Source organism: Bradyrhizobium sp. YR681 (genome assembly GCF_000282615.1).
GTDB lineage: Bacteria > Pseudomonadota > Alphaproteobacteria > Rhizobiales > Xanthobacteraceae > Bradyrhizobium.
In genome coordinates this window covers 1-41,956 of the sequence record NZ_AKIY01000195.1, presented here as the reverse complement: position 1 = coordinate 41,956, position 41,956 = coordinate 1, and the positions used below count along the sequence as shown (strand labels likewise).

Below are 41,956 nucleotides of genomic sequence, written 5' to 3'. Positions count from 1 at the left end.
GAGCCTGTGGCGGTGACCGCCGTCAACACCATCGTTGCCCAGGGCGGCGCGGTGGCGATGAAGGTGGTGGTCAATGACGAGCTTCAGCACAAGAACGGGCCCAATCCGTCGGAGCGCTCGACGCGCCATATCGAGGTGCAGCTGCCGGCCAACGTCAGCTATCGCGTTGGCGACCATTTGAGCGTCGTCCCCCGCAATGATCCAACGCTGGTGGACTCGGTTGCCCGCCGTTTCGGTTTCCTGCCGGCCGACCAGATCAGGCTTCAGGTCGCCGAAGGCCGCCGTGCGCAATTGCCGGTCGGCAATGCCGTGTCGGTGGGACGCCTGCTCAGCGAGTTCGTCGAGTTGCAGCAGGTCGCGACCCGCAAGCAGATCCAGATCATGGCCGAGCACACTCGCTGCCCGGTCACCAAGCCGAAGCTGCTGGCCTTCGTCGGCGAGGAGGCGGAGCCGCTCGAGCGCTACCGCACCGAGATCCTGGCTCGGCGCAAGTCGGTGTTTGACCTGCTGCTCGAATACCCGGCCTGCGAACTGCCGTTCCATGTCTATCTGGAAATGCTCTCCCTGCTGGCGCCGCGCTATTACTCGATCTCGTCTTCGCCGTCGGTGGATCCGGCGCGATGCAGCGTCACGGTCGGCGTGGTCGAGGGGCCGGCCGCTTCGGGACGGGGCACCTACAAGGGCATCTGCTCGAACTATCTCGCCAACCGGCGCGCGGGCGATGCGATCTACGCCACCGTGCGCGAGACCAAGGCCGGCTTCCGTCTGCCGGATGATCCGTCCGTGCCGATCATCATGATCGGCCCGGGCACCGGCCTCGCGCCGTTCCGCGGCTTCCTCCAGGAGCGCGCTGCGCGCAAGGCGAAAGGCGCCACGCTCGGCCCGGCGATGCTGTTCTTCGGCTGCCGCCATCCCGACCAGGATTTCCTCTACGCAGACGAGCTGAAGGCGCTGGCGGCAAGCGGCATCGCCGAGCTCTTCACCGCGTTCTCGCGCGCGGACGGGCCGAAGACCTATGTGCAGCACGTGCTGGCCGCGCAGAAGGACAAGGTCTGGCCGCTGATCGAGCAGGGCGCGATCATCTATGTCTGTGGCGATGGCGGCAAGATGGAGCCCGACGTGAAGGCGGCGCTGGTTGCGATTCATCGCGAGAAGAGCGGCAGCGATGCCGCCGCGGCTGCGCGCTGGATCGAGGAGATGGGCGCGAAGAATCGCTATGTGCTGGACGTCTGGGCGGGCGGGTAGCCACGGCATGCTCCCGTAGCCCGGATGGAGCGCAGCGAAATCCGGGGCGGTCTTTCCTCAGGAGAGCGTTTCCCGGATTGCGCTTCGCTCCATCCGGGCTACGAAGCAAATCGTGCTAAAGCTTCCGCATGATTCCCTGGGAAAAACTCGACACCGCCAAAATCCCCGGCTCCGACGAGGAGCTCCGCCTGATGCGGCGGGGCAAGGAGTTTTCCATCAAGCTCGGTACCAACGAGCTGATGAACAACCGCCTGTCGGGTTCGGAAGCCGCACTCGCGACGCTGGCGGCCAAGCAGATCGAGAAAGTCGCAAAACCCGTCGTTCTCATCGGCGGCCTCGGCATGGGCTTTACGCTGCGTGCGGCGCTCACGGTGCTTGGAGCTAAGGCGAAGATCGTGGTCTCCGAGCTCGTGCCGGCGGTTGTCGCCTGGGCGCGAGGTCCGATGGCGGAGGTCTTCGGCGACAGTCTCGATGATGTCAGGGTAAAAATCCGCGAGGTCGACGTCGGCGAAGTCATCCGGGCGAAGAGCGCGGCCTTCGACGCCATTCTGCTCGACGTCGACAACGGGCCGGAGGGCCTGACCCGGAAAGGCAACGACGCGCTCTACAGTGCAAGCGGGCTGACGGCGGCGAAGACGGCACTGCGGCCGGGCGGCGTGCTGGCGGTCTGGTCGTCCGGACCCAACCCCGCATTCACCAAGCGCCTCAAGCGCGCCGGCTTCGACGTCAACGAAGTCGCCGTCCGCGCCACCGGAAGAGGCGGCGGTGCGCGTCACGTGATCTGGATGGCGAAGAAGGGCTAAGTGTTTCTTTTGCGCTGCGTTTGATCCGGGTTGCGAGTCCTTGATGTTGGAATTGTAGGGTGGGCAAAGCGAAGCGTGCCCACCATTTCCATCGATCTTGCGGATTGATGGTGGGCACGGCGCGCGAAGAGCGCGCCTTTGCCCACCCTACGCGTTAGAACATCGTGTTGTTGTTCGCCGGGCTTTCCGGGATCGGCTGCACGACGTCCCAGTGCTCGACGATCTTGCCGTTTTCCAGCTTGAAGATATCGACGATCGCGTTGCCCTTGGTACCGGGCTCGCGAACCGCGTGAACGTGCAGAATCACAAAGTCACCGTCCACGAACGAGCGCTTGATCTCGCTGCGCGAGTTCGGAAACTTTTCACGAAGAAAACCGATGAACTTGCGAAAGCCGTCGGGGCCATCCGCGGCATTGGGATTGTGCTGGACATAACGGTTACCGACATAGGCGAGGGCCGCATCGGCGTCCTTCTGATTGAGGCCCTTCTCGTAGAATGCGAGCACGGCGGTGCGGTTGGCTTCTTCCTGCGCGCTGCCGGCGACCGCGGCGCCGCTGACGAAGGACAGCATGAGAATGGAAGCCGCAATCATAGCGACGGACCGGACGATGAGATGCATGTGAGCTCCGCGAGGCCGATGGCCTCTGGCTTGCGAGTGAGGGAGGCCGGTATAGCTTTCGCGCCGGCTTGCGTTAAGAGAGTAACCGGAAGCTCACAAGGTCACCGTGAAGAGACTTGCTTGGTCTAAGCGGCCCGCGCCGCCGCGCCATGCGCGTGCTTGTCGATGGCGCGGATGATGTCAGGCCAGAATCGCATCGGCAGGGCGTGGCCCATGCCCTCGATCATCAACAGCTTGGCTCCTGGGATCGATGCCGCCGTGTCCTTGCCGCCTTCGGGGCGGACCAGCGGATCGACGGTGCCGTGGATGACGAGCGTCGGCGTCTTCACGCTGTGCAGCCGCTGCTTGCGGCTGCCGGAGGCAAGCACGGCGCGCAGCTGGCGGCCGACGCCGGCGGGATTGAGCCCGCGCGCGAAGACGCGCTCGGCGCGATCCGGATCGAGCGCTTCTTCCTCCGGAAACGACCCGGCGCGCAGCACCTTCCAGGTCTGGCCGTAGCGGACGATGAATTCCTCCTTGCTGCGCGGTGGCGGCGCCATCAGCATGGCTGCGGCTTCGCGTGACGGCGGCGGCACGCGCGGATTGCCTGTGGTCGACATGATCGAGGTCAGCGAGCGCACGCGATCTGGAAACGACAGCGTCACCTCCTGCGCGATCATGCCGCCCATGGAGGCGCCGACGAGATGCGCGGACTTGATGCCGAGCGCATCCATCAGGCCGACCGTGTCTTTGGCCATGTCGATCAGCTTGTAGGTCGCCGCCACGGGAATCCTGAGGAAGCGCAGCTTCAAGAGCTCGAGCGGCGTCAGCCGTTTGCCGCCGGTGAGATGGCTCGATTTGCCGATGTCGCGATTGTCGAAGCGGATCACGCGAAAGCCGTGCACCGCGAGCTGCTCGCAGAATGCATCATCCCAGTGGATCATCTGCGCTCCGAGCCCCATGATCAGCAGCAAGGGCTCGGCATTGTCGTTGCCGAAAATCTCGTAGCAGATGTCGATGCCGTTGGCGCGGACGGTCTGGGGCGGCTGATGAGCGGTCACGGGTCCCTCCTGCTGACCAATGCTGTATCGCATGGTTTCACGTCGCAAAGAAGCCGTGTGCGCCGCACCGGGCGACCTGCCGGTTGACCGCTCCCCCGCAACGGTGTGGTATGGTGAAAAAAGAAGGGCATCGCAGCTCTCGACACCAGGAGGACGCCGATGACCGACAAGACCAACGACCCGGTCGCCATGTGGCAGAAGATGATGGGGGAGATGGAGAAGGGGTTCAACGCCTTCGCCAACCAGGCCATGTCGTCGCCCGAGTTTTCGCAAGTCGTGAACCGTGCGGGCGGAGTTGCTGCAGGTGCTCAGAAGCAGCTCGGCGAGCTGATGGAGAAATACCTTGTCTCGATGAACCTGCCGAGCCGGGAGCAGGTCACGGGTCTTGCGGAGCGGCTGCAGTCGATCGAAGCGCAGATCGGCGAGCTGAAGTCGATGCTGAGCCAGATCGCGGCGAGTTCCGGGATATCGCAAGGCTTCGACGGGGCGCCGAAACCGCCGCGGACCAAGCGTCCGCCCTCCGAGAACGGAGGACAAACATGAACGCAACCACCGGACTTGATTTCGCATCCATCCCGGATCGCATCCAGTCCGAGGTGCAGCGCGCCATCCAGCGCAGCATCAAGGGCGTCGAATATTTCTCGACCTCCGGACCCACGCTCGGCTCGACGCCGAAGGACGTGCTGCATTCGCGCGGCACGATGAGCCTCTATCACTACCGGCCGATGTCGGACGAGATCTACCGCGTGCCGGTGCTGATCGTGATGGCGACCACCAACCGCGGCTACATCCTCGACCTCGTGCCCGGCCAGAGCTTTATCGAGTTTCTGCTAAGGCGCGGCTACGACGTCTACATGCTCGACTGGAGCGCGCCGCGTCCGGAGGAGAAGAGCCTGCGGATGGAGGACTATGTCCTCGACTTCATTCCGGATTGCGTGCGCCGGGTGCAAGCCGATTCCGGCGAGCAGGACGTCTCCGTGATCGGCTATTGCTTCGGCGGCGTGCTGTCGCTGCTCTACGGCTCGATCCACAAGGACGGGCCGATGAAGAACCTGATCTGCTTCACCACGCCGATCGACTTCCGCGAGATGAAGCTGTTCTCGAATTTCTCCGACCGCCGCTATTTCGACGTCGACCGCCTGGTCGACAGCGTCGGCAACGTGCCGCCGGAGATGATCCTGTCGTCGTTCGAGATGCTGCGCCCGGCCTCGCGCACGGTGAGCCAGATCCAGCTCTGGGAAAACATCTGGAACGACGAGTTCGTGAAATCGTACCGGATGTTCGACCGCTGGGCGACCGACACGCTGCCGCTCGCGGGCGAATATTTCCGCACCATCACCAAGGACCTGATGTGGGACAACAAGCTCTACAACGACACCATGTCGGTCGGCGGCCGTGCGGCGAAGCTCGAAGACATCAAGGTGCCGTTCCTGCATGCCGTCGCCGAGCACGATCACATCGTGCCGTATGATGCCGCCAAGCACCTGATCGCGAAGATTGGATCGGAAGACAAGGAAGAGGTGATGCTGAAAGGCGGTCACGTCTCGCTGGTCGCCGGCGCCAACGCGGTGAAGCGGCTGTGGCCGAAACTGGACTCCTGGCTGGGGAAGAGATCGACATGAGCGAGCAGCGTTCCTATCCGCGTCACATCAAGACCGACGCCGGCGATATCGAGATACGCCTGATGTCGCCCGCGGACGAAGCCGCGGTGCTGGCCTTCGGCAAGGGCCTGCCGAGCCATGATCTGTTGTTCCTGCCGCGCAACATCAGCGAGCCGAAGGTGCTCTCCGCCTGGGTCAAGGAGATCGAGCGCGGCGCGATCACCAGCCTGCTCGCGGTCAGCGGCGGCAAGGTCGTCGGCTGCGGCACGCTGGTGCGCGACCCCCATTCCTGGTCGCCCCATGTCGGCGAAATCCGCATGGTGGTCTCGCTCGACGTGCGCGGGAAGGGGGTAGGGCGGGCGCTGTCGCAGGAGACCTTTGCCCTCGCACTCGGCGCCGGCCTGGAAAAGCTGTCGGTCCAGATGACGGTCGACCAGCAGGCGGCGATCGCCCTGTTCGAGAGCCTCGGCTTCAAGGCCGAGGCGCTGCTGCGGGACCATGTCCGGGACGTCGAGGGCAAGACCCACGACATCGTCGTGCTCGGGCACAACATCGCGCAGGTGCAGGCCCAGATGGAGGCCTATGGGCTCCCGGGGGCCGTCCAGCACTAGGGCAGGGCCTGGCAGCAAAAAAGTTGAATTCAACCCCATGCACAGTAGGAGGCGGGTCAGGAAGGCAGCAGACTGCCTCCCATTAAGGCTGTTCACGTTTTCGTGATATCGCAGCGCAATATGAATATTGCATCGCACAATTAACTATGCCATATAGGTCGTGCCCCGGGCCAACGAGGACGGGGTGAGCCCATAGCTCAACCCAATGAGGATGGAGAGAACCCCATGACCACCGAAACCAACACCGCTTTCGAAGGCTTCAAGGACGCATTCAAGAACATCCAGAACCTGGAAGTTCCCGAGGCTGCCCGCGAGTTCGTCAAGAAGTCCGCCAACACCGCCAAGGACCGTGCGGCCGAGGTGTTCGCTGGCTCCGAGCGCGTGACCGCCGCCGTCGAGAACGCGGTGACCGAGTCCGTCACCGAAGCCGGCAAGATCAGCCGCAACATCCAGCAGGCGATCTACGAAGACGCCGAGGCGTTCTTCTCGGGCATCGACAAGCTGGCGTCGGCCAAGTCGTTCAGCGAAGCCGTCGAGATCCAGTCGAGCCTGCTCCGCGCCCGCGGCGAAGCCTTCGTCTCGCGCGCCAAGGCGACCACCGACTATTTCGGCAAGCTCGCCGCCAACGGTGCGAAGTCCGCTCAGGACAACTTTGCCAAGGTCTACACCAAGACCGCCTGATCCGGCGTCCTGAATAGATAAACTGAATTTGAGGCCCGCTTCGGCGGGCCTTTTGTTTTTGCGCCGCCGTCGCGGCCGTCATCGCGAGGAGCCCTTGCGACGAAGCAATCCAGAGTCTCTCCGTGGAAAGACTCTGGATTGCTTCGCTTCGCTCGCAATGACGGAGTACTGTGATGCAGTCATGGATTCATCTACCAGCTTCTCTTTCGACAGCCCCGGCGATGCCGAACGCGCGGCCGAGCTGCGCCGCGTCAAGGCGCTGGCAACGCTGGTGCTGGCCTCGACGCTTGGTCTGTTCGTCGTCGCGAAATGGCTTCTCCCCGTGCATCCCGTGTTCGGCTTCATCGCTGCCTTCGCGGAGGCCGCGACCATCGGCGGGCTCGCCGATTGGTATGCCGTGGTCGCGCTGTTCAAGCGGCCGCTCGGCCTGCCGATCCCGCATACCGCGATCATCCAGAGCAACCAGGCCCGCATCGCCGACAAGCTCGGCGAGTTCATCCAGGTGCATTTCCTCGAGGCGGGTCCCGTCGAGGCCAAGCTGAAGGAGATCGATTTCGGCTCCTTCGTCGCCGACTGGCTGCGCGACCGCAAGCGCAGCGACGACCTTGCGCGCTTCGCACTGCGCCTTTTGCCGGAGGCTGTTTCCGCAACCGAGACGTCGGGCCTGATGACCTTCATCGTCCGCCGCATGTCATCGCAGCTCCAGGCGATCGATCTTGCGCCGCTCGCGGCCGGCACGCTGCGCGGCTTCGTGGCGGAGGGACGGCACCAGATCCTGTTCGACGATCTCCTGCGTATCATGCACGAGACGCTGAACCAGACCGAGACGATGGCGATGATCCGCGAGAAGGTGCGCGCGGAGCTGCCGACCCTGCTCAGGCTCTATCGGGCCGACAAGTTTCTGGTGAACAAGATCGTGGCCTCCGCCACCGCCTTCTTCAACGAGGTGCGCAGCGATCCCAAGCATCCGTTCCGCGGCGAGTTCGATCGCATGGTGCTCAGCTTCGTCGACCGGCTCGGCACCGACCAGGCCTATATCGATCGTATCGACGGCTTGAAGCGCGATCTCCTGGCGCGGCCCGAACTTGCCGATCTCGCCCGCACCGTCTGGGCCAATACGCGCTCCTTCATCGAGCGCAGCGCGAGCGGTGAAACGCAGGTGCTTCAGCATCATCTCGCCGGCATGTGCGTCGCCGCGGGTGAAGCGCTCGCGGGCGATGCGGAGCTGCGCGGCGAGATCAACAAGGGTCTGGTGACAGTGTTGCGCAGCTTCGTCGCCGACCAGAAGAGCGGCGTCTCGACATTCATCTCCGATCAGGTCAAGGCGTGGGATATGGCTCAGCTGATTTCGCTGATCGAAATCAATATCGGCCGCGACCTGCAATACATCCGTTTCAATGGTTCGCTGATCGGCGGGCTCGCAGGTCTTGCGCTCTACTCCGTAGAATCCCTGTTCCGATTGTTGTGACTTTTGCGTCACGGCCGTTAGCATTAACGCGGAGGCCTATTGTGGCCCCGCGTCTGTCCGGCTTGAATGTCGGGAACCGGCCGCCTAGCTGATTCATGTTGCGCTGCGGAACGTTTGAGAAGCCGGCGTATTGGAATTCATGCCCATTTGCCGGCATCGCGGCCGGCGCTCTCCCAAGGGACAACATTGATGACCGCTACTGCCCAGACGCTGCGTCCGCCGTCCCGTACCCTGATGTTTTTGGAAGGGCGCGCGATCCACGAGTTCGGCGCATTCCTCGGCGCGCTGCCGCTGCTGAGCCTCGCACCGCGTGGCGATGGGCACCCGGTGCTGGTGCTGCCCGGTCTTGTGGCCTCAGACGCGTCCACACGCGCGCTGCGCACGTTTCTGACCGGAAAGGGCTATGCGGCGAGTGGCTGGCGCCAGGGCCGCAACTATGGCCTGCGTGAGGGCGTGCAGCATGCGATGGTCGATCTGGTCGAGGAGCTCAGCGACAAGCACGGCCGCAAGATCAGCCTGGTGGGCTGGAGCCTCGGCGGCCTCTATGCGCGCCAGCTCGCCAAGATGATGCCCGAGCGCGTACGTCAGGTGATCACGCTCGGCAGCCCCTTCGCCGGCGATCCCCGTTCGACCAATGCCTGGCGCGTCTATGAATGGGCGAGCGGGCAGAAGGCCGATCAGGTCGATCCGCGCTTTGGCGGCGATCTCGCCGTTCCGCCGCCGGTGCCGACCACCGCCATCTTCAGCCGCACCGACGGTGTCTGCGCCTGGCAGGGCTGCATGGAGAAGAGCGGCGCGCAGACCGAGAGCATCGAGATCGACAGCAGCCATTGCGGCATGGGCCACCACCCCGCCGCGGTTTACGCGGTCGCCGACCGGCTTTCGCAGAAGGAAGGCCAGTGGAAGCCGTTCGACCGCAGCGGCTGGCGCAGCCTTGCCTATCCCGATCCGCATCGGTGATTCCTTTTTCGCCTCTCCCCGCCTGTGGGGAGAGGCCGACACGCGCCGAGCGATGCGAAGCATCGTCCGGGCGTGGCGGGGGAGGGGGGCTCTCCGCGAGTCCCATTCTCACCGAGCCTGCGGAGACTCCCCCTCATCCCGACCTTCTCCCCGCAAGCGGGGAGAAGGAGAAGAGGCGTCGTTCCCGTCCATTGTCGCAGCCGCACCAAACGCGCTATGCCTCGCGCATGGCGCATCCGCTCTCACGCATCATCGACCAGCTCAAGCGCGAACCGTCGCGCACCGGCTCCATCGTCATCACCGTGTTCGGCGATGCCATCGTGCCGCGTGGCGGCTCGGTGTGGCTGGGCACGCTGCTGGAATTCTTCGAGAGCCTGGATATCGACAGCGGCGTCGTCCGTACCGCGATGTCGCGCCTTGCCGCCGACGGCTGGCTGACGCGCGAGAAGGTTGGCCGGAACAGCTTCTATCGGCTGGCCGACAAGGGAAGTCAGACTTTCGAAGCCGCCACGCGCCACATCTACGATCCGCCACCGTCGGATTGGACCGGGCGCTTCGAGCTGCTGCTGATCGGCAATGGCTGGGATCGCGACGCCTCGCGCGAAGCGCTGCGCAATGCCGGCTTCGGCAGTCCGCTGCCGGGCGTCTGGGTCGCGCCGTCGGGCGTGCCGGTGCCGGACGAGGCGGCGGGAGCGATCCGTCTCGAAGTCTCGGCCGAGGATGACAGCGGCCGCCGCCTGCTCAGTGCGAGCTGGCCGCTGGACCGCACCGCCGATGCGTATCTGAAATTCATGAAGACGTTCGAGCCGCTCCGCGCAGCGATCGCGCGCGGTACGGATTTGTCCGAGGCCGACGCGTTCACCGCGCGCATCCTGATGATCCACCACTATCGCCGCGTCGTGCTGCGCGACCCGCTGCTGCCCCAAAGCCTGTTGCCGGCGGATTGGCCGGGCAGGGCGGCCCGCGACCTCTGCGGCGAGATCTACCGCGCGCTGCTTGCCTTGTCCGAGCAATGGCTTGATGGCCATGGAACCAATGAAAAGGGGCCGCTGCCGCCGGCGCGAAAACTCCTGGAGAGGAGGTTCGAGGCCTGATATACATGTTACAGAATTATCTTGCATGAAGTAATTTCTGTTATATATTGTCCCCCAATAAAACGGGAGGATGCGCATGTATACCCAGGCGCTGAACACGGCCGAGACCGATGATCGCGGTCTGGAGGACGCAGGCAGAGCTGCGCAGTTCCAGGCCCGGATCGATGCCGAGGAGCGCATCGAGCCGAACGACTGGATGCCGTCGGCCTATCGCAAAACGCTCACCCGCCAGATCTCCCAGCACGCCCATTCCGAAATCGTCGGCATGCTGCCCGAAGGCAACTGGATCACGCGCGCGCCGACCTTGCGCCGCAAGGTCGCGCTGCTGGCCAAGGTGCAGGACGAGTGCGGACACGGGCTCTACCTTTATGCCGCCGCCGAGACACTCGGCACGTCGCGGGAAGAGCTGGTCGACGCGATGCTGGCGGGGAAGGCCAAGTATTCCTCGATCTTCAACTATCCGACGCTGACCTGGGCCGACATCGGCACGATCGGCTGGCTGGTCGACGGCGCCGCGATCATGAACCAGATCCCGCTGTGCCGCTGCTCCTATGGCCCCTATGCGCGCGCGATGATCCGCGTCTGCAAGGAGGAATCGTTCCACCAGCGCCAGGGCTACGAGATCATGCTGACGCTGTGCCGCGGCTCGGACGAGCAGAAGGCGATGGCACAGGACGCGCTGAACCGCTGGTGGTGGCCGGTGCTGATGATGTTCGGGCCGCCCGATGCCACGAGCCAGCACAGCGACACCTCGACGAAGTGGAAGATCAAGCGTTTCTCCAATGACGAGCTGCGCCAGAAATTCGTCGATGCCACGGTGCCGCAGGCGCAATATCTCGGCCTCACCATTCCCGATCCCGGCATGACGCAGGACGCCGACGGGCACTGGCGCTACAGCGAGATCGACTGGACCGAATTCAAGCAGGTGCTTGCCGGCAACGGCCCCTGCAATCGCGACCGCGTGGCCGCGCGCCGCAAGGCGCACGAGGAGGGCGCCTGGGTGCGCGAGGCGGCAGCCAGCTATGCCGCCAAGCGCGCGCAGCGTCAGACCGCGCAAGCCGCGGAATAGGGAGATCGAGATGGCCACGCCGAACACGCCGCTGTGGGAAGTCTTCATTCGCAGCCGCAACGGGCTCGCGCACAAGCATGTGGGATCGCTGCATGCGAGCGATGCCACCATGGCGCTGCAAGCCGCGCGCGACATCTACACCCGCCGCGGCGAGGGTCTTTCGATCTGGGTCGTCCCGTCGACCGCGATCACCGCGAGCGATCCCGCCGAGAAAGGCATGATGTTCGAGCCAGCGGAGTCGAAGATCTACCGGCATCCGACGTTCTATGAGGTGCCTGAGGAAGTGGGGCACATGTAACACTCTCTCCCCTCATGGTGAGGAGCCGCGAAGCGGCGTCTCGAACCATGAAGGCCCGTGACTCGCAGTCGAACTCTCGGCCCATCCTTCGAGACGGCGCTTCGCGCCTCCTCAGGATGAGGTCGGAACAAGTGGCAAGATGGATAGGGCAGATGCCGGTCGCTAACATCCAGGTCTCCGAAACGCCGCTGGTGCTTTACGCGCTGCGCCGTGCCGACGATGCGCTGATCCTCGGCCACCGCCTGTCCGAATGGTGCGGGCATGCGCCGATGCTGGAGGAGGACATGGCGCTCTCCAACATCGCGCTCGACCTCATCGGCCAGGCGCGCGAGCTCTATACCTATGCCGCCAAGGCCGAAGGCAAGGACAATGACGAGGACAAGCTCGCTTATTTGCGCGACGTCAGGCAATACCGCAATCTGCTGCTGGTCGAGCAGCCGAATGGCGACTTCGCGCAGACGCTGGTGCGGCAGTTCTTCTATTCGGCATTCGCCGATCTCTACTGGCGCGCCATGATGGCCTCGCGTGACACGACGCTGGCGGCCATTGCCGCCAAGTCGGAGAAGGAGAGCGCCTATCATCTGCGCCACGCCTCGGAATGGATCATCCGGCTTGGCGATGGCACGGACGAGAGCCACGCCCGTGCGCAAGCCGCGATCGATCATCTCTGGGCCTTCACCGGCGAGATGTTTGCCGTAGATGAGGCGGAGCGCGCCCTGATCCATGCCGGTATCGCCGTAGATCCCGGAACCTTGCGCGGTCGCTGGCTGACGACGCTCTCGGATGTCGCCGGCGAAGCGACACTTGCGCTGCCGCAAAACGACTGGATGCAGCAGGGTGGCCGCGTGGGCCGGCACAGCGAGCATCTCGGCCATCTCCTGTCCGAGCTGCAATCGATGCAGCGCACGTTTCCGGGGCAGACATGGTGACGGTGCTGGACCGCGACAGCGATCTGCGCCGGCGCGCCTGGGATGCGGCCGCGAGCGTGGTCGATCCCGAAATCCCGGTGCTGACCATCGCCGATCTCGGCGTACTCCGCGATGTCGTTCTCGACGGCGATCGTGTCGAGGTCGCGATCACGCCGACTTATTCGGGTTGCCCGGCGATGAACATGATCGCGCTCGAAATCGAGGTTGCGCTGGAGCGTGCCGGCTTCCGCCAGCCGAAGGTACGTACCGTGCTGTCGCCGGCCTGGACCACGGACTGGATGAGCGAGGAGGGCCGCAGCAAGCTGCGTGACTACGGCATCGCGCCGCCGCAGGCTTCGAACTCGCGCCGCGCGCTGTTCGGCGAGCAGGCCGTCGCATGCCCACAATGCGGTTCGAAAGATACCGAGCTGCTCTCCGAATTCGGCTCGACTTCCTGCAAGGCGCTCTGGCGCTGCAAGGCCTGCCGCGAACCTTTTGATTATTTCAAGTGTCATTGAGAGACGCACCATGCCAACTCCATCTTCATTGCGAGCGAAGCGAGGCAATCCAGCATCCCTCCGCGGAGACAGTCTGGATTGCTTCGTCGCTTCGCTCCTCGCAATGACGGCCGTTGTTCAAACTTAGGGTCCATGATGTCCGCAGCAGCGCCGCGCTTTCACCGCTTGGCCGTCAACGACCTCCGCCGCGAGGCATCCGACGCGGTCTCGATGACCTTCACGATTCCCCGCGATCTCGTAGGCGACTACGCTTTCACGCCCGGCCAATACCTCACACTCCGCACCATGCTGGACGGCGAGGAGGTGCGCCGCTCTTACTCGATCTGCTCCGGCCCCGACGACGGCGAGATCCGCATCGCGGTGAAGAAGGTCGACGGCGGTGCATTTTCAAGCTGGGCGGCGGATGAGCTGAAATGCGGCGACGAGCTCGACGTGATGACGCCGACGGGGCGTTTTGGTGTGGTCTCGCCGGCAGATAGCGCGCAGACTCATGTCGGCTTTGCCGCAGGTTCCGGCATCACGCCGATCCTGTCGATCGTAAAGGGCGTGCTGGCGCGCGAGCCGGACAGCCGCTTCTTCCTGTTCTACGGCAACCGCGCCACCGACAATATCATGTTCCTCGAAGCGCTGGAGGAGCTGAAGGACCGCTTCATCGATCGCTTTTCGATCTTCCACGTCATCTCCGGCGAGGAGCAGGACATCCCGATCCTGCATGGCCGGCTCGACGGCGACAAGGTGAGGGTGCTGCTGCGCTCGCTGGTGCCGGCGGCACACGTCGATCATGTCTTCATCTGCGGCCCCCTCGGGATGAGCGAGGACATCGAGGCGACCTGCCGCGATCTCGGCATCGCGGAGGAGCGGATCCATGTCGAGCGCTTTGTCTCCGAGTTCGGCGGCAAGCCGCGGCCGAAAAAGGTCGTTGCGCCCGACGCGCCGCCGAAGGCGATCGCGTCCTTGATCATCGACGGCAAGCGCCGCGACGTGCCGGTTGCCGAGGACGAGGCGATTCTCGATGCTGCGCTGCGCGCCGGCGTCGATCTTCCCTTCGCCTGCAAGGGCGGCATGTGCTCGACCTGCCGGGCAAAACTGGTCGAGGGCGAGGCGCCGATGGACATCAACTATTCGCTGGAGCCATGGGAGCTGAAGGCCGGGTTTGTTCTCACCTGTCAGGCAAAACCATCGTCGGAGCGTGTCGTGGTCGACTACGATCACGTTTGACAGTCATGGCCAGGCAGCAGAGCATCGTGGGTAAACATCCGGCCGGGAGAAGCGCGTGAACGTCAAAACCACCCTGTCGCCCGAAGATGTCGCGCGTGCCTGCGCCGATGCGATGTGGGCGGAGGATGATGCCTCCAAGGGTCTTGGCATGGAGATCGTCGAGATTGGCCCGGGCTTTGCGACGCTGGCCATGACGGTGCGGCCGGACATGGTCAACGGCCAGCGCATCGCCCATGGCGGCTTCATCTTCACGCTGGCCGATTCCGCCTTCGCGTTCGCCTGCAACTCGCATAACGAGCGCGTGGTGGCGGCGCAGGGCCAGATTACCTTCATCAAGCCCGGCAAGCTCGGCGACCGTCTCGTCGCGAAAGCGCGGGAGGTCACCCGCGGCGGCCGCTCCGGAATCTATGACGTGCGCGTGACCGCGGGCGATACCGTCATCGCCGAATTCCGCGGGCATTCGCGTGTCATTCCCGGCACCTGGCTGCCGGCACAAGACCAATAAGAAAAGAACGAACCAATGTGGGGAAACGAGGATGGCTCTGACGAGGCTCAAGGCAGGTGGCAACGCCTATAGCGCCGAGATGGACGCGCACGAGCGCGCGTCGCGTGACGAGATCATGGCGTTGCAGACGCAGCGGCTGGCCTGGTCGCTGAAGCACGCCTACGACAACGTTGCGCATTATCGCATTGCTTTCGACAAGGCCGGCGCGCATCCATCTGATTTTCGCGAGCTCGCGGATCTCGCAAAATTTCCGTTCACGGTGAAGACGGATCTGCGCGACAATTATCCCTTCAACATGTTCGCCGTGCCCCGCGAAAAGTTGGTGCGCGTGCATGCCTCCTCGGGCACGACGGGCAAGCCGATCGTGGTCGGCTATACCCAGCGCGACATCGACACCTGGTCGGAGGTGATGGCGCGCTCGATCCGCGCCGCCGGCGGCCGCACCGGCATGATCATCCACAATGCCTATGGTTATGGCCTCTTCACCGGCGGGCTGGGCGTGCACTACGGCGCCGAAAAGCTCGGCTGCACGGTGGTGCCGGTCTCCGGCGGCATGACCGAGCGGCAGGTGCAGCTCATCAACGACTTCAGGCCCGACATCATCACGGTGACGCCGAGCTACATGCTGGCGATCCTCGACGAGTTCAAGCGTCAGAAACTCGATCCGCGCCAATGCTCGCTCAAGGTCGGCATCTTCGGGGCCGAGCCATGGACCAATGCGATGCGCGGCGAGATCGAGGACGCCTTCGACATGGACGCGACCGACATCTATGGCCTGTCCGAGGTGATCGGCCCCGGCGTCGCGCAGGAGTGTATCGAAACCAAGGATGGCCTGCACATCTGGGAGGACCATTTCTACCCCGAAGTGATCGACCCCGAGACCGGCGCGGTACTGCCTGATGGCGAGAAGGGCGAACTCGTCTTCACCTCGCTTACCAAGGAAGCGTTCCCGGTGATCCGCTATCGCACCCGCGACCTGACGCGGCTGCTGCCGGGCACGGCGCGGCCGGGGATGCGGCGGATGGAGAAGGTGACGGGTCGTTCGGATGACATGATCATCCTGCGCGGCGTCAACCTGTTCCCGACCCAGATCGAGGAGGTGCTGCTCGCGACCGACTGGTGCGGCGGGCATTTCATCCTGGAGTTGACCCGCGAGGGCCGCATGGACGAGCTGACCATCATCGCGGAAGCGCGGCCTGAGAGTTGGGACGGCCGGGGTCTGGTCGATCACGCCGACCGTATCTCGACCCACATCAAGAACACGATCGGCATCAGCTCCAACGTGCGGGTGGTCGCGCCCGCCACGCTGGAGCGCTCGCTCGGCAAGGCCAGGCGGCTCTACGACAAGCGGCCCAAGGATTAGGTCTCACCCCTCATGGTGAGGAGGCGCGTAGCGCCGTCTCGAACCATGCAGGCCCGGCTCTGGCAGCGGGGCCTTCATCCTTCGAGACGCCTGCTTCGCAGGCTCCTCAGGATGAGGGGAGGCGGTTGACTCGACCGCCCCCAAAGGCGACAAGGCCCGCGACAAATCGCGGGTCTTTTCCATGCCATCAGCCGATCCCAGAGCCGCCGAGGCGCGCTGCGTCCGCCTCAATGCCAAGGCCGAGAATGCCGCTGCGATCGCCCCGGTCGTCGACCCTCATACGCTCACGCGCGGCCCGAACGATCTCCTGATCGAGATGAAGGCTGCGGCGGTAAATCCATCGGACGTCAAAGCTGCAACCGGGCTGATGCCCTATGCTGTCTTCCCGCGCACGCCGGGCCGTGACTATGCCGGCGTGGTGATCGATGGTCCCGCCGGCACGATCGGCCGCGAGGTGTTCGGCTCCTCCGGCGATCTCGGCATTCGCCGCGACGGCACACACGCCAGCCATCTGGTCGTCGAGGCCGACGCGGTGGTGGAGAAGCCGAAGACGGTGTCGTGGGAAGAAGCCGCCGGCATCGGCGTGCCCTTCGTCACCGCGATGGAAGGTTTTCGCCGCGCCGGCATTCCAAAGCCCGGCGAGACTGTGCTGGTGTTCGGCGTCAACGGCAAGGTCGGCCAGGCCGCAGTGCAGATCGCGACATGGCAGGGGGCGAACGTCATCGGCGTGGTGCGCAAGGCTGAGGCCTATGAGGGGCACAGCAATGCGCCGATCGAGGTGATCGACTCCTCCGCGACAGATGTCGCGGTGCGCGTGCGCGAATTGACGGGCGGCAAGGGCGCCGACATCGTCTTCAACACGGTCGGCGATCCCTATTTCCAGGCCGCGCACAAATCGCTCGCGTTGCGCGGCCGCCAGATCCTGATCGCCGCGATCGATCGCATCGTACAGTTCAACATCCTCGAATTCTACCGCGGGCAGCACACCTATGTCGGCATCGACACGCTCGGGCTGTCGTCTGCGGCGACGGGTGCTGTGCTGCGCGATCTCGGCCCCGGCTTTGCGACCGGGCACCTGAAACCGTTCCCGATCAAGGCGAGTGCGATCTATCCACTGGAACGCGCCAGGGAAGCCTACGCCGCTGTTGCGGGCTCGTCGCGCGACAGGGTGATCCTGAAGCCGTAACACACCGTCATTGCGAGCGCAGCGAAGCAATCCAGGAATGTATCCATGGAGACAGTCTGGATTGCTTCGCTGCGCTCGCAATGACCGAGAATGGCGAGAGGTCTGAACAACCGATGGAATCCACCCAGATCGTCATCCTCGCCGGCCTTGCCATCGGTCTCGTCTACGGCACCGTCGGCCTGCTCAGCGGGTTCTGCTTGATGAGCAGCATGCGCGGCTTTCTGGCGGAGGGAGACGGGCGGCTGGTGCGGTCCTATGCGCTGGCGATTGCGGTTGCGATCGCCGCGAGCCAACTCCTCGCCGTCAACGGCATGGTCGACCTCGGCAAGTCGATCTACCTGCAACCGACCTTTTCGGTGCCGGTGCTGTTCCTCGGCGGCCTGCTGTTCGGCTACGGCATGGTGCTGTCGAATGGCTGCGGCTCGCGCGCGCTGGTGCTGCTGGGGCGCGGCAATCTCCGCTCCTTCGTCGTCGTGGTCGTGCTCGCCATCGCCGCGCAGATGACCCTCAAGGGCCTGATCGCGCCGGCGCGCATTGCGCTGGTTCAGGCCTCGCAAACCTCCGTGGGCGCCAATTCGTTGCCGTCGCTGCTGGGGACGTTTGGTTTCACTGAAGGGCTTTCGCGCACGATTGCCGTGGCTGCGATCGTCATTGCCTTGATCCTGTTTGCGTTCGCGCATCCGGCGTTCCGCCGTTCGCCGGGCCAGATCGCGGCGGGGATAATCGTCGGTCTGCTCGTCGCCGGCGGCTGGTTCGTCACCGGCTATCTCGGCGCCGATGATTTCAACCCGGTACCGGTGACCTCGCTGACCTTCGTCGCGCCGATCGCCGACAGCCTGCAATACGCGATGCTCTCGACCGGCCTGACGCTGAACTTCGGCATCGCAACCGTGGCCGGCGTCTTCGCCGGCAGCCTGGTCACCGCGCTCGCCACCGGCCGTTTCCATCTCGAAGGTTATTCCTCCCCGCGCCATATGCTGCGTTCGGCCGGCGGCGCCGCGCTGATGGGGATCGGCGGTGTGATGGCGTTCGGTTGCTCGATCGGGCAGGGGCTCACCGGCGTCTCGACCCTCGCGCTGGGCTCGTTCGTCGCGCTTGCCGGAATCCTGCTCGGCACGACGGCAGGTCTGCGCGGCAGCTTGCGTGTTCAGCCGCTCGCGGTGGCCTGACTGCGCAGCAAGCGGTCGCCCAGCGTCGCAAGGCCGATGCCGGTGACGATCAGCCCGGCCGCGATGGCAAGGCTCATGTCGATTGGCTCGCCCAGCAGGATCGCGGCACTGGCGATGCCGACGAGTGGCGTTCCGGTGGTGCCGAGCGAGGTCGTCAGGGCCGAGATGCTCTTGTTGACCATCGACATCGCCCAATAGGCCAGCGCTGTCCCGATCAGGCCGGAATACAGGAACAGCAGCACGAGCTTCCGCGACCATTCCGCGTGGGGCAGACCCTCCGTGATCAGCGCAGACACTGTCAGCACGATCGTGGCCACGAGTACCTGCCAGATCAGCAGCTGAAGCGGAGACGCAATCCAGCGATGCGCGCGGATATAGATGATATTCGCGGCCCAGGAGATGGCGGCGAGGATGACCATGCCGGCACCGAGCACGACGTTGCCATTGGTCCAGTCGATCGAGGTGGGGTTCAGGATCACGGCGAGGCCGGCCAGTCCGAGCAGGCAGCCGGCAACTTTTGGCGCGGTGAGCGTATCTTTTGCGAGCAGGGGCGCGGCAATCGCGACCCAGAGCGGTGTGGTGTAGCCGAGCACGATCGCCTTGCTCGCGGGCAGAAAGCGCACGCCGGCCGCAACCAGAACCGAGAATATCGTCATGTGCAGCAGCGCGACGCTGAGGACCACGGGAAAGTCGCGCCGCTCGGGGATCACCAGATTGTTGCTCAACCCGAGGATCACGAACAATCCAACCAGCGCGATCCAGCTCCGGATCGCCGACGTCCACAGTGGCGGAAGGAACTGGACGAGCTGTTTCGTCACCGACCAGTTCACCCCCCAGGCCAGCACAACGATCAGGAACAGGCCGAAGGCCGCGCGGGAGGAGAGGGAGTTCATCGCAAAATCCTTGAAGCAGTTCGAGCAGGCGGATAGCATTTCGAGTGGCACCAGAAAAAGTGCCAGATTGGAAAGTAATAAGGTGCCAGTTTCGGACAGCATGATCTCCGCCCTGATCGACCTGAACCGGGCCGACGACGACGGACTGGTGGCGCAGTTGACGAGCCAGCTCCGAAGCCTGATTGCGACCGGCCGTCTCGGCAAAGGCCGTGCGCTGCCGTCGAGCCGCCGGCTGGCGAGCGACCTCGGCATCTCGCGCAACACCGTCACCTATGCTTTCGAGCAACTCGCCGCCGAAGGATATCTTGCGGCATCGCATGGTCGTCGCCCGGTGGTGACGGTCGAGGGCGGCGCGAACGGTGACGGGATGGGGGCGGCCGTATCCGGCGCGCGCTCCGCAAAGCCGCGGCTCGCCCCATGGGCCTCGCAGCTCACGCGGGCGGACTGGCCGATGTCCTATCAGGCGCCGCTCAAGCCGCTGCGTCCGGGGCATGGCGATGCAAGGGAGTTTCCGAACGAGATCTGGGCGCGTTGCCTGCGCCGCAGTGCCGTGCGCGCGGCTAGGCGCGAGCTTGGTCCCGTCAACCGCACACGCCTCTGCGAGGTTTTGGCGCATTATCTTGCGACCAGCAGAGGCGTTCGTGCCACGGCGGACCAGATCCTGATCTTGCCAAGTGCACAGGCGGCGCTGACCTTGATTGCGGTGTCGCTCATTGCGCCCGGCGACGAGGTCTGGGTCGAGGATCCCGGCTATCCCGGCGCCGCAGCTGCCTTCCGCGCCTCCGGCGCGCGCGTGACGGGTATGAAGCTGGACGAGCAGGGCATGCAGCGGATGCCCGGAGCGGCCGCGCCAAAACTCGTCTTCATGACGCCATCGCACCAGCATCCGACCGGACGGCTGATGTCGCTGGCGCGCCGCACCGAATTTCTCAGGTCGAGCCGGCCCGGCAAGACCTGGATCGTGGAGGACGATTACGACGGCGAATTCCACTATGACAGCCGGCCGGTGCCAGCCTTGCAGGGGTTGGACGGACATGGTCGCGTATTTTATGTCGGCACATTCTCGAAGGCGATGACATCGGATATTCGGCTCGGCTATCTCGTCGTGCCGCCAGCGCTGGTCGGCACGCTTGAGGTCGCGCAGCGGCATATCGGGCTGATCGCGTCCAGCAACATCCAGGAGGCGTTGGCCGAGTTCATTGCCGACGGGCATTTCCTGGCGCATCTGCGCCGCGTGCGGCGGCTCTATCACGCCCGCCGCGATCATCTTGTCGAGGGACTGCAGCGCCATCTCGGCGAGGTGCTCACGACCGAAGTGCCCTCGGGCGGCATCCAGCTGGTCGCGCGCCTCAAGCGCGGCCGTGCCGATCAGGCGGCGGTGAAGCGGCTGGCCGAGGCGGGCGTTGTGACGCGAGCGCTGTCAAGCCTGGCGCTCGGCAAGCCGCGCGACCATGGCTTGCTGCTCGGCTTCGCAGCCTGGCGCGAGAACGAGATCAGCGCGGCGTTGCGGACGATGGCGGCGTGTTTCTAATCCACGGCCTTCGTCACGATGCGGATCTCCGAGGTCAGCGTCCGGTGCACCGGGCACTTGTCGGCGATTTCCATCAGCTTCTTGCGCTGCTCGGCATCGAGCGCGCCGTCGATCGCAATGTCACGCTCGATCTGGTCGAGCATGCCCTCGCGCGTCTCGCACTCGGCGCAGTCCTTGGCGTATATTTTTGAATGCTTCAGCGTGACCGTGACGCGATCGAGCGGCAGCGACTTGCGATCGGCATAGAGACGCATGGTCATGGAGGTGCAGGCCCCTAGGCCGGCAAGAAGGAAGTCATAGGGGCCGGGGCCGGCATCCTCGCCGCCGGCGGTCACCGGTTCGTCCGCCACCAGATGGTGCGGGCCGACGGTGATGAGCTGGTTGAACTTGCTCTTGCGGGTTTCCTGCACCACGACCTTGCGCGGCTCCCCCGCGGCATCCGTGGCCTTCGCGGGCTTTGCGGTGTCGATGTAGCGGCTTGCCCAGGCCGCGATCACATCAGCCGCGTAAAGCGCATCTGCCGGCTTGCTCAGCAGATGATCGGCATGGTCGAGCGAGACGAAGCTCTTGGGGTGCTTCGCCGCAACGAAAATCTTCGTCGCATTGTCAATGCCGACAGTGTCGTCGACAGGCGACTGCAGGATCAGGAGCGCCTTGTGCAGGCCGGTGATGTCCTTCATCAGCTCGTGCTCGGCGACGTCGTCGAGGAATTCGCGCTTGATCCGGAACGGGCGGCCCGCGAGCGAAACCTCAACTTCGCCTTGCGCGCGGATGTTGTCGATGTGCTCCCTGAACAGGCCGGTGACGTGGGCGGGATCGGATGGCGCCGCAATGGTGACCACCGCCTTCGCCTCGGGAATCCTACCGGCTGCCGCCAGGATCGCGGCGCCGCCGAGGCTGTGGCCGATCAGGATCGATGGCGCCTTGCGCGTCGCGCGCAGATGGTCGGCGGCCCGCACGAGATCGGCGACGTTGGAGGAGAAGGTCGAATTGGCAAAATCGCCCTCGCTGGAGCCGAGCCCGGTGAAGTCGAAGCGCAGCACTGCGATGCCCCTGGCGGCGAGCGCGACCGAGATGCGCTTGGCCGCGAGCGTGTCCTTGCCGCAGGTGAAGCAGTGCGCGAACAGCGCGAAGGCCGTGGGCTCGCCGTCCGGCAGCTCCAGTGCTGCCGCGAGCTGATGTCCGCCTTCGCCGGTGAATTGAAAGCGTTCGGTCGGCATGGGCTTCCCCCGTTCTTGTTTGAACCTTAGTCGTCCGAGTAGCGCTGCTCGGCCCAGGGATCGCCGCGGTTATGGTAGCCGCGGACTTCCCAGAAGCCCGGTGCGTCCTCGGTCACGAACTCGATGGCTTGAAGCCATTTGGCGCTCTTCCAGAAATAGAGATGCGGCACGACCAGCCGCACCGGGCCGCCGTGCTCTTCGGTCAGCGGCTGGCCCGACCAGCTATGGGCGAGCAGGGCGTCCTCGGCGGCAAAGTCTTCCAGCGCCAGGTTGGTGGTGTAGCCGTCATAGGAATGCAGCACCACGAAGCGCGCATCCTCGCGCGGCTGGCAGGCCGCCAGCAGCTCGCGCGTCGCAAGCCCTTCCCACTGATTGTCGTAGCGCGACCAGGTCGTGACGCAATGGATATCCGAGGTGAACTGCACCTGCTTCTGCGCCGCGAACTCGGCGAAGGTCCAGAACACGGGGTTTTCGATCGCGCCATAGACATCGAGCCGCCAGCGTTCCCGCGACACCGGCGGCATGACCCCGAGGTCGAGCACCGGCCAGTCCTTGGTCAGGTGCTGGCCCGGCGGCAGCCTTTGATCCTCCGGACGCGTGACCTTGCCGGTGAGGAAGCGGCCCTCGCGCGCCCATTTCTCCTTGGTGCGCGTCAGCTTGCTGTCGGGTGGCTGCTCGTCGTCGGCCATGGGCTACTCGTGGCGGTGCATCGCGGAGGCGTGCTTGGTGTCGCGCATGGTGGAATAGATGATCAGCGACAGGAAGATAACACTGGCGAGATAGTAGTAGAACCACTCCTCGTGCCCGATGCTCTTGAAATAGAGCGCGATCGCCGGCGCGGTGCCGCCGAAGATCGAGACCGTGATGGCATAGGGCAGGCCGACGCCAAGGGCGCGGACATTGGTCGGGAACAGCTCGGCCTTCACCACCGCATTGATCGAGGTGTAGCCGGCGACGAACAGCCAGGCGCAGCAGATCAGGATGAAGGCCATGAACGGCGACTTGGTCTCCTTCAGCGTCATCAGCAGCGGAACTGTCGCGAGCGAGCCGGCGATACCGAAGAAGATCAGCAGCGGCTTGCGACCGATCTTGTCGGAGATCGCGCCGTAGATCGGCTGGAGGATGGTCGCGAAGATCAGCGTGCCGAAGATCACGAAAGTGGTCTGGTCCTCGGTCAGCCCGACCGAGAGTTTCACAAACGTCTGCATGTAGGTGGTGAAGGTGTAGAACGCGGCGGTACCGCCGGCCGTGAGGCCAACCACCAGCAGCAACTCGCGCGGATAGCGCAGCAGATTGGTGATCGAGCCGGTCGGTTTCACGACCTTCTTGGCTTCCTCGAACGCCTCGGTCTCGTGCAGGTTGCGACGCATCACCGCCGCAAAGATCGCGAGCGCCGCGCCGATCGCAAACGGGATGCGCCAGCCCCAGGCCTTCAGCTCCTCCGGCGTCAGGAAGACCTTTTGCAGGAGCAGCAGCACGATGATGGCGGTGAGCTGGCCGCCGATCAGGGTGACGTACTGAAAGCTCGAATAGAAGCCGCGGTGCTTGGGATCGGCCACTTCGCTTAAATAGGTGGCGCTGGCGCCATATTCGCCCCCGAGGCTGAGGCCCTCGATGACGCGGGCGAGCGCGAGGATCACCGGCGCGGCAAAGCCGATCGTGGCATAGGTCGGCGTCAGCGCGATGATCAGCGAGCCGAAGCACATGAAGACGACCGACAGCGTCAGCGAGATGCGCCGGCCGTAATGGTCGGCGATATAGCCGAACAGCCAGCCGCCCAGCGGGCGCATCAGGAAGGTCGCCGCGAACACCACGGCGACGTTCAGCTGCTGGACGACGGGGTCATTGCCGGGGAAGAACGCCGGGGCGAAGTAGAGCGCAAACGCCGTATAGGCGTAGAAGTCGTACCATTCGACGAGGTTGCCGATCGAGCCGATAAGGATCGCCTTGATCCGGCGCTCGGCGTCGGCAATGTCGATGTGGTCGGAGGCCGGTTTGGTTGCTTGCTCAGTCACGTCCGGCCTCTCCGTATCGCTGTTGGAAAGGCCTACATCGCCTTTCCGAACAGAAATGGCAACTGGCGGGGGCCTCTCACCGTGCCCTGCGACCAGGTCACGGTGCCTGCCGGATCGAGCCGGAAGTCCGGAATCCGCTTCAGCCATTCCTCCAGCGCAACCTGCATCTCCATCCGCGCCAGGTTGGAACCGACGCAGCGGTGGATGCCGAGGCCAAAGGCGGCGTGGCGATTCTCCCGGCGGTCGATCACGACTTTGTCAGCATCCGGAAACATTTTTGGATCGCGATTCGCCGCCGGGAAGGACAGCAACACCATGTTGCCCGCCTTGACCGGGCAGCCCGAGATCGTGGTTTCCTTGACCACCTCGCGGGCCATCGTCACCGGTGAATAGGCCCGCAGCAGCTCCTCCACCGCGTTCGGGATCAGCCCGGGCTCGGCGATCAGGCGCTCGCGGTCGGCGGGCGTCCGGGCGAGGTGCCAGAGCGAGGAGCCGATCGCGCTCCAGGTGGTGTCGATGCCGGCGATCAGCAGCAGGCGCAGCGAGCCCAGCACGTGAGACTCTTCCAGCGGCTGGCCTTCCTTGTCCCTGGCATTCATCAGATAGGAAATGAGATCGTCGGTCGGCTTCGATCTGCGCTCCTCGATATGCGTCCTGAAATAGGCGCTCATTTCCTGCACGGCCTGGAGCAGCTTGCTCTCGTCCTTGATGCCGAGCTCGAGGATCATATGGATCCAGTTGATGAAGAGATCGCTGTCAGACTCGGGAATGCCGAGCATGTGCGCGATGGCCTGAACCGGGATGTATTTGGCATAGCGCGCGGCCGCATCGACCTTGCCGTCGGCAATGAAGCCGTCGATCAGCTCGTTGCAGATCGCGCGCATCCGCGGCTCGAGCTTCTTCATCGCATCCGGCGTGAAGGGCGGCAGCAGCAATTGCTTGGCCGGCTTGTGCACGGGCGGATCGGAGGTGATTGGCGGCGCGGCGTTCCGGGCGACCTCGGGCCTGATATCGCGGACGATGATGCGGCGTGAGGAGAAATGCTCGGTGTCGTTGGCGATCTCGCGCACGGCCTCATAGGTGGTCGGCATGTAGCAGCCGAGGAAGCGTTTTGTGTGCACGACCGGGCTCGCGGAGCGCAGCTCCTCCCAGATCGAGAACGGATCCTCCGTCCACTGCGGATCGGTGTGGTCGAAATCGTTGACCCAGTCGGTGACGGGGGGATGGGCGACAGGCTGGCTGACGTCGGACATGGCAGGAGAATCCCTTAGGGCTCGTGTTCGCTGCAGGCACGTGGGGGCGGCAGAGGCCGCGCTACTCCTCGATCACATCGATCGCGATTTCCGGACAATTGGATTTGGCAAGCCAGGCCTTGTCTTCGAGGCCCGGCGGTACGGTGCCGTCGCCGGCTTCGTGGGCGTTGCCGTATTCGTCGAGCTCGAACAGCTCCGGCGCCAGCGCCTTGCAGCGCGCGTGGCCCTGGCACTTGTCGGGATCGACGTGAACCCTCAGTCGCTCTGTCATGGCGGCTTCCTCGGTCGTGTGCGCAAGGCCCGAAGGCCGGCGCGTTCCTCATGTCAATGTTATCAGCGGCATTTGCCGCCTATTCTAAGTTATATGCTATTACATTCGCGACAGGCTTCCCCTGTCAAGCGCAAACTTATAGGCTTGCCTTCAACATGCGTTCACAACTCGCCCGCAAGCCTGAAAACACCTACCATCATGGCGATCTCCGTGATGCCCTGATCAAGGCCGCGTTGCGCGAGGCGGAGCGGGGCGGTGCCGAGGCGATCAGCATCAAGGCGCTGGCAAAACAACTCGGCGTCTCGCAGCCGGCGCCGTATCGGCACTTTGCCGACCGTGATGCGCTGCTAACGGCGGTGACGGCGGAGGCGTTCCGGCAGCTCAGTGCAATTCTGCGCGAGGCGATGGCGAAGCCGTCGAAGCAATCAAAGCTGTCGCGGCTGGCGCAGGCGACGCTCGATTTCGGCCTGCGTCGCAACGGCATCTATCGCCTGATGTTCGCGTCCCGCACCGTGTCGTGCGCGGCCAAGGGCAGCGAGCTGCATGAGGCCACGCGCGAAACTTTCGGCCTTGTGATCGAAGCGTTGGAAGCGCCCGCGGTCGATTTCTTGCGCGAGCGGCAGGCGCTCAAGATCTGGGCGGCGCTGCACGGCGTCGTGATGCTGGCCGAGCAGGGCCTGTTCACCGGCGAAGCCGCGCATGCCACGCGTGAGGAGCTGGTCGAGGATTTTGTGAGCGAAACGAAGGCCGCGCTCGCTGCTGCAATCAAGGACGCGCGACGTCGGAAGAAGACCGGCGCCTAGACCTTCGCTTTCAGTAGCCTCATCAGCTTGTCGACTGCACTGTCCGGCGTGGTCACGACCGGGCGGCCGGTGGCCTCCACGACCAGCGGGGCTGTCGCTGCGATGCTGAACTGGGCGAGCGCAATGACGTGGCAATCGCGGAGGTCCTTTGACGCCTCGACGATCAGCCGGTCATGCGTGGCGCGGTCGCCGCGATCGAGCGCCGCGAGCGCGCCATCGGCAAGTTTTGGCACGACCTGGACCGAGGTGGGAAACTCAGGCGGCATCGAGGCCAGCGTCGGTGGAAAGGTGGAGAGCAGGCCGATCCGCTTGCCCATGGTCACGGCCTGCTCGATCATGGCTTCGTTCGGCTTCAGCACCGGCATCGGCGCATGCGCGCGCGCCACCGCCTCGATACAGGGGCCGAAAGCCGAGCAGGTGAACAGGATTCCGTTCGCTCCCGTGGCGGCTGCATAGTCGCCCAGCGCGAGGAAGCGCGCGGTCATGGCGTCGTTGAGCGCGCCGTCTCGGGCCAGGTCCGCCGACAGGCTGTCGTCGAGCAGATTCATCAGCCGCGCCTCCGGCCACGCCTTCGCGAACGCCGCCTCGATCGGGGCGATGGAGTGCTTGAGGGCGTGGATCAGGGCGATGCGCATGGGATTCGGTAGCTGCTTCTTCTCCCTCTCCCCGCTTGCGGGGAGAGGGTTGGGGTGAGGGGGCGTTTCCACGATGACGGTGAGAGTGAGACTCGCGGAGAGTCCCCCTCACCCGGATCACATCTTCGATGCGATCCGACCTCTCCCCGCGAGCGGGGAGAGGTGAAAGCACCGTTTACTTGAACGGCACCGCGTACATCAAGCCGCCCTTGCTCCAGAGGCCGTTGAGGCCACGATCGAGCTTGAGCGGGCTGGCCTTGCCGACATTGCGTTCGTAGATCTCGCCGTAATTGCCGGTGGCCTTGATCGCCGTGACCAGCCATTTGTTGTCGAGCCCGAGCCGCGAGCCGAGATCGCCGGAGGCACCGAGCAGGCGCTGGATCGCGGGCGTCTGCGACTTCGCCATCTCCTCGACATTGGCTTGCGTCACGCCGAGCTCCTCGGCCTCGATCAGGCCGTAATGCAGCCAGGTGATGATGTCGCTCCAGACCTCGTCGCCGTTGCGGGTGAAGGGCCCCAGCGGCTCCTTGCTGATGGTCTGCGGCAGCACGACGTAATCGGCCGGGTTCGGTGCAGCCGTGGTGACGGCCCCGGCGAGCGCGGAGGCGTCCTGGGTCATGGCATCGCAGCGGCCGCCGAAGAAGGTCTGGTACATGGTGTCGACGCGGTCGAACACCAGCGGCTTCCAGTCGATGCCGTTGGCGCGGCCGTAATCGCCGAGCGTGACCTCATGCGTGGTGCCCTGCGCGACGCAGACGGTGGCGCCCTTGAGATCCTTGATCTCCTTCACGCCGAGGTCTTTCTTCACCACAAAGCCCTGGCCGTCGTAGAAGTTGACCGGACCCTGGCGGAGACCCAGCGTGACGCCGCGCAGATAAGTCTGCGTCGAGTTGCGGTAGAGCACGTCGATCTCGCCCGATTGCAGCGCGGTGAAGCGGTTCTGCGCGGTCAGGGAGACGTACTTTACTTTCGTCGCATCGCCGAGCACGCCGGCGGCAAGCGCGCGGCAATAATCGACGTCGAGGCCCTTGTAATTGCCTTGCGAGTCCGGGGCCGAGAACCCGGCAAAGCCGGCGCTGACGCCGCACACCAGTATGCCGCGGCTCTTCACCGTGTCGAGCGTCGCCGCCGAAGCCGCAACCGTCGATGCTGCGAGCACGCTCGCCGCGATAACCACTTTCCTCATCATGCTACTCCCCTCAGTGATTGACACTACGCAACACATTGTCGACGGCCGCGCCGAGCCTGTCGACGATCAGGTCGATCTCGTCCGCCGAAGCGATATAGGGCGGCGCCAGCAGCACGTGGTCGCCGCGGACGCCGTCCACGGTGCCGCCGCCGGGATAGCAGCCGAGCCCGTTGGCGAACGCCTCCGCCTTGATCTTCTGACTGAGCTTGAGCGTCGGATCGAACGAGGTGCGGCTGGCGCGATCGGCGACCAGCTCGATCGCCCAGAACAGGCCGCGGCCCCTGATATCGCCGACATGGCGGTGATTGCCGAACCGTTCGGTCAGCCGCTGCTCGAGCTGCTTGCCCCGCTGCTTCACTTGCTCAAGCAGGTTGTCGTCGCGGATCACGTCCTGCACCGCGAGCGCGGCCGCGCAGGCGAGGGGATGCGCGAGATAGGTGTGGCCGTGCTGGAACGCGCCGGAGCCTGAGCGGATGGTGTCGATGATCTTGCCGCTCGCGAGCATCGCACCGATCGGCTGATAGCCGCCACCGAGTCCCTTTGCGATCGCCTGGATGTCCGGCGCGACGCCTTCCTGCTCCCAGGCATGCGTGGTGCCGGTCCGGCCCATGCCGCACATGACTTCATCGAGGATCAGCAGCGCACCATGCCGGTCGCAGATTTCGCGCACGGCCTTGAAATAGCCGTCAGGCGCCGTCACCGCGCCGGCGGTAGCGCCGACCACGGGCTCTGCGAGAAATGCCGCGACTGTGCTCGGACCGAGCCGCTGAAATTCAGCTTCGAGCTCAACCGCCAGCCGCGCCACGAATTGCGTATCCGACTCGCCCTCGTGCTTCTCGTGATAGGCAAAGGCCGGCGTTACATGGCTGAAGGCGGCCGAGAGCAGCGGCGCGTAGGGCGCGCGGCGCCAGGCGTTGCCGCCGGCCGCCAGCGCGCCAAGCGTGTTGCCGTGATAGCTCTGCCGCCGGGCGATGAAATGCTGCCGCTGCGGCTCGCCGCGCTCGATGAAATATTGCCGTGCCAGCTTGATACTGGCCTCGATCGCTTCCGATCCGCCGCTGACGAAATAGGCGTAGGCGAGACCGCCGGGCTCGTGCCCGACCAGCCGCTCGGCCAGCGCTTCGGCGGGCTCTGACGAGAAGAAGGCGGTGTGCGCATAGGCCAGCGTCGAAGCCTGCTTGGCCATCGCCGCGATCACGCGCGGATGCTGGTGGCCGAGGCAGGAGACCGCTGCCCCGCCCGACGCGTCGATGATGCGCCGTCCGTCCTCGGCGAAGAGATAGACGCCTTCGCCGCCGATCGCCTTGGGCGGCGTCTCGCGCAACGAACGGTGCAGCACGCGGCTGGTGCGGGTGCTCATGGGTCAACCTTTCTCCGGGACGTAAGTGGAGGCCGCGGCAAGCCGCGCCTCGGTATTTTCCAGGCGCTTCTTCGCGGCCGCGCCGCCGAGCGAGAACGTCACCGCCGCGAGCGACTGCGCGATCGCGATGGCGCCGGTGAGACTCGGGAAGAAGCCGGGGGAAGAGGCGGCTTCGAACAGCAGCGCGTGGTCGGCGCCCTCGGCCATTGGCGCGGCCACGCTGTCGGCGATCGCAATCAGCTTCGCGCCCGCGCGATAGGCGGCCTGCGCGACCCGGACGCTGGCATGCGTGTAGGGCAGGAAGCCAATGACGATGACGGCTTCGCCGGGGCGGAACGCGCCGAGGTCGAGATCGTCGGGGCCGGACGCGCCGACGAGCTGCACCTGTTCGGGACGGAACAGTCGGAGCTCGTAGTTCAGAAGTTCCGCGACGCTCCGGCAACTGCGATAGCCGGTGATCCAGATCCGCTTGGCCTCGTGCAGCGTGCGGGCTGCGTCCGCGATCGCGTGGGTGGAGATGCGCGGCAGGCCCGCAGCTTCGGCCTCAAGCTTGTCGGTGATGAGCGCGACATCGGCGTCGGGGCCGTGGCGGCGGCTCTTGGCGCGGCCGGAGAAGGGCGAGGTCTGCGATGGCCGCCGCGCTTCGGTCAGCGCCGCACGCAATTCGTCCCAGCCGGAATAGCCAATGGCTTTTGCAAGTCGCGTGAACGCGGCTGGATCGGCGCCGGCAACAGCCGCGAGATCGCGCATCGAACGGGTGGTGGCGTCGTAATCATTGGCCGCGACGAAGCGCCCGACCTCCTGCAAGCGCATCGGGAGCGATGGCAACGCAATGCGCAGTTCATTCAGCGGCGAGGATTTCGCGGGCTCGGCCATGAAACATTTGTTGCACGAACTATGGTTTGGTGCAACAGTTGACGTGCGCTGCCGGAAATCGCTGCATTTGAGAAGGATTTTTGCGCCGTGACTGCCGATCACCCCAGACCGCCGCCGCGCCGCCGCTTCCTTGCGCTCGGGCCCAACGAATTGAAGGGCCTGGTCTGGCAGGTGCTGGTGGTCGGCATTGCGCTCGCGGTGATCGCCTTCCTCTGGTCCAACACCGTCACCAATCTCTCGGCCCGCCGCATCACCACAGGCTTTGCCTTCCTCGGCCGCGAGGCCGGCATGCCGATCGCCGACAGTCTGCTGGCCTACAGTCCGAGAGACAGCTACCTCTGGGCGTTCGTCGTCGGCATTGCCAACACGCTGCGGGTCGCCGTGATCGGCATCGTGCTCGCGACGATTCTGGGCACGTTGATCGGCATTTCGCGGCTGTCGGCCAACTGGCTGCTGTCGCGGCTCGCGGCGGTCTATGTCGAAACGCTCCGCGACATTCCGCTGCTGCTCCAGCTCCTGTTCTGGTACGTGCTGATGCAGACGCTGCCGGCCGCACGCGCGGCGTTCAGGCCGGTCGAGGGTGTGTTCCTCTCCAATCGCGGCCTGATCCTTCCGGCGATCCCGATTGCAGCGCCACAACTCTGGGTTCTCGGCACTGCCGTACTGGGGCTTGCCGCATTCGTTCTGATCCGGCGATGGCTGATCGCGCAGCAGATGCGAGACGGCAAGCCGCGGCCGGCCTGGCCGTTTGCAATCGGCCTCGTTCTCGCGCTGCCGACGGCGGTGTCCGTGGCGCTTGGCGTGCCCTGGACGATCGAATGGCCGGAATTGCGCGGCTTCAACTTCGTCGGCGGGTTGACGCTCGCACCCGAGTATTTCGCGCTGCTGATCGCGCTCGTCACCTACACCTCGGCCTTCATCGCCGAGATCGTGCGCAGCGGCATCCAGTCCGTGCCGCGCGGGCAGTGGGATGCCGCCAATGCGCTCGGCCTGCGCCGCAGCTTCATGCTGCGGCAGATCATCCTGCCGCAGGCGCTGCGCGTGATCGTGCCGCCGATGACGAGCCAGTATCTCAATCTGACCAAGAACTCCTCGCTCGCGGTCGCGATCGGCTACCAGGACGTGGTCTCGGTCGCCAACACCACGCTGAACCAGACCGGGCAGGCGATCGAGGCGATCGCGCTGATCATGGCGGTGTTTTTAACCATCAGCCTTGGCATCAGTTTCTTCATGAACTGGTATAATTCGCGCATCGCGCTGGTGGAGCGCTGAGCATGACTGTGATCGCCGACATCCCGGACGCGCCGCGCGCCGCTCGCCGTCCGCAGATGGGAAATCCGGTACTGTACTGGCTCCGAACCAATCTGTTCTCGTCGATCCCCAACGGCATTCTGTCGGTCGTGCTGCTGGCGATCCTCGCCAAGGGCATCTTCAGCTTCGTGCAATGGGGCATCGCAAATGCCGTATGGCTGACGCCGGCAAACGACTCCAGCGCCTGCCGTGCCGTGCGCGGCCTCGGCGCCTGCTGGGCGATCATCCCGGAAAAATATCGCTTCATCCTGTTCGGCACCTATCCGTTCGACGAGCAGTGGCGGCCGGCGCTGTCGGTGGTGCTGTTCATCGCGCTGTTCTGTCTCTCCAGCCGCCGTGCCCTGTGGCGGCGCGAGCTGGTCTATCTCTGGATCGCGGCGCTTGCGCTGATCAGCGTGCTGATGTGGGGCGGCGTGTTCGGGCTCTCCTTCGTCTCGCAGGACCGCTGGGGCGGATTGCCGGTGACGCTAATCCTGGCGACGTTCGGCCTTGCATTTGGCTTCCCGCTCGGCATCCTCGTTGCGCTCGGCCGGCGTTCAAAACTGCCGGCGATCCGTTCGCTCAGCGTGCTCTATGTCGAGCTGATCCGCGGCGTGCCGCTGGTGAGCCTGCTGTTCATGGCGAGCGTGATGTTTCCGCTGTTCATGCCCAGTGGATTCAACATCGACAAGCTGCTGCGTGCCCAGGTCGCGATCATCCTGTTTGCGGGCGCCTATCTTGCCGAAGTCATTCGCGGCGGCCTCCAGGCCGTGCCGCGCGGGCAATATGAGGCTGCCGATGCGCTCGGTCTGTCCTATTGGCGCAAGCACCGGCTGATCGTCCTGCCGCAGGCGATCCGCCACGTCATCCCGCCGCTGGTCAACACCTTCATCGCATTCTTCAAGGACACCAGCCTCGTACTGATCATCGGCATCTTCGACCTGCTGACGACGGCCAAGACCGCGATCATCGATCCGGCCTGGCAGCAGTTTTCGGTCGAGGTCTACATCTTCGTTGCCGCGATCTACTTTGTCTTTTGTTTTGCGATGTCGCGCTACAGCCGTGGCCTGGAGGCGTCGAGCGGAAGGTGATGTTTCTTAACCTCTCCCCGCTTGCGGGGAGAGGTCGAATTCGATCGCAGATCGAATTCGGGTGAGGGGGCACAGGTTCGTCGGCATTCTCACGCGCGGAGAGAGGCCCCTCACCCCAACCCTCTCCCCGCAAGAGCGGGGCGAGGGAGCCTACCGCGTGTGCGACGTGCTATTTCTTCACCTTCGGATCGATCGGCGTATTGCCGCGCAAGCCCAGAATATCTTCCAGCACCTTTGCGCCGGCGATCACCTGCGCATCCGCGCGCGGGGCGCCGACCACTTGCACGCCGACCGGCAGGCCTGACGCCGTGAAGCCGCAGGGCAGCGAGAGCGCAGGGCAGCAGGCGAGCGTGATGGCGTAGACGATGCCGAGCCACTCGACGTAATTGTCGAACCGCTTGCCGGCGCATTCGGCGACGTAGCGGTGCTCGATCGGGAAGGGCGGCACGATCGTGGTCGGCACCAGCAGCAGATCGTAGCTCCTGAAGAACTCGATCGCACGGGCGGTCATGCCGACGCGCTGCGCCTCGGCGCGCGCGAGCTGCTCGACGGTGAGCTTCAGGCCCTCCTCGATGTTCCAGATCACTTCGGGCTTGAGCAGGTCGCGCTTGGTCCGCAGCAGGTTGGCCTTGGTGATCGCGAAATCGAACGCGCGCAGCACGTGGAAGCATTCATGCGCCTCGCGCCAGTCCGGATGCGCCTCCTCGACGATGGCGCCGGCTTCCGCGAAGCGCTCGGCGGCCTTGCGCGTGATTGCCTTGACCTCGGGGTCGACGGGGGTAATGCCGAGGTCGGGCGAGTAGGCGATGCGCTTCGGCTTCCTGCTCGACTGTGCTGCCGACAGGAACGAGGTCGCAGGCGCCGGCAGCGACAGCGGGTCGTCCGCATAGTCGCCGCTCATGGCATCCAGCAGCAGCGCGAGATCCTCGACGTTGCGCGCCATCGGCCCGACCACGCCGAGATTGCGATCGATGCCCGACTTGGGCGTGTGCGCGACGCGTCCGATGCTCGGGCGCATGCCAACGACGCCGCAGAAAGCCGCGGGGCTGCGCAGGGAGCCGCCCATGTCGGAGCCCTGGGCGAGCCAGGCCATGCCGGTCGCCAGGGCCACCGCCGCTCCACCGGACGAGCCGGCCGCCGACTTGGTCGTATCCCAGGGATTGAGGGTTGCGCCGAACACCTCGTTGAAGGTGTTGGCGCCGGCGCCGAACTCCGGCGTGTTGGATTTGGCGTAGACGACCGCACCGTTGGCTTCGAGGTTCTCGACCATGAGGTCGGATTTTGCCGGAATGTTGTCCTTGTAGATTGGCGATCCCTGCGTGTTCAAGACGCCGGCAACCTCGGTGAGATCCTTGATCGGCACCGGCAACCCTGCGAGCAACCCGCGCGCGCCCGCCGGCTTCTGCATCAGCGCCTTTGCATTGGTCCGCGCGCGATCGAAGCACAGCGTCGGCAGCGCGTTGACCTTGCCGTCGACCTCACTGACGCGCTTCTCCACCACGTCCAGCAGTTCGAGCGGCGAGACGTCGCCGGAGCGCAGCTTGTCGACGACGGCGCAGGCGGTTTCGCGGATCAGGTCTTGAGACAACTAGTTTACTCCTGTGCTTATTCAATCGTCATTGCGAGCGCAGCGAAGCAATCCAGACTGCCAGAGCGGATGCATTCCTGGATTGCTTCGCTGCGCTCGCAATGACGCGGATAGATTCTAACCCCAGCCGGCGCTGATACCGCCGTCCACCGTGTAGATCACACCCGAGGTATATCCGGCGCGATCCGACGCCAGGAACGCCATGAGGTCGCCGATCTCGCGCGCATGCGCGGGGCGGCCGAGCGGCAGACTTTTCTGGAATTCCTTGTAACGGCTCTCGTCGCCGAACTGGTGCTTTGCGCGGGTCTTGAGCAGCGTAACGTGACGGTCCGTGCCGACAGGGCCGGGATTGATGCCCACCACGCGGATGTTGTCCGCGAGGCTCTTGCCCCCGAGCGCGCGGGTGAAGGCCATCAGCGCGGCATTGCCGGCGCTGCCGCAGATGTAGTTGGCGTCGAACTTCTCGCCGGCCGCGCCGATGTCGTTGACGATCACGCCGCCGCCCTTGGCCTTCATCTGCGCATAGATCTGCCGCGTCAGGTTGATGTAGCCGAACACCTTCAACTCCCAGGCGTGGCGCCAGGTCGCCTCGTCGATCTTGTCGATGGAGCCGCCGGGGATGTCGCCGGCATTGTTGACGAGCACGTCGACGTCGGCGGCCTCCTTGGCCAGCCGCGCGATGTCGTCGGCCTTGCGCAGGTCCACGATGCTCGTGGCGGCATCGATCTGGTGCGCGGAGCGCAGGCGATCGGCCAGAGCCTTGAGCTGGTCGCCGCTGCGGGCCGCCAGCAGCAGATGTGCGCCTTCCTCGGCAAACGCCTCGGCGGCAGCTGCGCCAATGCCCTTGGACGCGCCCGTGATCAGGACGCGCTTGCCACGCAGATGCAGATCCATGAGGGGTACTCGCTCGGTGGGAACAGGATCAAACCAGTAGGCGCTTGGCCGCGCCATGGTCAACATTGCAGTGCAGCGTTGCACTGCCGCCGAGTTTGGTTCATTGCAGTGCGGTCAAAAAAGACGGCGGCTGCCGGACCAACCAAGGACGTTCTCGATGAGCAAGAAACAATACCGGATCGCGGTCATTCCCGGCGACGGCATCGGCAAGGAAGTGATGCCCGAGGGCCTGCGCGTTTTGGAGGCAGCGGCCAAGAAGCACGGCGTGTCCCTGCATTTCGACCATTTCGACTTCTCGTCCTGGGACTATTACGAGAAGCACGGCCAGATGATGCCGGACGATTGGAAGGAAAAGATCGGCAAGCATGACGCGATCTATTTCGGCGCGGTCGGCTGGCCGGCCAAGATTCCGGATCACGTCTCGCTGTGGGGCTCGCTGATCAAATTCCGCCGCGAGTTCGACCAGTATGTGAATTTGCGCCCGGTGCGCCTGATGCCCGGCGTGCCGTCGCCGCTGGCGGGCCGCAAGCCCGGCGACATCGATTTCTGGGTGGTGCGCGAGAACACCGAAGGCGAGTATTCTTCCGTCGGCGGTCGCATGTTCCCCGACACCGACCGCGAGTTCGTGACGCAGCAGACGGTGATGACCCGCGTGGGCGTCGACCGCATCCTGAAGTTCGCCTTCGAGCTCGCGCAGTCGCGGCCGAAGAAGCATTTGACCTCGGCGACCAAGTCCAACGGCATCTCCATCACCATGCCCTATTGGGACGAGCGCGTGGAGGCGATGGCCAAGAAATTCCCGGGCGTGAAGTGGGACAAGTACCACATCGACATTCTCACCGCGAATTTCGTGCTGCACCCGGACTGGTTCGACGTCGTGGTCGGCTCCAATTTGTTCGGCGACATCCTCTCCGATCTCGGCCCGGCCTGCACCGGCACGATCGGCATCGCGCCGTCGGGCAACATCAATCCCGAGGGCGATTTCCCGTCGGTGTTCGAGCCGGTGCACGGCTCGGCGCCTGACATCGCGGGGCAGGGCATTGCGAACCCGATCGGCGCGATCTGGTCGGGCGCGATGATGCTCGATCATCTCGGCGAGAAGGTCGCCGGCAAATCGATCGTCGAGGCGATCGAGCGCACGCTGGCCGAGCGGACATTGCGCACCAAGGATCTCGGCGGCAATGCCGACACGACGGCCTGCGGCAAGGCAGTCGCGGATATGGTGGATTGAGGGAACGAGCTGCGTAGGGTGGGTTAGCCTTGCGGCCACGCGAAGCGTGGTCCGCTGGGCGTAACCAACCTCTTTTGTTTGCGCGGATACGAACAGTGGTGGGTTACGCTTCGCTAACCCACCCTACAGCTCAAACATACGACTTCCGCGTCGGATCGAAGATCGGCGGGTAGTCGTTCTCGTCGAGCAGATCGAGAAACGGATCGAGCCCCCTGGACTTGATGAGCCCGAGCTCCTGATCCGAGATCAGGTTCACGGTCAGGATCTCGACGGGATCGCCCGCGATCTCCAGCGCCTCGGCGATCTGCTTATCGGGGCCGATGACCGGTGTGAGCAACAGGAACGTCTGGAAGTCCGTTCCCGCAACCGGCGGCCACGGCAGCGCGACGCGATGGCCGAAGCCGAGCCAGGTCGTGTCGATGAACGGCAGATTGGCCAGCCAGCGCAGATTGGCGCAAACCTCCTCTGTCGGTTCGCGAACATACCACATCAGTTCGGCGCGCGGCTTGGCGTCCCCACGCACGCCCGGCATCCGCTGCTCGCTCATGCCGTTGGTCAGAAGCACGTAGCCTTCGTCAGAGCCCTCCTGGCACACCGGCACGAAGTCGCGGCCAAAGGCGTGGAGGTCGATGCGGCGCTCCGCGATGTCGGTGAAGCTGTGCTCGGGCTCGCCAAGCTCGCTTTCATAGGTCGCGAGCCGTTGCCGGTAGAGATCGGCCGCGGCTGACGGCCTGCTTGAGCCGGACATGAGCTTTGCGAGACGGGAGAGCATGCGAACCTCGGGGACGGATGTGAGCCGGGATATCCGCGTTGTCGCAAGACGACGCGGGCCGGTTCAAATTCGCTCAAAAGGCGCGGCGACTCTTCGTCGCTGTCCAGCCTCATATGCGCGATCGTCCATGAGGTCGGAGCCCGACGGAGAGCCGCGCTTCGCTCCCGGTCAGCCCGCGATCTTCTCGATCGCCGCCTGATCCAGCCCGAACTTCTTCCCGGCCTCCAGAATCTCCTGCCAGGTGGTCGGATCGACCGGGATGCCTTCGGCCAACCGCTTCTTCTTGGTCTCGCGCTCGGGTTCGCCGGCGATCTTCACCTTGTCGACGCCGGGAGCGGGCGGTGAGCCCGTGTGCCAGGCAACAAAGCTCTCGACCTCGCTTGCAAGGTTCTCGCCGGTGCCGAGCTTGTTCGGGTCGATGACGATCGAGAGCATGCCGTTGAGGACGTTGTACTTGCCGTCGGACGGACCCTTGACCGCCTGGCCGCCGGAGAGCGCGCCGCCGAGGATTTCGCACACCAGCGCGAGGCCCGAGCCCTTGTGCTCGCCGAACGGCAGGATGGCGCCGTGCGGCGGGATCACGGTGTAGCGCGGGTTGGTGGTCGGCTTGCCTTCATTGTCGATGATGGTGCCGGGCTCGAGCTCGACGCCCTTGTTGTGGGCGACGCGGGTCTTGCCCTGCGCGATCCTGCTGGTGGCGAAGTCGAGCACGATCGGGTCCTTGCCCCGGCGCGGGATGCCGACGCAGAACGGGTTGGTGCCGTGGCGGGCATCGCTGCCGCCCCAGGGCGCCACGATCGGGCGCGAGATCACGTTGACGAAATGGATCGACACCAGCCCGTGGTCGATGCACTGCTCGGCCCAGTGGCCGATGCGGCCGATATGGTGCGAGTTGGAAAGGCCGACGAGGCACACGCCGTTTTGCTTGGCGCGCTCTGCGGCCAGCTCCATCGCCTCATGGCCGATCACCTGGCCGTAGCCGGTGAGGCCGTCGAGGGTGAGAAGCGGGCCGGTGTCGAGCACGGTCTTGACATGCGCGTTCACGGCGAGGCCGCCGTTGACGACGCTCGAGACATAGCGCGGGATCATGCCGACGCCGTGCGAGTCATGTCCCTTGAGGTTGGCCTCGACGAGATTGGTTGAGACGAGTTCGGCCTCGCGGTCCGAGGAGCCGCCGGCCTTGACGATGGCGCGGATGGCGTTGGTGAGCGGTTCTGCCTTGATGGTGCGATAGTCGGCCATTGTTGTTGCTCTTATCCTTTTACGATCCGGCGGGTTTGCGCAAGGTGGGTTAGCCGAAGGCGTAACCCACCACGTGTAGGGCCACAGAAAGAGGTAGGTTACGCTTCGCTAACCTACCCTACGATTTCACGATCCGGCGGCAGTGCTCCCACGCCGCTTCAATCAGGTTTTCGCTCGCTTCCGGCGTGCGGAAGGCCGAGTGGGCCGACAACGTCACGTTCGGCAGTTTTGTCAGCGGATGGTCCGCGGGCAGGGGCTCGATGTTGAAGACGTCGAGCCCGGCATGGCGGATGTGGCCCGACTTCAGCGCGTCGATCATAGCGGCCTCGTCGATGACAGCGGCGCGCGCGGTGTTGATGAGGATGACACCGGGCTTCATCGCAAAAATCTTCTCGCGCGTGATCATGCCGCGCGTTTCGTCGTTGAGCAGCAGATGCAGCGACACGACGTCGCTGTTCGCCAGAACCGTGTCGAGATCGGCGAACTCGACGCCCGGAAAACTCTTCGGCGAGCGGTTCCAGGCGATCACCTTCATGCCGCTGCCGGATGCAATGCGAGCGACCTCGGCGGCGATGCCGCCGAAGCCGATCAGGCCGAGCGTCTTGCCGGTGAGCTGCATGCCGTCCTCGCGCAGCCAGTTGCCGGCGCGCATCTCGCGGTCCATCATCGCGATGACGCGGGCCGAGGCCCACATCAGCGCGATCGCGGATTCAGCGACGGCCGTGTCGCCATATCCCTTGATCAGATGCACGGAGATGCCGAGCTCGGCGAGCTCCTCCGGATTCATGTAGCTGCGCGCGCCGGTGCCGAGGAACACGACGTGCCTGAGCCCCGCGCATTGCTTCGCGACCCCGGTCGGCAGCGCGGTGTGATCGACGATTGCGATCTCGGCGCCATCAAGAATTTCGGGATATTGCTCGGGCTTGATATCCGGATTCCTGTGAATCCGTATCTTGGGGTCGCCTGATATCTCCAGGCGCTCCATGATCACGGCGAGGGCTTCGTTGGCGTCGACGAAAACTCCGCGCATGGTTCCCTCCGGTCAGGATGCCACGCCGGCGATTGCCAGGACGGTGTGCAGGAGAACGTTGGTGCCCGCGGCGCAGTCGGGCTGCGTGGCGTCCTCGAGCTCGTTGTGGCTGATGCCGTCCTTGCAGGGCACGAACACCATCGCCGCCGGCATGACGGTATTGAGGTTGCAGGCATCGTGGCCGGCGCCGGAGGTGATGCGGCGCGAGGAGTAGCCGAGCGTCTTTGCCGCGTTTTCGACCGCGGCAATCAGCTTCGGATCGAAATGCGTCGGCGGCTTGCGCCAGACCAGGTCGATCTTGACGTCGACCTTGCGGCGCGCGGCGATCTCGGCAATGGCGGCACGCAGGTCGCGGTCGAGCGCATCCATGATGGCGCCGTCCGCGCTGCGGCAATCCATGGTGAACGCGATCTCGCCGGGAATGACGTTGCGCGATGGGTTGGCGATGACGGCCTCGCCGATGGTGCCGACCGCCTTCGGTCCGTGCTTCTTCGCGATGGCTTCCATCGCCAGAACGATCTCGGAGAGTGTGGCCAGCGCATCGCGCCGCAGCGGCATCGGGGTCGATCCGGCATGGCTCTCGAAGCCGGAGATCTTGCCGTCGTACCAGAGCACGCCCTGGCCGGAATCGACCACGCCGATGGTCTTGCCTTCGGCTTCCAAAATCGGACCTTGCTCGATGTGCAGCTCGACGAAGCAGCCGAGCTTCTGGAAGCCGACCGGCTTGTCGCCGCGATAGCCGATGCTGTCGAGCGCCTGGCCGACGGTGGTGCCGTCGATGTCCTTGCGCGAGAGGATGTCGTCGGTGGTGAAGTCGCCGACATAAGCGGCGGACGCCATCATCGCCGGAGCGAAACGCGAGCCTTCCTCGTTGGTCCAGTTGACGACGCAGATCGGCGCGTCGGTCTCGATGCCGGCGTCGTTCAGCGTGCGCATCACTTCGAGCGCGCCGAGCGTTCCCAGAATGCCGTCATACTTGCCGCCGGTCGGCTGGGTGTCGAGATGCGAGCCGATGCCGACGGGCAGCTTCGACATGTCGCGGCCCTTGCGCAGACCGAACTGCGAGCCGAGTGCGTCAGTGTGCACCTCGAGGCCTGCGTCCTCGCAGGCCTTGCGGAACCAGTCGCGCACCTGCTTGTCTTCGCTGCTCAGCGTCAGCCGCCGCACGCCGCCCTTGGCCGTTCCGCCGAATTGCGCGGTCTCGTGGATGGAGCCCCAGAGGCGGGCAGAATCGATTTGCAGGTTCGTGGCGGCTCGGCTCATGCGGTCGGTCTCTCGATTGTCCGGCGCCTGTTTCAATGACGCGCCAGCGCGGGCGCGTCAACAGTAACGCTGCTCTGCGCAATCTGACAGGCAAGCTGGGCGACGCGCTCCACCGCCACCACGTCGGGCGAGGCGAGCCAGCTTGCCGTGAATGTCAGCGGCGCGATCGCAAGATCGGTGTCGAGCAGTTGCAGTCGCCCGTCGGCGAGCTCGTTCTCGACGATGGCGTCGGGGATCACCGCGATGCCGAGGCCTTCGACGGCCATGTGGATGACGGTTGCAAGCGATGCAGAGGCATGCAGCCGGATCGGCGGCAGCTCCGGCCGGTCGAACACCTCGCGCACGACCTCGTAAGGCTTGGTCTTGCGCGGGAAGGTGATGATCGGAAAGCGCGCGAGCTCCGCCGGCGTCACGGGTCCCTTGCCGAGGCCGAGCGAGGGGCTGGCGAGAAAGCCGATCGGGTAATCGGCGAGCACGCGATTGTGCACGCCGGAGGCCGACAGCGGCCCGACGACAAAGGCAAGCTCGATCTCCTGCGCGAGCAGGCGCGCGGTGAGGTTCGGCGTGATGTCGACCTCGATCTCCAGCGACAGGTTCGGATAGAGCTCGTTCACGCTCTTGACGAGGCGCGGCAGCCAGGTGTGCACGATGGTCTCGGCGACGCCGAGCCGCATCACGCCGCGCATCGCGGAACGGTCGCCGATCTCGGCCATCATCTGCGCGCGCAGGCCAATCAGCTTCTCCGCATAGACCATCATCTGCCGGCCGCTCGGCGTCGGCGAGGCCACGCGATGATCGCGATTCAGGAGCTTTACGCCCATCTCGCGCTCGAGCTGGGCGATGCGCTGGGAGATCGCCGGCTGGGTCGTATTGAGCCTTGCTGCGGCGCCGCGAAAGCTGCCGAGCTTCACAACCCAGAGGAATGTCTCGATCGACCTGAAGTCCAGCATGGGGGCGATTTTCCCGATCGATAAATTATATTTATCGAGATTGATTAGAAACGAAGATTAGACTTTATAGCACGCTTGGTGTTGGCTTGTCTTTGTCGAGTTTATAGGCAGGTCGATCACATGACTGTTTTGGTGGCAGCGCAGCAAACTGAAACATCCGGCACCCTCCCGAGCCGTCAGGCGCGGCTGGCCTATCGTGGCGG

At 64.8% G+C, this 41,956-nt stretch carries 41 protein-coding genes and 1 pseudogene; 23 read left to right on the top strand and 19 right to left on the bottom strand.

The window, feature by feature from the left end; translation table 11 throughout:
- Together PMI42_RS17925 and PMI42_RS17920 are read left to right on the top strand one after the other, a co-directional pair.
- A pseudogene (locus PMI42_RS17925) lies at positions 1-1,245 on the top strand (NADPH--cytochrome reductase); the annotation flags it as partial.
- Between the two features lie 128 nt (positions 1,246-1,373).
- The gene (locus PMI42_RS17920) at positions 1,374-2,048 is read left to right on the top strand and encodes a spermidine synthase (protein ID WP_008136614.1); all 675 of its coding nucleotides are present in this window, start codon (positions 1,374-1,376) and stop codon (positions 2,046-2,048) included.
- 154 nt (positions 2,049-2,202) lie between these two features.
- Here the strand turns inward: PMI42_RS17920 and PMI42_RS17915 are convergent, their stop codons facing one another.
- The gene (locus PMI42_RS17915; protein WP_008136612.1) at positions 2,203-2,667 is read right to left on the bottom strand and encodes a nuclear transport factor 2 family protein; all 465 of its coding nucleotides are present in this window, start codon (positions 2,665-2,667) and stop codon (positions 2,203-2,205) included.
- Positions 2,668-2,792: 125 nt separating this feature from the next.
- Positions 2,793-3,707 (bottom strand): alpha/beta fold hydrolase, encoded by a 915-nt coding sequence (locus tag PMI42_RS17910; protein ID WP_008136610.1) that lies wholly within the window; start codon positions 3,705-3,707, stop codon positions 2,793-2,795.
- A gap of 159 nt (positions 3,708-3,866) precedes the next feature.
- Here PMI42_RS17910 and PMI42_RS17905 point away from each other — a divergent pair, with 159 nt between their 5' ends.
- The 16 genes from PMI42_RS17905 (at position 3,867) to PMI42_RS17830 (ending at position 18,356) form a co-directional block, all read left to right on the top strand.
- A complete protein-coding gene (locus PMI42_RS17905; protein ID WP_008136609.1) occupies positions 3,867-4,250 on the top strand; it encodes a hypothetical protein in 384 nt (127 codons plus the stop codon).
- Positions 4,247-5,329, top strand: a complete 1,083-nt coding sequence (locus PMI42_RS17900; RefSeq protein WP_008136607.1) for a PHA/PHB synthase family protein — start codon at positions 4,247-4,249, stop codon at positions 5,327-5,329. Before PMI42_RS17905 ends, PMI42_RS17900 begins: the two co-directional genes overlap by 4 nt.
- Positions 5,326-5,919: a GNAT family N-acetyltransferase gene (locus PMI42_RS17895; RefSeq protein ID WP_008136605.1), complete on the top strand. Its 594-nt coding sequence runs from the start codon at positions 5,326-5,328 to the stop codon at positions 5,917-5,919. Before PMI42_RS17900 ends, PMI42_RS17895 begins: the two co-directional genes overlap by 4 nt.
- Before the next feature lie 225 nt (positions 5,920-6,144).
- Positions 6,145-6,600 carry a phasin gene (locus PMI42_RS17890; protein WP_008136602.1) on the top strand — a complete coding sequence of 152 codons (456 nt, stop codon included), beginning with the start codon at positions 6,145-6,147 and terminating at the stop codon, positions 6,598-6,600.
- A gap of 181 nt (positions 6,601-6,781) precedes the next feature.
- Positions 6,782-8,068 carry a DUF445 domain-containing protein gene (locus PMI42_RS17885; protein WP_008136601.1) on the top strand — a complete coding sequence of 429 codons (1,287 nt, stop codon included), beginning with the start codon at positions 6,782-6,784 and terminating at the stop codon, positions 8,066-8,068.
- A gap of 189 nt (positions 8,069-8,257) precedes the next feature.
- Positions 8,258-9,028, top strand: a complete 771-nt coding sequence (locus PMI42_RS17880; RefSeq protein WP_008136598.1) for an alpha/beta fold hydrolase — start codon at positions 8,258-8,260, stop codon at positions 9,026-9,028.
- Positions 9,029-9,255: 227 nt separating this feature from the next.
- Entirely contained in the window at positions 9,256-10,122 is an 867-nt protein-coding gene (paaX, locus tag PMI42_RS17875) for a phenylacetic acid degradation operon negative regulatory protein PaaX (RefSeq protein ID WP_008136596.1), read from the top strand.
- A gap of 76 nt (positions 10,123-10,198) precedes the next feature.
- On the top strand, positions 10,199-11,191 hold the full coding sequence (gene paaA / locus PMI42_RS17870; protein ID WP_008136595.1) for a 1,2-phenylacetyl-CoA epoxidase subunit PaaA: 993 nt from the start codon (positions 10,199-10,201) through the stop codon (positions 11,189-11,191).
- Positions 11,192-11,201: 10 nt separating this feature from the next.
- On the top strand, positions 11,202-11,489 hold the full coding sequence (gene paaB / locus PMI42_RS17865; protein ID WP_008136594.1) for a 1,2-phenylacetyl-CoA epoxidase subunit PaaB: 288 nt from the start codon (positions 11,202-11,204) through the stop codon (positions 11,487-11,489).
- A 152-nt stretch (positions 11,490-11,641) separates the two neighbouring features.
- A complete protein-coding gene (gene paaC / locus PMI42_RS17860) occupies positions 11,642-12,418 on the top strand; it encodes a 1,2-phenylacetyl-CoA epoxidase subunit PaaC (protein WP_008136590.1) in 777 nt (258 codons plus the stop codon).
- Positions 12,412-12,915, top strand: coding sequence for a 1,2-phenylacetyl-CoA epoxidase subunit PaaD (gene paaD, locus PMI42_RS17855; protein WP_008136589.1), 504 nt, complete (start codon positions 12,412-12,414; stop codon positions 12,913-12,915). Before paaC ends, paaD begins: the two co-directional genes overlap by 7 nt.
- A 135-nt stretch (positions 12,916-13,050) precedes the next feature.
- On the top strand, positions 13,051-14,133 hold the full coding sequence (gene paaE / locus PMI42_RS17850; RefSeq protein ID WP_008136588.1) for a 1,2-phenylacetyl-CoA epoxidase subunit PaaE: 1,083 nt from the start codon (positions 13,051-13,053) through the stop codon (positions 14,131-14,133).
- Between the two features lie 55 nt (positions 14,134-14,188).
- The gene (paaI, locus tag PMI42_RS17845) at positions 14,189-14,638 is read left to right on the top strand and encodes a hydroxyphenylacetyl-CoA thioesterase PaaI (RefSeq protein WP_008136586.1); all 450 of its coding nucleotides are present in this window, start codon (positions 14,189-14,191) and stop codon (positions 14,636-14,638) included.
- A 31-nt stretch (positions 14,639-14,669) separates the two neighbouring features.
- On the top strand, positions 14,670-16,001 hold the full coding sequence (gene paaK, locus PMI42_RS17840) for a phenylacetate--CoA ligase PaaK (protein WP_008136584.1): 1,332 nt from the start codon (positions 14,670-14,672) through the stop codon (positions 15,999-16,001).
- Between the two features lie 181 nt (positions 16,002-16,182).
- Entirely contained in the window at positions 16,183-17,187 is a 1,005-nt protein-coding gene (locus PMI42_RS17835; RefSeq protein ID WP_008136583.1) for a quinone oxidoreductase family protein, read from the top strand.
- A gap of 113 nt (positions 17,188-17,300) precedes the next feature.
- Entirely contained in the window at positions 17,301-18,356 is a 1,056-nt protein-coding gene (locus PMI42_RS17830; RefSeq protein ID WP_008136582.1) for a YeeE/YedE family protein, read from the top strand.
- Here the strand turns inward: PMI42_RS17830 and PMI42_RS17825 are convergent.
- The gene (locus PMI42_RS17825; protein ID WP_008136581.1) at positions 18,335-19,249 is read right to left on the bottom strand and encodes a DMT family transporter; all 915 of its coding nucleotides are present in this window, start codon (positions 19,247-19,249) and stop codon (positions 18,335-18,337) included. The two genes, PMI42_RS17830 and PMI42_RS17825, sit on opposite strands and share 22 nt — an antisense overlap.
- 100 nt (positions 19,250-19,349) lie before the next feature.
- Between PMI42_RS17825 and pdxR the strand changes: the two genes are divergently transcribed.
- Positions 19,350-20,780, top strand: coding sequence for a MocR-like pyridoxine biosynthesis transcription factor PdxR (gene pdxR / locus PMI42_RS17820; protein ID WP_008136578.1), 1,431 nt, complete (start codon positions 19,350-19,352; stop codon positions 20,778-20,780).
- Here pdxR and PMI42_RS17815 read toward each other — a convergent pair.
- The 5 genes from PMI42_RS17815 to PMI42_RS17795 all read right to left on the bottom strand — a co-directional run bounded on the left by PMI42_RS17815 (position 20,777) and on the right by PMI42_RS17795 (position 25,539).
- Positions 20,777-22,000: a bifunctional alpha/beta hydrolase/OsmC family protein gene (locus PMI42_RS17815; RefSeq protein WP_008136577.1), complete on the bottom strand. Its 1,224-nt coding sequence runs from the start codon at positions 21,998-22,000 to the stop codon at positions 20,777-20,779. The genes pdxR and PMI42_RS17815 overlap by 4 nt on opposite strands.
- A gap of 26 nt (positions 22,001-22,026) precedes the next feature.
- Positions 22,027-22,689: a sulfite oxidase-like oxidoreductase gene (locus PMI42_RS17810; RefSeq protein WP_008136576.1), complete on the bottom strand. Its 663-nt coding sequence runs from the start codon at positions 22,687-22,689 to the stop codon at positions 22,027-22,029.
- Positions 22,690-22,692: 3 nt separating this feature from the next.
- The gene (locus tag PMI42_RS17805; RefSeq protein WP_008136575.1) at positions 22,693-24,015 is read right to left on the bottom strand and encodes an MFS transporter; all 1,323 of its coding nucleotides are present in this window, start codon (positions 24,013-24,015) and stop codon (positions 22,693-22,695) included.
- A 32-nt stretch (positions 24,016-24,047) separates the two neighbouring features.
- Positions 24,048-25,268 carry a cytochrome P450 gene (locus tag PMI42_RS17800; protein ID WP_008136574.1) on the bottom strand — a complete coding sequence of 407 codons (1,221 nt, stop codon included), beginning with the start codon at positions 25,266-25,268 and terminating at the stop codon, positions 24,048-24,050.
- A gap of 61 nt (positions 25,269-25,329) precedes the next feature.
- The gene (locus tag PMI42_RS17795) at positions 25,330-25,539 is read right to left on the bottom strand and encodes a ferredoxin (RefSeq protein WP_007607931.1); all 210 of its coding nucleotides are present in this window, start codon (positions 25,537-25,539) and stop codon (positions 25,330-25,332) included.
- A gap of 155 nt (positions 25,540-25,694) precedes the next feature.
- Between PMI42_RS17795 and PMI42_RS17790 the strand changes: the two genes are divergently transcribed.
- Complete coding sequence (locus PMI42_RS17790; protein WP_008136570.1) at positions 25,695-26,342, top strand: TetR/AcrR family transcriptional regulator; 648 nt, start codon at positions 25,695-25,697, stop codon at positions 26,340-26,342.
- Here PMI42_RS17790 and PMI42_RS17785 read toward each other — a convergent pair.
- The 4 genes from PMI42_RS17785 to PMI42_RS17770 form a co-directional block, all read right to left on the bottom strand.
- On the bottom strand, positions 26,339-26,977 hold the full coding sequence (locus tag PMI42_RS17785) for an aspartate/glutamate racemase family protein (RefSeq protein ID WP_008136569.1): 639 nt from the start codon (positions 26,975-26,977) through the stop codon (positions 26,339-26,341). The genes PMI42_RS17790 and PMI42_RS17785 overlap by 4 nt on opposite strands.
- A 175-nt stretch (positions 26,978-27,152) precedes the next feature.
- Positions 27,153-28,166, bottom strand: coding sequence for an amino acid ABC transporter substrate-binding protein (locus tag PMI42_RS17780; protein WP_008136568.1), 1,014 nt, complete (start codon positions 28,164-28,166; stop codon positions 27,153-27,155).
- Between the two features lie 10 nt (positions 28,167-28,176).
- A complete protein-coding gene (locus PMI42_RS17775; RefSeq protein WP_008136566.1) occupies positions 28,177-29,526 on the bottom strand; it encodes an aspartate aminotransferase family protein in 1,350 nt (449 codons plus the stop codon).
- Positions 29,527-29,529: 3 nt separating this feature from the next.
- On the bottom strand, positions 29,530-30,402 hold the full coding sequence (locus PMI42_RS17770) for a MurR/RpiR family transcriptional regulator (RefSeq protein ID WP_008136565.1): 873 nt from the start codon (positions 30,400-30,402) through the stop codon (positions 29,530-29,532).
- An 87-nt stretch (positions 30,403-30,489) separates the two neighbouring features.
- On the opposite strand from PMI42_RS17770, the gene PMI42_RS17765 reads away from it, so the two are divergent.
- Together PMI42_RS17765 and PMI42_RS17760 are read left to right on the top strand one after the other, a co-directional pair.
- Positions 30,490-31,674, top strand: a complete 1,185-nt coding sequence (locus PMI42_RS17765; RefSeq protein WP_008136563.1) for an amino acid ABC transporter permease — start codon at positions 30,490-30,492, stop codon at positions 31,672-31,674.
- Positions 31,675-31,676: 2 nt separating this feature from the next.
- Positions 31,677-32,783, top strand: coding sequence for an amino acid ABC transporter permease (locus PMI42_RS17760; protein ID WP_008136561.1), 1,107 nt, complete (start codon positions 31,677-31,679; stop codon positions 32,781-32,783).
- Positions 32,784-32,952: 169 nt separating this feature from the next.
- On the opposite strand, the gene PMI42_RS17755 is transcribed toward PMI42_RS17760, so the two are convergent.
- A complete protein-coding gene (locus tag PMI42_RS17755; RefSeq protein WP_008136559.1) occupies positions 32,953-34,371 on the bottom strand; it encodes an amidase in 1,419 nt (472 codons plus the stop codon).
- A 117-nt stretch (positions 34,372-34,488) separates the two neighbouring features.
- Complete coding sequence (locus tag PMI42_RS17750) at positions 34,489-35,265, bottom strand: SDR family oxidoreductase (RefSeq protein ID WP_008136557.1); 777 nt, start codon at positions 35,263-35,265, stop codon at positions 34,489-34,491.
- Between the two features lie 157 nt (positions 35,266-35,422).
- On the opposite strand from PMI42_RS17750, the gene PMI42_RS17745 reads away from it, so the two are divergent.
- On the top strand, positions 35,423-36,496 hold the full coding sequence (locus PMI42_RS17745; protein ID WP_008136555.1) for a tartrate dehydrogenase: 1,074 nt from the start codon (positions 35,423-35,425) through the stop codon (positions 36,494-36,496).
- 130 nt (positions 36,497-36,626) lie between these two features.
- Here PMI42_RS17745 and PMI42_RS17740 read toward each other — a convergent pair whose 3' ends face one another.
- The 5 genes from PMI42_RS17740 to PMI42_RS17720 all read right to left on the bottom strand — a co-directional run bounded on the left by PMI42_RS17740 (position 36,627) and on the right by PMI42_RS17720 (position 41,753).
- Positions 36,627-37,268 carry a suppressor of fused domain protein gene (locus tag PMI42_RS17740; RefSeq protein ID WP_008136553.1) on the bottom strand — a complete coding sequence of 214 codons (642 nt, stop codon included), beginning with the start codon at positions 37,266-37,268 and terminating at the stop codon, positions 36,627-36,629.
- 168 nt (positions 37,269-37,436) lie between these two features.
- Positions 37,437-38,510 (bottom strand): malate/lactate/ureidoglycolate dehydrogenase, encoded by a 1,074-nt coding sequence (locus tag PMI42_RS17735; protein WP_008136550.1) that lies wholly within the window; start codon positions 38,508-38,510, stop codon positions 37,437-37,439.
- Positions 38,511-38,628: 118 nt separating this feature from the next.
- Entirely contained in the window at positions 38,629-39,540 is a 912-nt protein-coding gene (locus PMI42_RS17730; RefSeq protein ID WP_008136548.1) for an NAD(P)-dependent oxidoreductase, read from the bottom strand.
- A 12-nt stretch (positions 39,541-39,552) separates the two neighbouring features.
- Entirely contained in the window at positions 39,553-40,803 is a 1,251-nt protein-coding gene (locus PMI42_RS17725) for a Zn-dependent hydrolase (RefSeq protein WP_008136546.1), read from the bottom strand.
- 32 nt (positions 40,804-40,835) lie between these two features.
- Complete coding sequence (locus PMI42_RS17720; RefSeq protein WP_008136544.1) at positions 40,836-41,753, bottom strand: LysR family transcriptional regulator; 918 nt, start codon at positions 41,751-41,753, stop codon at positions 40,836-40,838.
- Positions 41,754-41,956: the final 203 nt, after the last annotated feature.

Bases quoted from the DNA above. Each gene is read 5' to 3' on its own strand.
- PMI42_RS17920 (WP_008136614.1), top strand. From the start codon at position 1,374: ATGATTCCCTGGGAAAAACTCGACACCGCCAAAATCCCCGGCTCCGAC.
- PMI42_RS17915 (WP_008136612.1), bottom strand. From the start codon at position 2,667: ATGCATCTCATCGTCCGGTCCGTCGCTATGATTGCGGCTTCCATTCTC.
- PMI42_RS17905 (WP_008136609.1), top strand. From the start codon at position 3,867: ATGACCGACAAGACCAACGACCCGGTCGCCATGTGGCAGAAGATGATG.
- PMI42_RS17900 (WP_008136607.1), top strand. From the start codon at position 4,247: ATGAACGCAACCACCGGACTTGATTTCGCATCCATCCCGGATCGCATC.
- PMI42_RS17895 (WP_008136605.1), top strand. From the start codon at position 5,326: ATGAGCGAGCAGCGTTCCTATCCGCGTCACATCAAGACCGACGCCGGC.
- PMI42_RS17890 (WP_008136602.1), top strand. From the start codon at position 6,145: ATGACCACCGAAACCAACACCGCTTTCGAAGGCTTCAAGGACGCATTC.
- PMI42_RS17885 (WP_008136601.1), top strand. From the start codon at position 6,782: ATGGATTCATCTACCAGCTTCTCTTTCGACAGCCCCGGCGATGCCGAA.
- PMI42_RS17880 (WP_008136598.1), top strand. From the start codon at position 8,258: ATGACCGCTACTGCCCAGACGCTGCGTCCGCCGTCCCGTACCCTGATG.
- paaX (WP_008136596.1), top strand. From the start codon at position 9,256: ATGGCGCATCCGCTCTCACGCATCATCGACCAGCTCAAGCGCGAACCG.
- paaA (WP_008136595.1), top strand. From the start codon at position 10,199: ATGTATACCCAGGCGCTGAACACGGCCGAGACCGATGATCGCGGTCTG.
- paaB (WP_008136594.1), top strand. From the start codon at position 11,202: ATGGCCACGCCGAACACGCCGCTGTGGGAAGTCTTCATTCGCAGCCGC.
- paaC (WP_008136590.1), top strand. From the start codon at position 11,642: ATGCCGGTCGCTAACATCCAGGTCTCCGAAACGCCGCTGGTGCTTTAC.
- paaD (WP_008136589.1), top strand. From the start codon at position 12,412: ATGGTGACGGTGCTGGACCGCGACAGCGATCTGCGCCGGCGCGCCTGG.
- paaE (WP_008136588.1), top strand. From the start codon at position 13,051: ATGTCCGCAGCAGCGCCGCGCTTTCACCGCTTGGCCGTCAACGACCTC.
- paaK (WP_008136584.1), top strand. From the start codon at position 14,670: ATGGCTCTGACGAGGCTCAAGGCAGGTGGCAACGCCTATAGCGCCGAG.
- PMI42_RS17835 (WP_008136583.1), top strand. From the start codon at position 16,183: ATGCCATCAGCCGATCCCAGAGCCGCCGAGGCGCGCTGCGTCCGCCTC.
- PMI42_RS17830 (WP_008136582.1), top strand. From the start codon at position 17,301: ATGGAATCCACCCAGATCGTCATCCTCGCCGGCCTTGCCATCGGTCTC.
- PMI42_RS17825 (WP_008136581.1), bottom strand. From the start codon at position 19,249: ATGAACTCCCTCTCCTCCCGCGCGGCCTTCGGCCTGTTCCTGATCGTT.
- pdxR (WP_008136578.1), top strand. From the start codon at position 19,350: ATGATCTCCGCCCTGATCGACCTGAACCGGGCCGACGACGACGGACTG.
- PMI42_RS17815 (WP_008136577.1), bottom strand. From the start codon at position 22,000: ATGCCGACCGAACGCTTTCAATTCACCGGCGAAGGCGGACATCAGCTC.
- PMI42_RS17810 (WP_008136576.1), bottom strand. From the start codon at position 22,689: ATGGCCGACGACGAGCAGCCACCCGACAGCAAGCTGACGCGCACCAAG.
- PMI42_RS17800 (WP_008136574.1), bottom strand. From the start codon at position 25,268: ATGTCCGACGTCAGCCAGCCTGTCGCCCATCCCCCCGTCACCGACTGG.
- PMI42_RS17795 (WP_007607931.1), bottom strand. From the start codon at position 25,539: ATGACAGAGCGACTGAGGGTTCACGTCGATCCCGACAAGTGCCAGGGC.
- PMI42_RS17790 (WP_008136570.1), top strand. From the start codon at position 25,695: ATGCGTTCACAACTCGCCCGCAAGCCTGAAAACACCTACCATCATGGC.
- PMI42_RS17785 (WP_008136569.1), bottom strand. From the start codon at position 26,977: ATGCGCATCGCCCTGATCCACGCCCTCAAGCACTCCATCGCCCCGATC.
- PMI42_RS17780 (WP_008136568.1), bottom strand. From the start codon at position 28,166: ATGATGAGGAAAGTGGTTATCGCGGCGAGCGTGCTCGCAGCATCGACG.
- PMI42_RS17775 (WP_008136566.1), bottom strand. From the start codon at position 29,526: ATGAGCACCCGCACCAGCCGCGTGCTGCACCGTTCGTTGCGCGAGACG.
- PMI42_RS17770 (WP_008136565.1), bottom strand. From the start codon at position 30,402: ATGGCCGAGCCCGCGAAATCCTCGCCGCTGAATGAACTGCGCATTGCG.
- PMI42_RS17760 (WP_008136561.1), top strand. From the start codon at position 31,677: ATGACTGTGATCGCCGACATCCCGGACGCGCCGCGCGCCGCTCGCCGT.
- PMI42_RS17750 (WP_008136557.1), bottom strand. From the start codon at position 35,265: ATGGATCTGCATCTGCGTGGCAAGCGCGTCCTGATCACGGGCGCGTCC.
- PMI42_RS17745 (WP_008136555.1), top strand. From the start codon at position 35,423: ATGAGCAAGAAACAATACCGGATCGCGGTCATTCCCGGCGACGGCATC.
- PMI42_RS17740 (WP_008136553.1), bottom strand. From the start codon at position 37,268: ATGCTCTCCCGTCTCGCAAAGCTCATGTCCGGCTCAAGCAGGCCGTCA.
- PMI42_RS17735 (WP_008136550.1), bottom strand. From the start codon at position 38,510: ATGGCCGACTATCGCACCATCAAGGCAGAACCGCTCACCAACGCCATC.
- PMI42_RS17730 (WP_008136548.1), bottom strand. From the start codon at position 39,540: ATGCGCGGAGTTTTCGTCGACGCCAACGAAGCCCTCGCCGTGATCATG.
- PMI42_RS17725 (WP_008136546.1), bottom strand. From the start codon at position 40,803: ATGAGCCGAGCCGCCACGAACCTGCAAATCGATTCTGCCCGCCTCTGG.
- PMI42_RS17720 (WP_008136544.1), bottom strand. From the start codon at position 41,753: ATGCTGGACTTCAGGTCGATCGAGACATTCCTCTGGGTTGTGAAGCTC.